Source organism: Burkholderia sp. KCJ3K979, from assembly GCF_016759955.1.
GTDB lineage: Bacteria > Pseudomonadota > Gammaproteobacteria > Burkholderiales > Burkholderiaceae > Burkholderia > Burkholderia orbicola.
In genome coordinates this window covers 1-40,527 of record NZ_JACFYV010000042.1, presented here as the reverse complement: position 1 = coordinate 40,527, position 40,527 = coordinate 1, and the positions used below count along the sequence as shown (strand labels likewise).

The following is a 40,527-nucleotide window of genomic DNA, read 5'->3' as shown; positions in this document are numbered from 1 at the left end:
CGCGCGCAGCCGACAAGCCGGCCGGTCACGCAGCCGATCCGGCATCGTCGTCGGCCGACAAGCCTGCCGCTAGTGCCGACGCCGCCGCGCGTACGCCTGCGCGCGCACGCGATGCCGCGGCGCCCGACGCCGACACGCCGCCCGGCGGCGCGAGTCTTGCTGCCGCGCAGGCGCGCGTGGCCGATGCCGACCACTGAATTGCCCAGCGATCGTGCCGCGCGCCGCGCGGCCGTTTCCGAACCTGTCTCCCAAACGATATGAACACTCCCGCTCCTACCGGTTTCCGTTGCGGCATGATCGCGATCGTGGGCCGCCCGAACGTCGGCAAGTCGACGTTGATGAACGCACTCGTCGGCCAGAAGATCAGCATCACGTCGCGCAAGGCGCAGACGACCCGCCACCGCATCACCGGCATCAACACGTTCGACGACGCGCAATTCGTGTTCGTCGACACGCCGGGCTTCCAGACCCGTCACAGCACCGCGCTGAACCGTTCGCTGAACCGCGCGGTCACGTCGACGCTGACGTCGGTCGACGTGATCCTGTTCGTGATCGAGGCCGGCCGCTTCGGGCCCGACGACCAGAAGGTGCTCGACCTGATCCCGCCCGGCATGCCGACGCTGCTGATCGCGAACAAGATCGACCGCGTGAACGACAAGGCCACGCTGTTCCCGTTCATGCAGAAGGTGAGCGAGCTGCGCGAATTCACCGAGCTCGTGCCGCTGTCGGCGCAGAAGCCGGAAGACATCAAGCGCCTGCTGGACACGATCAAGCCGTACCTGCCGGAAGGCGAGCCGATCTACGGCGAGGACGAGCTGACCGACCGCAGCTCGCGTTTTCTCGCGGCCGAAATCCTGCGCGAGAAGGTGTTTCGCTGGACCGGCGACGAACTGCCGTACACGAGCACCGTGCTGATCGACAAGTTCGAGGAAGAGGGCCGCCTGAAGCGCATCTTCGCGACGATCCTCGTCGAGCGCGATTCGCACAAGGCGATGGTGATCGGCAAGAAGGGCGAGAAGCTCAAGCAGATCAGCACCGAGGCGCGGATGGACATGGAAAAGCTGTTCGACGGCCCCGTGTACCTCGAGACCTTCGTGAAGGTGAAGAGCGGCTGGGCCGACAACGAGGCGGGGCTGCGTGCCTATGGGTACGAATGACGCGCTGACGTCGACCGAAGACGCGGTGACGGCCGGCGCGAACGACGCGCCGCTGCCGGCACCGCCCGAACCGCCGCGCAAGGCGCGGCGCGCGACGTCTCGCACGTCCGATTTCCGCGTCGCCGAGCAGCCGGCGTTCGTGCTGCACAGCTATCCGTATCGGGAAACGAGTCTGATCGTCGACGTGCTGACGCGCGACCACGGCCGGCTCGCGCTCGTCGCGAAGGGCGCGAAGCGCCCGCACTCCGCGTTGCGCGGCGTCTTGCAGACGTTCCAGCCGCTGCTGCTGTCCTGGTCCGGCAAATCCGAGGTGCGCACGCTGACGGGCGCCGAGTGGGTCGGCGGGATGCTGCCGCTCGGCGGCGACGGGCTGTTGTGCGGTTTCTACGCGAACGAGCTGCTCGTGAAGTTCTGCGCGCGCGAGGATCCGCAGCCGCCGCTGTTCAATCATTACGTGCTGACCCTCACGCGCCTCGCGCACGGCGAGCCCGCGGTGCAGGTGCTGCGCTCGTTCGAGCGCGTGCTGCTGCGCGAGACCGGCTATGCGATGGCGCTGAACCGCACGGTTGCCCGCCGCGCGGTCGAACCCGAGCGCCGCTACGTGTTCGATCCGGAACGCGGCGTGCGCAATGCGGACGACGACGTGCCGTCGCACTGGCCGGTCATCACCGGGCAGACGTTGCTCGACATGGAACAGGACGATTACCATCGAGCCCAGACGGTTGCGCAAAGCAAGACGCTGATGCGCTTCCTGCTGAACACCTATCTCGGCGGCACGCCGCTCGCCACGCGTCAGATCCTGATCGACCTGCAAAACCTATGAGCTTCTTCCTGACAACGCCCACCGCCATCGACCTCGGCGTGAACATCGACCACGTCGCGACGCTGCGCAATGCGCGCGGCACGCGCTATCCCGATCCGATCCGCGCGGCGCTCGCCGCCGAAGAAGCGGGCGCGGACGCGATCACGCTGCACCTGCGCGAGGATCGTCGTCACATCGTCGACGCCGACGTGCGCGAACTGCGCCCGCTGCTGAAGACGCGCATGAACCTCGAATGCGCGGTCACGGCCGAGATGCTCGACATCGCCTGCGAAGTGCGTCCGCACGATGCGTGCCTCGTGCCGGAGAAGCGCGAGGAACTGACGACCGAAGGCGGTCTCGATGTCGCCGGCCACTTCGAGGCCGTGCGCGCGGCGTGCAAGCAGCTCGCCGACGTGGGCGTGCGCGTGTCGCTGTTCATCGACCCGGACGACACGCAGATCCGCGCCGCGCACGAAGCGGGCGCACCGGTGATCGAGCTGCATACGGGCCGCTACGCCGAAGCGCACGACGAAGCCGAGCAGCAGCGCGAATACGAGCGTATCGTCGCGGGCGTGCAGGCCGGCGCGCGGCTTGGCCTGAAGGTCAACGCGGGTCACGGGCTGCACTACACGAACGTGCAGCAGATCGCCGCGATCGACGGCATCGTCGAACTGAACATCGGCCACGCGATCGTCGCGCACGCGATTTTCGCGGGCTGGGACAACGCGGTGCGCGAGATGAAGGCGATCATGGTCGCCGCACGCGTCGCCGCGCTGCACGGCGGCGCGCGCTGACGATGCGAGGCCGCCGCGCCCCGCACGCCGTTTGCGACGTGCTTGGCCCGGCCTCGCCGGGCCGCCCCGGCGGAGACTGACATGGCGATCTATGGCATCGGTACCGACATCGCACAGGTGAGCCGCGTCGCGGCCGTGCTCGAACGCACGGGTGGCCGGTTTGCCGAGAAGGTGCTCGGCCCCGACGAATTGCGCGTGTTCCATGCCCGGCGCGCCCGCTCCGAGGCACGCGGCATCGCATTTCTCGCGACGCGCTTCTCCGCGAAGGAAGCGTTCTCGAAGGCGATTGGGCTCGGCATGCACTGGCCGATGACGTGGCGCGCGCTGCAGACGCTCAATCATCCGAGCGGCGAGCCGTACGTGGTCGCTTCGGGCGAGCTGGCCGACTGGCTGGCCGCGCGCGGCATCACGGCGCGCGTGACGGTCAGCGACGAACGCGACTACGCGGTGTCGTTCGTTGTCGCCGAAACGGACGCCGCGCCTGCTCCTGTACCTGTTTCCCGAACCTCCTCCTGACGGAATTCCCGATCTGATGAAAACGACTCCCGGCCCGGTCATGCTCGACGTCGTCGGCACGACCCTGTCGCGCGACGATGCGCGGCGCCTCGCGCATTCGAATACCGGCGGCGTGATCCTGTTCGCGCGGCACTTCCAGAATCGTGCGCAACTGACCGCGCTGACCGATGCGATCCGCGCGGTGCGCGAAGACATCCTGATCGCCGTCGACCACGAAGGCGGGCGCGTGCAGCGGTTCCGTACCGACGGCTTCACGATGCTGCCCGCGATGCGCCGCCTCGGCGAACTGTGGGATCGCGACGTGCTGCTCGCGACGAAGGTCGCCACCGCCGTCGGCTACATCCTGGCCGCCGAATTGCGCGCGTGCGGGATCGACATGAGCTTCACACCCGTGCTCGATCTCGACTACGGGCACTCGAAGGTGATCGGCGATCGGGCGTTCCATCGCGACCCGCGCGTCGTCACGCTGCTCGCGAAGAGCCTGAATCACGGGCTGTCGCTCGCCGGCATGGCGAACTGCGGCAAGCATTTTCCCGGGCACGGCTTCGCGGAGGCCGATTCGCACGTCGCGCTGCCGACCGACGACCGCACGCTCGATGCGATCCTCGAGCAGGACGTCGCGCCGTACGACTGGCTCGGGCTGTCGCTTGCCGCGGTGATTCCGGCGCATGTGATCTACACGCAGGTCGACAAGCGGCCGGCCGGGTTCTCGCGCGTGTGGCTGCAGGACATCCTGCGCGGCAAGCTCGGCTTCACGGGCGCGATCTTCAGCGACGACCTGTCGATGGAGGCCGCCCGCGAAGGCGGCACGCTCACGCAGGCCGCCGACGCCGCGCTCGCCGCCGGTTGCGACATGGTGCTCGTCTGCAACCAGCCGGATGCGGCCGAAGTCGTGCTGAACGGACTGAAGGCGCGGGCCTCGGCCGAGTCGGTGCGGCGCCTCAAGCGGATGCGCGCGCGCGGCAAGGCGCTCAAGTGGGACAAGCTGATCGCGCAGCCCGAGTATCTGCAGGCGCAGGCGCTGCTGAGCAGCGCGCTGGCGTAAGCGGGTAGGGGATGGCGCGGGTCGCGCCGTTCCGGTTGCTCCAAACGAAAAAGCCGCGCAGTAGCGCGGCTTTTTTATTACCGAGCGCGATGGCCTGATTCGGGTCGTCGCTGGAACGGATTTACACGCAACTAACGGTCAGATCCGACCAGCGCCCGTATCCAGGGGCCGCCCCACTCAGTTCACCTTCATTCGCTGCAGCTTGTTGTACAGCGTCTTCGGGCTGATGCCGAGCAGCGTCGCCGCGCGGTGGCGCGTCCCGCCGACCGCGTCTAGCGTCGCACGGATCAGCAGATCCTCGACGTCGGACAGCGGGGTGCCCACCTTGATCTGCACGCTGCTGCCGTTCAGCGCGGCGCCGGCGGAGAAGCTGGCTTCGCCCGCGCGCAGCGTCTCGATGAAGTCGCCCGATGCGTCGTACGCGAAACGCACGCGCTCCTGCAGTTCGCGCACGTTGCCCGGCCATTCGTACGACAGGCATTCGCGCACGAAGCCCGGGGCCGCGCGCTTGTCGGTCGTGCTGCGGCCGGTTGCGCGCGCATCCCGGTTCAGTTCGTCGATCTGCGCGTCCGCGATCGCGAGCGCATCGCCGTCGCGCTCGCGCAGCGGCGGCATCGTGATCGACGCCGCGTCGAGGCGCAGCCACAGATCCTCGCGCAGCGTGCCGTTCGCCACCGCTTCGCGCGCCGGGCGGCGGGTGGCCGCGATCAGCCGGAAATCGCTGGTGATCGAGCTCGTGCCACCGATCCGCATGAAGTTCTGCGAATCGAGTGCATGCAGCAGCGCTTCCTGCAGCACGAGCGGTAGTGCGGTGATTTCGTCGAGGAACAGCGTGCCGCCGCCGGCTTGCTCGAACAGGCCCGTCTCGCGGCGCTCGGCGCCGTCGAACGCGCCGCGCTCATGGCCGAACAGCACGCTGTCGAGCGACGCGCCGTGCCGGCCGGCCTGCACGAGCATGCGGCAGTCGAACGAGACGAACGGCCCCTTGCGGCGCCGGCTCAGGTCGTGCAGCGTGCGTGCCGCCAGCTTCTTGCCGGTGCCGGCTTCGCCCGAGAACAGCACGGCCGTTTCGGTGCGGGCGTTGTGCTCGATCATGTCGTACACGTGCTGCATCGCGTCGCTGCGGCCGACCAGCGCGCCGAAGCGGCCGAGATGGCGCAGCGACGCACGTAGCGACTGCACTTCGTCGATCAGTTCGTACGGGCGGGGAATCCGCGCGAGCAGGCTGCGCAGGCGCGGGATGTTGATTGGCTTCAGCAGGTAGTCCCAGATGCCGTGACGCAGCCCCTCGATGGCGCTCTCGACCGTCGCGTTGCCCGTCAGCACGATCACGGGCAGCGAGCCGTTCGGCTGTTGCTGCGGCAGGTGCTGGAGCAGATCGAACCCGCTGCCGTCCGGCAGGTTCAGGTCGACGAGCACGACGTCGGGAATCGAGCGGCCGAGCGCCGTGCGCGCTTCAGCGAGCGACGTGGCCGTGTCGACCGAGAAGCCGTCTGCGGCGAGCAGCGCGGTGAGGCCTGACAGGCTGTTGGGATCGTCTTCGACAATCAGGGCGTGTGGCATGGTGGACGCGAGTCGAGTCAAGAGAGGCGGGCTGTCGGCCAGCGGGCCGCAGCCGCATGTCGGATTAAAGACTGATTTTATGCCCCGCCGAACGCGTCACGCGCATTATTTCTCCGGCGCTATAAAACAGTTACCGATGATACAAATTGAATATCTTTACCGGTGGCTTTTGTGCTTCGCATGGCTCCGGTTTGTGGCAGCTGTTGGCGCCAGACAAACAAAAAGCGCCCCGAAGGGCGCTTTGTTCGATGCGGAAATCGCTGACGATTACGCGCGGCTGCGGTATTCGTTCGTGCGCGTATCGATTTCGATCTTGTCGCCGGTGTTGCAGAACAGCGGCACTTGCAGCTCGAAGCCGGTCGCCAGCTTCGCGTTCTTCAGCACCTTGCCCGACGACGTGTCGCCCTTGACGGCCGGTTCCGTGTAGGTGATTTCGCGAACGAGGACCGTCGGCAGTTCGACCGAGATCGCCTTCTCGTTGTAGAACACGACTTCGCAAGCCATGCCGTCTTCGAGGTAGTTCAGCGCTTCGCCCATCATTTCGGCTTCGACTTCGTACTGGTTGTAGTCGGCGTCCATGAACACGTACATCGGGTCGGCGAAGTACGAGTACGTCACTTCCTTGCGGTCGAGCACGACGACCTCGAACTTGTCGTCAGCCTTGTAGACCGATTCCTGACCTGCGTTGGACAGCAGGTTCTTCATCTTCATCTTGACGACGGCCGAGTTACGGCCCGACTTGTTGTATTCCGCTTTTGCGATGACCCATGCTTCGCTGCCGATCTGCACGACGTTGCCTACGCGGAGTTCCTGTGCGGTTTTCATAAAAAACTGTCCTGATCAAATCAAATAAATAGGTGCCTGAGCGTTGCGCAACGGCTGACGGCGCAAGCGGCGGTGCGTTCCGGTGGGCGCCAGGAGCCCAAACGCGAGCGCTTGCGTGGTCAGCCGTCGGATAACCGCTTATTTTAACTGAGATTTTGCGTATTCCGCCAGCTTTCCGGCGAGATCGCCGACGGCCGCGAGCGCGTCGGCCCAGCGGAGCGCATTCGCGTCAAGCGCGGCGCGGTGTTGCCAGAAATCGGCCCAGTCGGGCGTGCCGGCGCTGTTCCATGCATGCCAGAACCGCTCGAGCGCGGCGCGCGGCGCATCGGCGAGGCCGGCCGACAGGTGCGCGAGCGCGGCATCGAGCTTGGGCAGGTGCACGTCGTCGGCCTGCGGATAGATGTGCCACACGAACGGCTTGCGCGCCCACTGCGCGCGGACGAACGAATCCTCGCCGCGCACGAAATTGAGATTGGCGACCCACAGCAGCGGATCGTAGTCGGCCTGCGGAACGAACGCGAGGCCATGGGCGGTCAGGTTGCCGCTGCGCGCCCGTACGCCCGCCGCGAACGATTCGACCCCGAAAAAGCGCGCGACGGCGGGCGACAGGCGCCCGGTCGGCACGAGCGCGACGACCGGCGACGGGCCGTCGCGCCACTGCGCGAGCAGCGCGTCGACGGCCGGGTTTTCGTAGGCGAACAGGCTGACGACCGTCGTGCCGGGCGCCGGCGCCGCGGCGCCGGTCGCGCGCTGCCACCACGCGGCGCGGGCTGCCGGATCGGCGTCGAAGGCCGCGCGGCGCGCGTCGAGGTCGCGCTCCTTCGGCACGCCGCCGGTGCCGGCCGACAGGCCCGGGAAGAAGAACGTCTTCAGTAGCGGATAGCGTGGATGCGGCGACGGCCGCAAATGGAAATCGGCGACCCAGTCCTCGGCGCTCAGGTATTCGAGGTTGATCCACACGGGGCGGCGCGCGCGCCGCGCCATCGCCGCGAGATACGGGCCGGGCAACTCGCACGCGAACGCCTCGATCACGACATCGGCGATGTCCAGCGCGTCGCCGACTTCCGCATGCCAGTGCTCGATCACGATCGCGTCGACCGTCTGCCGCCCCGCGTCGGGATCGACCTGCGGCAGCAGGCGCGCGAACGTGTGCAGGTCATCGACGAACAGGCGAACCTGCCAGCCGTGCTCGTGTGCGAGCTGGCGCGCGACGCGCCAGCACACGCCGATGTCGCCGAAATTGTCGATCACCGTGCAGAAGAGGTCGCAGGCGATCGGTTCGCCCGGCGCGAGCGGCACGGCGGAGAGGGGGGCAGCGGTGGTGCGTGGCATCGAAGCGGGCCGGTGAATGCTCTAAACTGGCGATTCTAATAGACCCGTTCCGCGTTACAAGGCGCCCGGATCACGCATGACATCCCCAGAAGCCTCCGCTACTCCGTTCGAACCGAAGAAGATCCTTGCGCAGTTGCCGCACATGCCGGGCGTCTATCGCTATTACGACACGACGGGCGCCGTCCTCTACGTCGGCAAGGCGCGCGACCTGAAAAAGCGCGTGTCGAGTTATTTCACGAAGACGCAACTGTCGCCGCGCATCGCGATGATGGTCACGCGCATCGCGCGCATCGAAACGACCGTCACGCGCTCGGAAGCCGAGGCGCTGCTGCTCGAGAACAACCTGATCAAGGCGCTCGCGCCGCGCTACAACATCCTGTTTCGCGACGACAAGTCGTATCCGTACCTGAAGCTCACCGCGCACCGCTTTCCGCGGATGGCCTACTACCGCGGCTCGGTCGACAAGCAGAACCAGTACTTCGGGCCGTTCCCGAGCGCGTGGGCCGTGCGCGAGAGCATCCAGATCCTGCAGCGCGTGTTCCAGTTGCGCACCTGCGAGGATTCGGTCTTCAACAACCGCACGCGGCCGTGCCTGCTGCATCAGATCGGGCGTTGCACGGCGCCGTGCGTGGGCGCGATCTCCGAAGAGGATTACGCGGTCGACGTGTCGAACGCCGCGCGCTTCCTGCTCGGCCGGCAGTCCGAAGTGATGAAGGAGCTCGAGCAGAAGATGCACGCGTTCGCGGCCGAGCTGAAATTCGAGCAGGCGGCGGCCGTGCGCAACCAGATGAGCTCGCTTGCGACGGTGCTGCACCAGCAGGCGATCGAGGTCGGCAGCGACAGCGACGTCGACATCCTGGCCGTCGTCGCGCAGGGCGGACGCGTGTGCGTGAACCTCGCGATGGTGCGCGGCGGCCGGCACCTCGGCGACAAGGCGTATTTCCCGACGCACGTCGAAAGTGCGCTGACGCTCGCCGAAGGCGGTCTCGGGGAAGAGGTCGAGCCGGCGGAGGCGGTCGATGCGACGGCCGACGCGCCGGTCGACACGGTGCCCGATCAGCCTGCGGAAGAGGCGGGCAGCGCGCGCGGCGCGGCGGCAGCGTCGGTCGAGGCCGAGGTGCTCGACGCATTCATCGCGCAGCACTATCTCGGCAACCGCGTGCCGCCGGTGCTCGTCGTCAGCCATGCGCCCGCGAGTCGCGACCTGCTGGAGCTGCTGTCCGAGCAGGCCGGTCACAAGGTGTCGCTGGTGCGGCAGCCGCAGGGACAGCGGCGCGCGTGGCTGTCGATGGCCGAGCAGAACGCACGGCTCGCGCTCGCGCGGCTGCTGTCCGAGCAGGGCTCGCAGCAGGCGCGCACGCGCGCGCTGGCGGACACGCTCAGCTACGACAGCGACGATCTCGCGACGCTGCGGATCGAGTGCTTCGACATCAGCCATACGATGGGCGAGGCGACGCAGGCATCGTGTGTCGTTTATCACCATCACAAGATGCAGTCGAGCGAATACCGCCGCTACAACATCACGGGCATCACGCCGGGCGACGATTACGCGGCGATGCGGCAGGTGCTCACGCGCCGCTACGAGAAGATGGTCGAGCAGGCCGCGCAGGCGGCGGCCGTCGACGAAGCGGCCGGCATCGACGGCGAGTCGACCCGCCAGGCCGAGGCGTCGAGCCTGCTGCCGAACATCGTGCTGATCGACGGCGGCAAGGGTCAGGTCGAGATCGCGCGGCAGGTGTTCACCGAGCTCGGCCTCGACACGTCGATGCTGGTCGGCGTCGCGAAAGGCGAGGGGCGCAAGGTCGGCCTCGAGACACTGGTGTTCGCGGACGGCCGCGCGCCGCTCGAACTCGGCAAGGAGAGCGCCGCGCTGATGCTCGTCGCGCAGATTCGCGACGAGGCGCACCGTTTCGCGATCACCGGCATGCGGGCGAAGCGGGCGAAGGCTCGCCAGACGTCGCGGCTCGAGGAGCTCGAAGGCGTCGGTGCGAAGCGTCGGCAGCGGCTGCTCGCGCGCTTCGGCGGGTTGCGCGGCGTGGTGGCTGCGAGTGTCGAGGAACTGGCGAGCGTCGAGGGCATTTCGCACGCGCTCGCCGAGCAGATCTACAAGCAGCTTCACTGACGCGGCCGTGCGGCCGGCTCGTTGCCAGCGTTCTTGTGGCAGGCCGGTCGACACGGCACAATTGCGAATCCTTTACTGTCCCGCATGCCATGCCGTTCAATTTCCCGATTTTCCTGACGTGGGTACGGATCGTGCTGATTCCGCTCGTCGTCGGCGTGTTCTATCTGCCGGACACGGTGATGGGCGGCGCGCACCGCAATCTCGCGGCGGCGGCGATCTTCATCCTCGCCGCGCTGACCGACTGGTTCGACGGCTTCCTCGCGCGCAAGTGGAATCAGACGTCGTCGTTCGGTGCCTTTCTCGACCCGGTGGCGGACAAGCTGATGGTGACGGCCGCGCTGCTGATCCTCGTGCAGATTTCGCGGGTCGACGCGGCGATCGCGCTGGTAATCGTCGGTCGCGAGATCGCGATTTCGGCGCTGCGCGAGTGGATGGCGCAGATCGGCGCGTCGAAGAGCGTCGCGGTGAACCAGCTCGGCAAGTTCAAGACCGCGTGCCAGATGGTCGCGATTCCGATGCTGCTGTTTTACGGGCCGCTGCCGCTCGGCGTCGTGACGATCGATACGCGCGTGTGGGGCGAGTGGCTGATGTATCTGGCCGCGGTGCTGACGATCTGGTCGATGCTGTACTACATGAAGCTCGCCTGGCCGCAGATTCGCGAGCGCGGCGGTGCGTGAGCCGCGCCGGTGCGGCGGCGGTTTTTGTAAAAAGGGCTGGAAAAGCCCTTGACACACGAATGTGCCTTCGACATAATCTCGCTTCTCCGCTGCACGACGAAGTAAGTGTGTGACGGGGAAGCGGAAGCGGTAGCGTAGCAATACGCGGGAGTAGCTCAGTTGGTAGAGCGCAACCTTGCCAAGGTTGAGGTCGCGAGTTCGAGACTCGTCTCCCGCTCCAGATTTTTTCTGGCAGCGCGTGGTACGGCAAAGCGCTGCAGATGCAGGACACATGCGGGAGTAGCTCAGTTGGTAGAGCGCAACCTTGCCAAGGTTGAGGTCGCGAGTTCGAGACTCGTCTCCCGCTCCAGATTTTTCTGGCAGCGTGTGGTACGGCAAAGCGCTGCAGATGCAGGACAATGCGGGAGTAGCTCAGTTGGTAGAGCGCAACCTTGCCAAGGTTGAGGTCGCGAGTTCGAGACTCGTCTCCCGCTCCAAGTAATGGGGAAGCCACGCTTCCCTTTTTATTTGATGGACTTCCGGTCCTCGAATAAAAATCTGTCGCTTGCCTCACGGCATCCGGACAGTCCGCTTTTGGCGCGATAGCAAAGCGGTTATGCAGCGGCCTGCAAAGCCGTTTAGGCCGGTTCGACTCCGGCTCGCGCCTCCAGAAAAAGCCCCGCTTCGGCGGGGCTTTTCTTTTTCTGCATCGCTTTCACCCGTGTAAGAAAGTTGCCCAGAGTGGTACAAAGTCGTCTTCAACGCCTCAAGAAGCAGGTGCGCCGACTATTCGCCACAAGTTCGGCGCCCATCGACGAAGAGGCCGCGCCGTGGCGCCGTCCGGGAGGCTCGTGGGTGCGTTCCGCCCAGCTACTACACGGAGCGGATGGCGGGTCTGGCCGTCGAGTCCCGGAGATCGCGACCGGCTTTCCCGACGCGCGGGCCGGCTGATGGGCGGACTCGATCATCTGGTACCAAATCGCAGATATTTGAAATTGGCGGGGATCTTGATGGGCGATGCAGATCTGGCGCGTCCCACATATTCTTTCGGAAGCGCAATTTCCTCACGTCATTTAATAATCCGGGAGGAGGGGCGAGCGCAGCGGGTTGTCGGCGCTTCACGTTCGATAGACCCGGGCCGTTTCCGGTTTCGGTCAGTTTGGTACTGCACATGTAAATGGGCCGGGCCGGTTTCGTATGCGAAGTCACGTCCGGCTTGGCTGTGCACGATGAGTGGTGAGGAGAGCGGCGCATATCGAATCCGGATGGTTCGTTTGCCGGTGTCGCACTGATTGCCATCAACCTCGAATATTTCCACAGGCTGTTCGCAGGGTTGGAACAACACGGCTCGATATCGCTGATCGGCAAGGACGGCATCATCGTCATGCGGCAACCGTACGACGTCCGGACCATCGGTCGCGATATCGGCAAAGCCGCAACCTTTCAGCGCTTCCAGGTGGAGGCGCTTCAAAGTTGCTTTGGGTTCCGGTGTGTCGGTGCGTCTATTTAGACTCACGATTCCATGACGAATCGTTGCGCGCGAAATTTGGCAGGAAGCCATTTCGAACGGGAACACACGATGCTGCTTGCCGGCATCTTTGAATCGCCTTTCGGAGATCGATATGACTTCAGATGCGGATGAGCAGGCCACACGCGGATCGCAACGAAACTTCCTGACATGTCGCACCAGCGAACTCGAAGTGGCCTATGAAGTATCGGGCCCGCTTGACGGACCGCCGCTGGTTCTTGTCCATGGATGGCCCGATGATGTTCAGTGCTGGGACAAGACTATCGTGCACCTCGGGCTGAGTGGCCAACAGTTCCGAGTCTACGCACCCTATCTGCGTGGATCAGGGCCGACGCGCTTCTTGAATAGCGATACGATGCGCAGCGGCGCAATCGCGGCGCTGACGCTTGATTTGTCGCAGTTCGTGGAAACGCTGGATTTGACGGATGTCATTCTCGCCGGGTACGACTGGGGCGCGCGCGCGGCGTACGGCGTTGCGGCGCTGTTTCCCGAGAGAGTAAGCGGTATGGTTACCGCCGCGGCGGGCTACGCTACCGCGATGCCGGCCAACGAAATGCCCTATGAACTGGCCAACGCGTACTGGTATGAGTGGTACGTCGCCACGACGTATGGAATGAAGGCTTATCAAGAGGATCGCGAACGGTTGTGCAAATACTTATGGCACAGCTGGTCCCCCGCCTGGTCCGACAGGGAGAGCGACTTTCAAGCCATGGTCGGCTCTCTCCACAATCCCGACTGGGCCGACATCAGCCTCCATGCTTATCGACAGCGCTGGCACGATGCCCCGGGCGCAGAGCAGCACGAGCAGATAGAACGACAATTGGCGGCTTCGCCGACGATCCCTATCGACACCATCATGCTCCAGGGTGCGGAAGATCGTGACAATTTGCCAATCACTTCTGAAAACAAGGAGCGGTACTTTTCCGGGCACTATGAACACCGCCTGCTGCATGGAATAGGGCACTTCGTCCCGCGTGAGGCGCCAGACGTCTTTGCGGAGGCCATACGCGCGATTGCCGGGCGGTGAGCTTGTGATGCTGCGGCCTCGAGGCCGGGAAGAGCGGTTTTCTGCATCGCCTGGAAGCCGTCGCGCACGGTGCACACGGCGGCTACCAGCCGATCACCCATCCACCGGCTGCACCGGCGTCTCGAGCTTCAACTGATAGAACGCCGCATCGAGCCAGCGGCCGAACTTGAATCCCGCCTCCGCGATCGTGCCCGAGTGCACGAATCCCAGCTTCGTATGCAGTGCGATGCTCCCGGCATTGGTCGCGTCGATGCAGCCGACCAGCACGTGCACCTGCGCTTCGCGCGCGCGCCGAACTACTTCGCGCAGCAGCAGTTCGCCGAGCCCGCGACCGCGTTGGTCGTTGCGCACGTAGACGCTGTGTTCGACGGTGTACTTGAACGCCGGGAACGCGCGGAACGTACCCCAGCTCGCGAAGCCGAGCAGCGTGCCTGCTGCGTCGACGGCGCCGAAGACCGGAAAACCGCCCGCGCGCTTCGTCGCGAACCACGTGACCATCGCTTCCGGCGGACGCGGCCGGTAGTCGTACAGCGCGGTCGAGTTCGCGATCGCATCGTTCAGGATCTCGAGAATGGCCGCCGCGTGTTCGGCCTCGCTGCAGTCGATCAGGCGCACGTCGTCGCGCTGGGTCGGGGAATTCATACGGGTTTCTTCCTGTTTGATAAACCGGTTGCGCGCGCGCCGACGCGCGCGTCACGCGCTGCGCACGCCGGCGGCGGACGCAGCGCAGATCGCGACGACATAGCGCGCGGCATGCGACGACGGGTTGCTGAAGATCAGCGGCTGGTCGAGCCGCATGGCCAGGCAGTCTCCTTCGCGAAGCTCATGAAGCGTATCGCCCAACGTAACGTTGACGCGGCCGCTGATGATCCACACCTGCTGGTGCGGCGCGCTTTCGCGCCCGCCGCTGTCGTACGCGACGCGCGCGCCGGGCGGGAAGTCGACCTCGACGAGCTGGATCGGCGACGGCCAGCCGGCCGGCGACAGGTTGCGCCGCACATAGCCGGACGCCGGATCGCGCCATTCGGCCTGCTGCGCGCGCCGTGCGAGCGGCTGCGCGGGCGCGTCGTCCCGATCGCCGCCGAACAGCCCGGCCAGCGACACGCCGAGGCCCGCCGCGAGCTTGTCGAGCACGACGGCCGTTGGGCTGGCCGACGCGCGTTCGATGAGCGAGATCATCGAACGGCTGACGCCGGAACGCGCGGCCAGCGCGTCGAGCGTGTAGCCTCGCACGGTGCGCAGGTCACGCACGCGCCGGGCAATGCGCTCGTTGATGCCGGTGTCGTCGGCCGCGGTGATCGCTGATTCTTTCATGATGGATTTATTTTCCAGCAAACTGGAATTCGATGTCAACGACATTTTCCGTGGCGATTCAACGGGACGCGGGACGCGAATGGCTTGCCCGGTCATCGTACGCGGCGTAATATACGAAACAGCTACGTTTCGTTTAATTGGGGATATATGGGTATCATCAAGATTTCCGAGCATATGCATGAACGGCTGCGCTCGACGAGTACGGCGCTGAGCCGTTCGATCAACGCGCAGGCCGAACACTGGCTGCGCGTCGGGATGCTTGCGGAACTCAACCCGGCGCTGTCCTACGGCGACATCTGCAAGATGTTGATCGAGGCAGAGGCGCGGGGCGGCGACGTGGGGCCGGCCGAGACGGCCGCGCATAGCATCGAGCAGGTGGCGTGATGGCGAAACGCGAAATCCCGATCCGCGGTGCCGCGGAAATCGCCAAGTCACGCGAAGCCGCGAAGCTCGCGTCGCAGGTGCTGACGATGATCACCGGGCACGTGAAGCCGGGCGTCACCACCGACGAGCTGGACGCGCGCTGCCGCGAATACATCGTCAACGAACTCGGCGCGATCCCCGCGAACATCGGCTACCACGGCTATCCGAAGACGCTGTGCACGTCGGTCAATCACGTGGTCTGTCACGGCATTCCGACGTCGCGGCCGCTGCGCGATGGCGACATCGTGAACCTCGACATCGCGGTGATCAAGGACGGCTGGTTCGGCGATACGAGCCGCATGTATTTCGTCGGCGAACCGAGCGAACTCGCGCGGCGGCTCGTCGCGGCGACCTACGAGGCGATGCACGCCGGCATCCGCGCGGTGCGTCCCGGCGCGACGCTCGGCGACGTCGGCTATGCAATCCAGCAGGTCGCGCATCGCGAAGGGTTCAGTGTGGTGCGCGAGTATTGCGGGCACGGCATCGGCGACGTCTATCACGACGAACCGCAGGTGCTGCATTACGGTCGCCCGGGCACCGGCCTGCCGCTGCGGCCGGGGATGATCTTCACGATCGAGCCGATGCTGAACGCGGGCAAGCGCGACACGCGCGTGCTGGCCGACGGCTGGACGGTCGTCACGGCGGACCATTCGCTGTCCGCGCAATGGGAGCACATGGTCGTGGTGACGGAAACCGGCTTCGAGGTGCTGACCGAGGACGCGAAGCCGCAGGCGTTCGCGGCGCTGTCGGGCACGCACGCGGCCTGACGCCGGCCGGCGCCGCGAACGGCACGGCGCAGCGGCGCTTAACCGCGCGCCTTCTGCCATGCGTGTTCGACGAACACGCGGCACAGCGCCTCCATTCCTTTGCGGTCCTCGTCGTCGAAGCGCGCGGCGACCGGGCTGTCGACGTCCCACACGCCGATCAGCGTACCGTCGCCGGCCACCAGCGGCACGACGATTTCCGATTCCGACGCCGCATCGCACGCGATATGGCCGGGGAAGTCGTGCACGTCGCGCACGACCTGCGTCTCGCGGGTCTGCGCGGCCGTGCCGCACACGCCCTTGCCGAGCGCGATCCGCACGCACGCGGGCTTGCCCTGGAACGGCCCGACCACGAGCTCGGTGCCGTCGAAGAAGTAGAAGCCGGCCCAGTTCAGGCGATCGAGCGAGTGATAGACGAGCGCGGAGAAATTCGCCGCGTTCGCAGTCAGGTCGCGTTCGGATTCGATGAGCGCACGTGCCTGCTCGACGAGCGTCGCGTATTGATCGGCCTTGGAGGCGGTAGGGTCGTTGGACAGCGTGAACATGGCGGGAAAGCGATAGGGGTTGTCAAAAAGGCGCACTGAAGGCGCACTGCGCGTACCGCAGTCTACGGCACCCGTGCGTGGTCTGCAGCGCGTGGTCGTGTGTGAGGCGGCCCCGCTCAGTCGGGTTCGAGTTCGGCGAACCGCTCGGCCAGAAAGTCGAGTAGCGCCCGCACCGCCGGCAACAGCCCGCGACGCGACGCGAATACCGCATGCACGATTTCGCGACGCGGCGCCCAGTCGGGCAGCACCGTGACCAGTTCGCCGCGCGAAACCTCGTCGCGCACCATCATCGTCGGCAACTGCACGACGCCGACGCCTGCAACGGCCGCCGCGCGCAGCGCGAGCATGCCGCCCGTCACGAAGCGCGGCTCGTGATGGATTTCCGCGTGCGCGCCGTCGGGCCCGCGCAGCCGCCACACGTGCGTGGACTGCGGCACGCCGTGATCGAGGCTCGGCAGGCGCGTCAGGTCCGCGGGAACGGCCGGTACACCTTGCTCGCGCAGCAGCGTGGGGCTCGCGACGAGGCACTGGCCGCGTTCGGCGAGCACTCGCAGCGCGAGATCGCTGTCCTCGAGCGGCGGCGGGCGTACGCGGATCGCGACGTCGATCCCTTCGCCCACCACGTCGACGCGCCGGTTGGTCGCTTCCAGGTGGATCTCGACGCGCGGGCACGCGGCCATGAATGCGGCGATCATCGTGCCGACCAGCGAATCGAGCAGCACGATCGGGCAACTGACGCGCACGATGCCGCGCGGCTCCTCGTGCAGCAGCGCGATCGCCTCGTCGGCGGCATCGGCCTCGACGAGCATCGCGCGGCAATGCGCGTAATAGGTCTGGCCGACGTCGGTGACCGTGAAGCGGCGCGTCGAACGCTGGATCAGCCGCATCCCGAGCCGCGCCTCGAGCAGCGCGATGCGGCGGCTCAGCTTCGATTTCGGCATGTCCAGCGCGCGCCCGGCCGGCGCGAAGCCGCCGTGTTCGACGACCTGCACGAAGTAGTAGAGATCGTTCAGATCCCGCGCTTTATCGTTCATGAAATGGAACGCTGAGTGCGATTTCGGCAGTCTACCGGATCGATCGTTCCATCACTATATTGTCACTCATGGATGCGAAACACGGGTTTCGCCGCAATATGGAGAAGGGCAATGAAGAAGATCCAGGGTGTGTACAGTGCGCCGCGCGGCCATTGGGTCGGCGACGGTTTTCCGGTGCGTTCGATGTTCAGCTACCAGTCTCATGGCACGCACCTGAGCCCGTTCCTGCTGCTCGATTACGCCGGCCCCGCGACGTTCGAACCGGCGACCGCGCCGCGCGGGGTCGGCCAGCATCCGCACCGCGGGTTCGAAACGGTGACGATCGTCTATGACGGCGAAGTCGCGCACCGCGACTCGACCGGCGCGGGCGGCACCATCGGCCCGGGCGACGTGCAGTGGATGACGGCCGCGAGCGGGATCCTGCACGAGGAATTCCACTCGGAGGCGTTCACGAAGCGGGGCGGCCCGCTCGAGATGGTGCAGCTGTGGGTGAACTTGCCGGCCGCAGACAAGATGGGCGCACCCGGCTACCAGACGCTGCTGAACGCCGATATCCCGGTGGTCGAGCTGCCGGACGGTGCAGGGCGGACGCGGATCATCGCCGGTGAACTCGACGGGCGGCGCGGCCCGGCCCGCACGCACACGCCAATCGACGTGTGGGACGTGCGGCTCGTGGCGGGCGGCCATGCGCGGTTCCCGGTCGCCGAAGGGCGCACGCTCGCGGTGGTCGTGCTGAGCGGCACCGTGCTGGTGAACGGCGAGGCGGTGGCGCGCGAAGCGCAGTTCGTGCAACTCGGCCGTGATGGCAGCGACGTCGAGATCGAAGCGAACGGCGACGCGAAGCTGCTGATCCTGAGCGGCGAGCCGATCGACGAGCCCGTCGTTGGTTACGGCCCGTTCGTGATGAACTCGCAAGAGGAAATCCGGACCGCGATCGAGGACTTCAACAGCGGCCGCTTCGGCCAGATGCCGGCATGACGGTGTGACGAGCAGGCCCCGCGCGATGCGGGGCCTTTTTTTCGCGCGTGGCGGGCGGTCGCGCGGGTCGGGCGCTTCGAGGCATAATCGACGGTTGCCGCGCGCCGGCCGGCGCGCCCGAATCAGGACCGCACATGAACGCCTCCGCACCGACCGCATCCCCGAGCACCGTCGATCTCGACTGGCGCTGGAAACCCTTCGACGCGCTGACGGCGCGCGAAATCTATTCGATCCTCGAAGCGCGCAGCGCCGTGTTCGTCGTCGAACAGAACTGCGTGTATCGCGACATCGACGATGCGGACCCGGCCGCGTGGCACCTCGCGGCCTTCGATCCGGCCGGCCGCCTGGCCGGTTATCTGCGCGTGCTGCTGCCCGACGCGCAGCATACCGACGTGCGCATCGGCCGCGTGCTGACGACCGCCGCGTTTCGCGGCGCGGGCCTCGGCAACGGGCTGCTGTCGCGCGCGCTCGAGCATATCCGCGCGCAATGGCCGGATACGCCGGTGAGCCTGCATGCGCAGGCTCACTTGCAGCGTTTCTACGGGGCATTCGGCTTCACGCCGAGTTCGGACGTGCACGACGAGGATGGCATCCCGCACGTATGGATGAGCAGCGCGCGCGCGTGATGCGCGCCGCGCTGCGGGCAATCAGTGCGCGGCGCGTGCGACGGGCGGCTCGTCCGTGCGCTGCGTGGCCCGCTCACCGATCAGGCGCCCGCGGGCGGACAACCGCAGCCAGTGCCGCAGCGCGATCAGCGCGCCGATCACGCTCATCATCGAGCCGGGAATCCACAGCAGCAGGCCGCCGATCTGCTGGTCGCGCAGCGGGCTCAGCCACGTGAACGCGCGCCCGCAGATCGAGTAGATCGGATACAACTCGTGCGGCGTGAAGAAGATCAGCGCGCCGAGCGCGATCTGCGGCGGGATCGCCGCGACGACGATCAGAATCCGGCGGCCCGGCGACAGCCGCGCGGGTGGTGCGGGACGCGGATCGACGACGAGCCACCAGAACAGCAGCCCGTCGATCACCATGCTCCAGTTCATCACGCGATAGAGACGCCAGTCGAGCATCGCGATGAAGTGGATCGGCGACAGCAGCCAGAAATAGATCAGCCCGACGAACAGCACGACCGCGACGACCGGATGAAACACCACGTCGAGGGTCGCGCGTACCGGCGCCCACGCGAGCGCGGGGCGCACGAAGCGCTGCCGCCAGCTGAACGGAATGCCCGCGCGGATCGCCGCGCCCGGATAGGACAGTGCGATGAAGAACGGCCCGAGGTGATGCAGCACGAGGTGCTGCGCGCGGTGCATGAAGAATTCGTGCTCGAAGAAATAGTCGAGCCGCGTATGCAGCGCGATATAGAGCGCCGTCAGCCCGAACCAGAACGAGAACTGCCGCAGCGGCGACACCTTCGCCTTCTTCACGCCGCGTGCGAACAGCACGGCGGCCGTCAGCACCGCGACGACCACGGTCGGCGACGGTTCCCACGGATCGAGCCAGTACAGGACGTTCATCGCGCGCGCATCACTTCGCCTGGGCCGGCGATTTCACGGCGAACGGCGCATCGACCGTCTCGCCGTCGGAGAATTTCAGGCGCAGGTGCACGGTGTCGCCCGGCTTGATCGCGTGCTTCGGTTCCTCGAGCATGAAGTGATAGCCGCCCGGCGCGATGTCGACCTTGCCGCGCGCGGGGATCGTCAGCTTGTCGACCATCTCCATCTTCTGCGTCGAGCCGTTCGAGATCGTCTGGTGCAGCATGGCCATCCCGTAGTCGGGGCTGTCGACGTCGACGAGATCGATCGGCTTGTCGCCGGTGTTCACGAGCGTCACGTAGCCGCCCGCGGGCAGCTTGTTCGGCAGCCAGCGCACCCACGCGTTCTGCGCGCTGATCGCGCCGGCGGCATACGCGTGGGCGCCGGCGCACAGCGCGGCGGCGAGGGCGAACGTCTTGAGGGTCGTTTTCTTGTTCATCGCGGAATTCAGGTCGTGGAGGCAGTGTCGATGATCCGGCGCACATCGGCGGCGATGGCGTCGGGCGAATCGCGATCGGTCGCGAGCAGCCGCGCGCGGCCGGTCGCGTCGAAGATGTAGACGGCCGAGCTGTGCGTCACTTCGTAGCCGCCGGACGGATCGCGTTTTTCCATCTGGTACGCGACGCGATAGCGCTTGGCCAGCGATTCGATCTGGCCGTCGGTCCCGGTCAGGCCGCGCGCATGCGCGGCGTCGAACGCGGCGACATAGGATTGCATCGCCTGCGGCGTATCGCGCGCGGGATCGACCGAGACGAACAGGATGCGCACGTCGTCGGCCCGCGGGCCGAGCTTCGCCAGCACTTCCATCAGCCGCGCCAGCGTTTCGGGGCAGACGTCGGGGCAGTGCGTGTAGCCGAAGTAGACGAGCGCGACGCGGCCGCGGAACGCATCGGCGTCGACGGGATGGCCGTCGCCGCCCGTCAGCTTGAACGACAGGTCGGGCAGGTGGCCGGTGACATTGGTCAGGTTCCAGCGCGGCTCGTCGTGCGTGCACGCGGTGAGCGCCACGGCGGCGGCGAAGGCCGCGGCCGTGCGGATGAGGCGGGAGAGGCGCCGGTGCGGCGCGGGGCGGGCAGACGACATCCTGGGGCTCGATCGGACTGGATGGATAGCCGGGGCGCGATGCCATGCGCCGCGCGGCAGGCGGTTGCGACTGTAGCGCAATTCGCGCGCCCGCGTCCTTTCGAAACCGATACGGCGCGGGCGAGCGGGGCAATATGTCGCAGTTGACGCGGCGGCCGATGCGATGTCCGCGCAGCCGCGGTTTCGCCCATCTGGGGGCGCAGGCGCGGTAAGATGCGCACAACTCCATTCGCGCAGTGGCGGCCTGCGTTTGCCGGCCGGCCCTCAGACTATCGAATCGATGCAATCCGTTCCGGCTTCCCTGTCCCTGACCGATACAGCGTTCTTCTTCGACTTCGACGGCACGCTCGTCGAACTGGCGCCGACCCCCGACGCCATTCACGTTCCGCCGTCGCTGCTGACGCTGCTCGACGAATTGTCGCGCCGCTCGCACGGCGCGGTCGCGATCGTGTCCGGGCGCGGGATCGACAACCTCGACACGTTCCTGAAAATGCCCGGGCTGCCGATCGCCGGCCTGCACGGCGCGGAGCGCCGCGATGCGAACGGCGACACGCAGCGTATCGGCTTCAACGACGAACGCCTGCTGCGCATCGAGCGCGAGCTTGCCGGCGTGGTCGACCGCCATCCGGGCATGCTGCTCGAAATCAAGGGCGCGGCCGTCGCGCTGCACTTTCGCAATGCGCCCGAGCGCGAGGCGGTGGCGCGCGAAGCGGCCGAGCGCCTCGTCTCCGACTATGCGGATGCGTATGTGCTGCAACCCGGCAAGATGGTGTTCGAGATCAAGCCGAAGGGCGTCGACAAGGGCCGCGCGCTCGCCGCGTTCCTCGACGAGCCGCCGTTTGCGGGCCGCGTGCCGCTGTTCGCGGGCGACGACCTGACCGACGAGAAGGGCTTCGCGGTGGTCAACGCGCGCGGCGGCCTGTCGATCAAGGTCGGCGCGGGCGAGACGTCCGCGCGCATGCGGCTCGATTCGGTCGACGCGCTGCATGAGCAGATCGCAGGCTGGCTCGGTGCGGGGCAACCGCACGCATGAGCCGGCTCATCATCGTTTCAAACCGCGTCGCGCCGATTTCGGAAGGCGAACCGGCGGCGGGCGGCCTCGCGATCGGCGTCTATGATGCGCTGAAGGAAACCGGCGGCATGTGGTTCGGCTGGAGCGGCGAAGTGGTCGCGTCCGGCGCGCCGCAGCCGCAGATCCGCATCGAGGAGCGCGGGCCGGTGACGTTCGCGACCGTCGGGCTGACGCGCCGCGATTACGACCAGTATTACCGCGGGTTCTCGAACGCGACGCTGTGGCCCGCGTTCCATTACCGCGCGGACCTGATCCAGTACGATCGCCACGAATTCGACGGCTACCGCCGCGTCAACGTCTGGCTCGCGCAGCAGCTCGTGCCGCTGCTGCAGGACGACGACGTGATCTGGGTGCACGACTATCACCTGATTCCGTTCGCGCGCGCGCTGCGCGACGCCGGCGTGAAGAACCGCATCGGCTTCTTCCTGCACATCCCGTTTCCGGCCGCGCAGGTGCTCGTCAACGTGCCGCCGCACCGAGAGCTCGTCGAGTCGCTGTGCGCGTTCGATCTGCTCGGCTTCCAGACCGAGCCCGACCTGCGCGCGTTTTGCGACTACGTCGAGTTCGAAGCGGACGGCGAGGTCGAGCACGACGGGCACACGGTGCGCGTACGGGCATTCGGCCAGACGTTGCGCGCGGCCGCCTATCCGATCGGCGTGTATCCGGACGAGATCGCGTCGCTCGCGCAGGCGGGCGAGCACGGCAAGGCGGTGCGCACGCTCGCGACGTCGCTGCGCGGGCGGCAACTGATCATGAGCGTCGACCGGCTCGATTATTCGAAGGGGCTTGTCGAGCGCTTCCGCGCGTTCGAGAAGCTGCTCGAGCACCAGGCGTCGATCCGCAACCGCGTGTCGTTCCTGCAGATCGCACCGTCGACGCGCGCGGACCTGCGCGCGTACCAGGACATCCGCCTGCAGCTCGAAGCGGAGTCGGGGCGCATCAACGGGCGCTACGCGGAGCTCGACTGGGCGCCGATCCTCTACATCCACCGCCAGTACGACCGTCAGGTGCTGGCCGCGCTGTACCGGCTCGCGCGCGTGGGGTTCGTCACGCCGCTGCGCGACGGGATGAACCTCGTCGCGAAGGAGTACGTGTCCGCGCAGAATCCGGACGATCCGGGCGTGCTGGTGCTGTCGCGCTTCGCGGGCGCCGCGCGTGAGCTCACGGGCGCGCTGATCGTCAATCCGATCGATATCGACGGGATGGCCGATGCGCTGTCGCAGGCGCTGACGATGTCGCTCACCGAGCGGCGTGCACGCTACGCAGACATGATCGCGCAGCTTCGCGAGAACAACGTGTCGGTGTGGCGGGACAATTTCCTGCGCGATCTGCAGCAGGTCTGATCCGATTTATTGCTTGCGCTGCAATTGAAAAAGCCGCCGTGCGCAAACACGGCGGCTTTTTTGTCGGCGGATACCGGTGCGTCAGGCCACGCGTTCGCCGGTCGGCGTGTTGCCGTCGGGCGCCGCATGATGGCGGCCGTGCTGTTTCGCGAGCAGGTCGCGGTACAGGCCGGGGCGGTTGCGCAGCACGTCGGGCGGGCCGTCGTCGATCACCTTGCCGTTGTTCATCACGATAATGCGGTCGAAGTTGCGCAGCGTCGACAGGCGGTGCGCGATCGCGATCACCGTACGGCCGACCATCAGGCGGTCGAGCGCGCTTTGGATCGCTTCCTCGGACGCGCTGTCGAGCGCCGACGTCGCTTCGTCGAGCAGCAGGATCGGCGCATCCTTCAGGATCGCGCGCGCGATCGCGATGCGCTGGCGCTGGCCGCCCGACAGCTTGACGCCGCGGTCGCCGACGATCGTGTCATAGCCTTCCGGCATCGCCTCGATGAACTCCGCGCAGCGCGCGTCGCGCGCGGCGGCGAGCACTTCGTCGCGGGTCGCGTCGGGGCGGCCGTACGCGATGTTGTCGTAGATCGTCCGGTGCAGCAGCGAGATGTCCTGCGGCACCAGCGCGATCGCGTAGCGCAGGCTGTCCTGCGTGAGGCCCTTCACGTCCTGGCCGTCGACCTTCACGACGCCGTCCTGCGTATCGTAGAAGCGCTGCAGCAGCGCGAGCACGGTCGACTTGCCGGCGCCCGACTTGCCGATCAGGCCGACGCGCTGGCCCGGCTCGATATGAAGGTCGAAGTGGTCGAGGATGGCGCGGCGGTGCGGGTACGCGAACGTCACGCGCTCGAAGTCGACGCGGCCGCCCTTGGCCGACAGCGGCTGCGCGTCCGAGCGGTCGGGCATCCCGTGCGGTTCGAGCAGCGTCTTCACCGCCTCGGACAGGCGCGCGACGTGCTGCGTGACGTCGACGAGCGCGACCGCGAGATCGCGCGTGCCGTGCAGGATCGTGAAGCCGAGCGAGCTGACGAGCACGATGTCGCCCGACGTCGCGCGGCCCTGGTCCCACAGCCACAGCGCCCAGCCGAGCAGGCCGGCGGACAGCATCGCGGTGATCACCGCATGCAGCAGCCGCAGTTTCTCGAGATAGAGCAGGCTCTGCTGGCGCGCGTCCATCTCGGCCTTCACCGTCGCGCTGAAGCGCTTCTGTTCGCGCAGCGTCATCCCGAACGCGCGTACGAGGCCCATGTTGCCGATCACGTCGACGAGCTCGCCGTCGACCGCCGCGGCCTTCGCCGCGAATGCGTGGTGACGCGCCGAGCCTCGGCCGGCGAGCTTGAACAGGATGACGGACAGCACCGCCGAACAGCCGAGCAGGCCGGCCGCCATCAGCGGATTGACGACGATGATCATCAGGATCGCGCCCATCACCGCGATGCACGGCGGCAGCACGTTCCACGCCATCGTGTTCTCCGACGTGTAGACCGCGTTCGACGTGGCCGTGATGCGGCTGGCGAGCGTGCCCGGCTGCTTCTCCGAGTAATACGTCGGCGAATGGCCGATCAGATACTGGAACAGGTCGCGCCGCAGGTCGCCGGTGACCGCGACGAACGTGTGCGCGGCGACCCACCCGCCGACGCGCCACAGCAGGTTGTCGGCCGCGATCAGCCCGACGAGCAGCGCGAACGCGCTCCACAGCGGGCCGGGGTGATGGCGTCCGGTCGCCAGCACGTCGATCAGGTGCTTGATCGCATATTGCGAGCCGAGCGCGCAGCCGACGGCGGCCAGCACGCTGCAGAGCACGACCAGGTGCGCGACCGGGTGGAGGCGGATGTAGCGGAACAGGAACGCGATCGGCCGGTGCGCGTAGCTCGACAGCTTCGCGTTGTGGGCGTTGCGCTGGGCAGGGGTGAGAGATTCCAAAATATGCGTGCGGTGATTCGGTGATTGAGCGTGGCGGCTGGATCGCAGGCCGACGTTCGCTCGGACTGAATAATCCGGCATTGTAAACAAGGCCGCGCGTCGCGCTGCGCGAATCTTGCCTTGGCCAGAGGCTCGCGATCGATTTTGAGATAAAATCCGGCATCCCGTCGTGCCTCGTGTGCCGGAATCACGCTGCCGGCAGCTACGGGTTAACAAGGATCGCCAAAACGGCCTTCCACTCTAGAACGGACACCCGAGTCCGCGGGTTGCAAAGTGTTGCTCCTTTGTAACAAAGTAAAGTGTTTGAAATGTCGTGCGCCGTATCGGGATTAACCCTAGATAATCGGCTCCGGGTTCGATTCCAGGTTTTTTACGAACCCCTGTCAACGGGTCTTCGTTTCAAACGTTCTATGCCTGTCGCGTCGCCGACGCTCCTTGTGCAGCGCGGGTTCGACGCCCCCGGCAGGCTGATTCGTCCGAGGTTCGGACGACATGTATCCAGCCCGGACCACCGGCAGGTTGCCGACCCATACCTGGTTTTTTGCCGATTTTTTAGGAGTTACGCATGCGAATCGCCCAAATCGCTCCGTTGCATGAAGCGGTGCCCCCGAAACTGTACGGTGGTACCGAGCGAGTGGTGTCCTACCTCACCGAAGCACTCGTCGAGATGGGGCATGACGTCACGCTCTTCGCGAGCGGCGATTCGCAGACCTCCGCGAAGCTCGAAGCGTGCTGGCCGCAGGCGCTGCGCCTCGACCCGACGATCCGCGACGTGATGGCCCCGCACATGCTGCTGCTTGAGCAGGTGCGCCGCCGCGCGGAAGAGTTCGACGTCCTGCACTGCCACATCGACTACTACCCGTTCTCGCTGTTCTCGCGTCAGCCGGTCCCGCATCTGACGACGATGCACGGCCGTCTCGACCTGCCGGAACTGCAGCCGATCTTCAATGCGTTCAGCGACGTGCCGGTCGTGTCGATCTCCGACAACCAGCGCATCCCGCTGCCGCAGGCGAACTGGCTGTCGACCGTCTATCACGGCCTGCCGGAAAACCTGTTGACGCCGATCCCGAACGTGAAGCCGAGCTACCTCGCGTTCCTCGGCCGCATCTCGCCGGAAAAGCGCGTCGACACGGCGATCCGCATTGCCGAGCAGGCCGGCCTGCCGATCAAGATCGCCGCGAAGCTCGACAAGGCCGACCGCGCGTACTACGAAGAGAAGATCAAGCCGCTGTTCGCGCTGCCGCACGTCGAGTACATCGGTGAAATCAGCGAGTCGGAGAAGACCGAATTCCTCGGCAACGCGCATGCGCTGCTGTTCCCGATCGACTGGCCGGAGCCCTTCGGCCTGGTGATGATCGAGGCGATGGCCTGCGGCACGCCGGTGATCGCGTTCAAGCGCGGCTCGGTGCCGGAAGTGATCGACAACGGCGTGTCGGGCTTCGTCGTCGAAGACGAACTGTCGGCCGTCGCCGCGCTCAAGCGCCTCGATACGCTGCCGCGCGAGAAGGTTCGCGCTGCGTTCGAAGCCCGTTTCTCGTCGAAGGTGATGGCGCAGAACTACGTGAAGGGCTACGAGGAACTGCTGCGCCAGAAGCGTCGCACGGTGCTCCGCGAAGTCAACGCAAACTGATTGCGGGCCGCCGCCGCATGGCGGCGCGCGGCCGTCACGACGCCCCGTCCGGGTTCTCCGGCGGGGCGTTGTCACATCTGCGGCGCGGATGTGTTGTATTCTCGCCGCGCCCGGTGCCGCGAACGGCCCTCGAAGCGGCCCGGCACGCCATCCGGCCATCTGTCCAGACGGTAATGTCCCTATAATGGCCGTGCCGTGAAATCCGGCCCAGTATGAATATCCAGAGGAGAGCAGTCTTGGCGAGAACGAAAACCACGCGCGCAGCGCCGGCCCCCGGCGCCGGTGTGATCTTCGCGTTGCGCGCGATCGGTCTCGTGCTGCTCGCGCGCTGGCTGTTCTCGATGTCCCAGATGGGCTATCGCTCGTCGCTGTCGGCGATGGTGTCGTCGCCGTGGGCATTCCTCTACCTCATCCTGATCTTCCTGCTGCTCGCGCTGCCGGGCGCCGCCGCCCGGGCCGAGCGGCCGTTCCATCCGCTGCCGCAGTGGCTGCGCCAGGCGCTGCGCGCGTTCGCGCTGATCGGCTTCCTGTTCGCCGTGTGGTCGATCGGCGCGTTCACGTGGGCGGCCGGCTGGCGCCGCGCCCTGCACGCGGTGACGGCGACCAACGGCTGGCTCGTCGCCGCGCCGGCGCTCTATGCGGCGATCGTCTGGATTTGCCGTCCACGGCCGCTGTGGCGGACCAACGTGGCCGCGCGCCGCTTCGCGGTGGGCCGGTATGCGATTTCGCTCGACGTGCTGACGCGCACCGCGATCGTGTGGATGGAAAGCCGCAAGGTCGGCCAGTACGATGCGCGCGAACTGTCGGTGCGCTGGCCCGGCCGGGTCGCACCCGCCGCGCCCGCCGCGGGCGAGCAGGGGGTGCAGCCGGCGGTCGTGCCGCCGCGCCGCGGCAGCCTGTTCAATCGACCGAAGGTGGAGCTGCTGTGGGATTCGCCGGCGGCGGTCGGCCACAACCGGCAGATCGTGATGCGCGCGCCGCTCACGACCGAAGGCGACCGCGTCGCGGTGCTCGCGCTCGACGCGGCGCTCAAGCAGATCGTCTGACACGGCTCGCGCACCGGGCGCGGCCGACAAGGAGGCGCGATGATCGTCCGCTGGTTGCTGGCTGCCATTCACCTGAGTGCGTTCGGCGTCGCATTCGCCGCGATCGCGGCGCGTAACCGTGCGTTGCGCCGGCTCATCGCGTCGGCGCATCCAGCCGATTTGCCCGGCGTGTTCAAGGCGGATGCGGTCTGGGGGCTGTCGGCGCTCGTGCTGATCGCGACGGGCCTTGCGCGGGCGTTCGGCGGTTTCGAGAAAGGGGCCGCGTACTACCTGCACGAACCGCTTTTTCACCTGAAGATGACCGCGCTCGTGCTGCTCCTGCTGCTCGAAGTCGTGCCGATGCTGGGGCTGATCCGCTGGCGTATCGCCGCGCGGCGGCAGCAACTGCCCGAGCTCGGCCGGGCGCGCACCTATGTGCGGATCGGCCACTGGCAGGCGGTGCTGGTGATCGTCATCGTGTTCGCCGCGTCGGGGATGGCGCGGGGGATCGGGCTGGCCGGGTAGGTGCGGTCGGTTAGGGAGGCCCGGTTAGGGAGGCCCGGTTAGGGGGCGCCCGGTCAGGATCGTCGCGGGGCGACCGGCCGGCCGCGCATTCGCGAATCCCGCTTTTGCTTCGCCGGTCTTTCCCGGCCGGCGATCGCCGATACACGGGCGAATCGCCTCATTCCATTCCGACCGGGCGACCTTGCCGCCCGGTCCGTCCCACGCTCAGCGTACGAGGCACGGGCGCTTGTTGTTGAACGTCCAGCCCGGGATCAGGTACTGCATCGCCGCCGCGTCGTCGCGGGCGCCGAGGCCGTGCTGCTTGTACAACTCGTGCGCGAGCGCGACCGCATCCATGTCGATGTCGATGCCGAGCCCCGGCCGCTTCGGCACTTCCACCAGCCCGTTCTCGATCTTCAGCGGCTCCCGCGTCAGCCGTTCGCCGTCCTGCCAGATCCAGTGCGTATCGATCGCGGTGACCTGGCCCGGCGCCGCGGCCGCGACGTGCGTGAACATCGCGAGCGACACGTCGAAGTGGTTGTTCGAATGCGAACCCCACGTGAGGCCCCAGTCGCGGCACATCTGCGCGACCCGCACCGACCCCTGCATGGTCCAGAAGTGCGGATCGGCGAGCGGGATGTCGACGGCGTGCAACTGCACCGCATGGCCCATCTGCCGCCAGTCGGTCGCGATCATGTTGGTCGCCGTCGGCAGCCCCGTCGCGCGGCGGAATTCGGCCATCACCTCGCGGCCCGAGTAACCGTTCTCCGCACCGCACGGATCTTCCGCATACGCGAGCACGTGATGCTGATCGCGGCACAGCCGCACGGCTTCGTCGAGCGACCATGCGCCGTTCGGATCGAGCGTCACGCGCGCGTCGGGGAAACGCTCGGCGAGCGCCGTCACGGCTTCGATCTCGCTGGCCCCTTCGAATACGCCGCCCTTCAGCTTGAAGTCGTTGAAGCCGTAGCGCGCATGCGCGGCTTCGGCGAGCCGCACGACGGCTTCGGGCGTCAGTGCGGCTTCGTCGCGTACGCGCGTCCAGTCGTCGGTCGCGCCGCGGCCGTCGCGATAGGGGAGCGCGGTCTTCGTGCGGTCGCCGATGTAGAACAGGTAGCCGAGCATCTCGACCCGTTCGCGCTGCTGGCCTTCGCCGAGCAGCGCGGCGACCGGCACGCCGAGATGCTGGCCGAGCAGGTCGAGCAGCGCGGCTTCGAGCGCGGTGACCGCGTGGATCGTCGTGCGCAGGTCGAAGGTCTGCAGCCCGCGGCCGCTCGCGTCGCGGTCGGCGAAGGTGCGCCGCACGTCATTGAGCACCGCATGGTAGTTGCCGACCGGCTGGCCGACGACGAGCGCGCGCGCGTCGTCGAGCGTGCGGCGGATGCTTTCGCCGCCCGGTACTTCGCCGACGCCCGTGCGGCCCGCGCTGTCCTTCAGGATCACGAGGTTGCGGGTGAAGAACGGGCCGTGCGCGCCGCTCAGGTTGAGCAGCATGCTGTCGTGGCCGGCGACCGGAATCGCTTGCAGGTCGACGATGCGCGGCGTGTCGTGGGAGGGCGAGGCAGTGACGGCGTTCATGGGCGGCGATGGCGAAAGAGTGGGCGATGCCGTGCGGCAAAAGCTTTGCCGCGCGCGGCGGGAGGTGCGATCATTCGACAACCGACGTGCGCGGCGCGCAAGCCCCGCATGTCGACTCAACCCGAATGGGGTGGAAGCGACAACCGGGCCGGCGGAGCGCAGAACGCGAACGCGGGTCGATCGTCACGCACGGGACCGGGCGGTGCTGAACAGCCGACCTGAGTCGACAGGAGATCCGTGCGCCGATCATCAGTCGTCGGATGACTTGTGACGCAGTATAATGAATCATCGGCTTTCGCTCAAACCCCGCGTAAACCCTCGGCTCACATTACGATCATTCAAAAAGGAACCGGCCACATGTCCGTGCCTACGCTTCCCGCAGCGCCGCGCCGTCGCGCACGCAGCCTCGCACAAGATGTCGTCGACGCGCTGACCGCGCAGATCGAAAACGGCACGCTGCGGCCCGGCGACAAGCTGCCGACCGAAACCGAAGTCATGGCGGCGCAGGGCGTGAGCCGCACGGTCGTGCGCGAGGCGATCTCGCGGATGCAGGCGAGCGGCCTCGTCGAGACGCGCCACGGCATCGGCAGCTTCGTGCTGGAGCCGTCGCGCCGTCAGACGCTCGGCATCGATCCCGCGACGATCACGACGCTGCGCGACGTGCTCGCGGTGCTGGAGCTGCGTATCAGCCTCGAAAGCGAGTGCGCGAGCCTGGCCGCGCAGCGCGCGAACGATGCCGACCTCGCCGCGCTGCGGCGCGCGCTCGACGCGATCGCGACGGGCGCGGGCGGCGGGCGTGACACCGCGCAGCTCGACTTCCAGTTCCACCTGCAGATCGCGCAGTCCACCGGCAACCGCTATTTCGTCGACATCATGACGCAGCTGGGCACGTCGATCATTCCGCGTACGCGGGTGAATTCGGCGCGCTTTGCCGGCGACGACCTCGAGCGTTACGTCGGCCGGCTGAACCACGAGCACGAGGACATCTACGAGGCGATCGCGCGCCACGATCCGGAAGCGGCGCGCGCCGCGATGCGCACGCACCTCACCAACAGCCGCGAGCGCCTGCGCCGCGCGCACGAGGCAGCCGAGGCCGAGGCGGGCTGACGTTGCGTGACAGAGCTCGCGACACGGCGGGCCTACCTGGATCGCCTTAACATCAGTCGTCGTACGAGGCCGGTATGGCCGCCGCGATCTCCAGGCCAGGCGGCGCTCCCGCCGCCGGCCGTCCGCGTGCCTCGCCGATCAGCCTCCCTTCGTCACGATCGTCTTCCACGCGCCGTTCTTCACCTGGTACAGCGTCGACATCCCGCTCTTCAGCGAGCCGTCGCTCGCGAACGAGATGCGGCCGGTCACGCCTGGGAAGTCGATTTTCTTCAGCGCCGGACGATAGGCCTTCGGGTCGGTCGAACCGGCCGCCTGCATCGCCTTGATCGCCGCCCACGCCGCGTCATAGCCGAACTGCGCATACGACAGCACGTCGACGCCGAAGCGCTTCTTGAAGCGCGCCTCGAAATCCTTCCCCTGCGGCAGCTCGTCGAGCGGCTGACCGTATTCCCACGCCATCGCGCCTTCGGCAGCCGGCCCCGCGATCTTGATGAACTCGTTGTCCTTCACGCCGCCGCCGCCGACGAATTGCGCGTTCAGCCCGAGCTGACGCATTTGCTTGATGAAGTTGGCGGCGAGCGAATCGAGGCCGCCAAAGAAGATCAGGTCGGGATTCTTGGCCTTCAGGCTCGTGATCTGCGCACGGAAATCGACCGCCTGGTTGCTGGTGAACTCGCGACCGATGAGGTTGCCGCCGGCGGCCTTCACGGCCTTCTCGAATTCGTCGGCCTCGCCCTGGCCGAACGCGGTGCGGTCGTCGATGATCGCGATGCGCTTCGCCTTCGTCACCTCGACCGCGTACTTGCCCGCGTTGCCGGCATTCTGGCCATCGGTCGCGATCACCATGAACATGTTCGCGAGCCCGCGCGACGTGAGCGTCGGGTTGGTCGCGGCCGGGTCGATCACCGGAATGCCGGCCTTGTCGTAGACCACCGACGCCGGAATCGTCGTCCCCGAGTTGAAGTGGCCGACCACGACCGACACGTTCTGGTCGACCAGCGCCTGCGCGGCCTGCACGCCGATGCGCGGGTCGGCCTGGTCGTCCTGCACGACGAGATTGAAGCGGGCGGGCTTGCCGGCGATCTGCACCTTCTGCGCGGCCGCATCGTCGAGCGCGAGCTGCACGCCGTTTTGCAGATCCTTGCCGTAGCCGGCGTTCACGCCCGTGAGCGGCGCGGCGAAGCCGACCTTCACGTCGGTTGTATCGGCGGCCTGGGCAGCCTGTTGCGAGAGAAGGGCAAGCGCGGATGCAATCGACACCGACAGCAGGGAATGACGGAATTTCATGTTGTTCCTCTTGTTCGACACCGGCGAGTGGGTACCGCGCGCGCCTGGGCGGGCCGGGCGCGTGCGACGGGCGGGCGGTTCGACCGCTTCTCGGAATCGGGCGGGGAGGTCGGCATCGTGATCCTCGGAAACATCTCCCGTCAGGCTCCGCGAAGAGCCCCGATTGCTTCGATATATAGGTCGCCGATATGCGCGGGTCTTGGAAATTTGTCGCGCATTCGATGCGGATTTGCGCATAGCTTCCGCGCGTGCGCGGGCAGCCGGTATCGGGAGTTTCCCGTCGCGAACGCAACGGGTGCAGAGAAGGGGACGGTGCGGGCAAAAACGCGGCGCGGCCCGTCAGAAGGGCCGCGCCGCGCGTGGGTCGACGTCAGTCGGACAGGGCGTCCGCCGCGGCTTCGGCGTCGTCGTGCGACGCGGTCGTGCGGATCAGCGGGTCGCTGGTGCTGGGGCGGCCCGTTTCGACGTGGCCCGCGAAGCGGCGCAGGAAGCCGAGCAGGCGGCCGTCGCTGACGGTGAGGTCATACCAGCCGTGGCTGCCGCGCAGGTCCCAGTAATCGTCGACGTGCGCGCCCGGCGCGAGGTCGAACGTACGCGCGTGACCGTGGCCGTACGCGTTCGTGACCTTGAGCCGCACGGCCTTGTGGCCGCGGTTCATCAGGCGCAGCGTGATGTTGCCGTTCGCGACGTCGTAGCCGTAGATCACCTCGGGGTTCACGTTCGCGCTGCCGACGCCGGTCGCAAACGGGCCGCGGAAATGGCAGTAGAAGCCGTTCGGGCCGTAGACGTCGAGGTCGTACAGGCCGAGCGACGCGGCGGCGCTCCACGTATCGGCGATACGTTTGCCGGCTTCGACCGTGTACGTCCACGGGCCGTCGACGCGGTTGCGCGACTGGACCTGGAATGCGGCGCCCGCCCGGCCCGTGTTCGCGAAGGTCAGCCGGAACTGGCCGTTGGCGGCTTCGACGCGGCCGTGCACGAACAGCTCGTACGGCAGCGCGCGCGCCGGACGCAGCCCGGCTTCCTGTTTCGGCAGCTTCTGCAGCAGCGGCGGCACCGGGATGTAGTCGGGATGGCGCACGCGGTCGGGCGGCGCGTAGCCGCTGGTGTCGGGCAGCGTCGGCCATGCGGCGTCCGCGGTCGCGAACTCGAACGCCGACGTCAGGTCGCCGCACACCGCGCGGCGCCACGGCGACACGTTGGCGGCCGTGACCGGATACTGCGCGCCGAAGCGCGCCTCGATGAATTGCAGCAGCGACGTGTGATCGAAGGTCTGCGAGCAGACCCAGCCGCCCTTGGTCCACGGCGACACGACCAGCATCGGCACGCGCGGCCCGAGCCCGTACGGGCCGGCCATGTGCGACGCGTCGCCGGCGAACACCTCGTTGGTCGTCGCGACCGTCGACAGCCCGTTCTCGCGCGACTGCGGCGCGAACGGCGGCGGCACGTGGTCGAAGAAGCCGTCGTTTTCGTCGTACGTGATGAACAGTGCGGTCTTGCTCCACACGTCGGGGTTCGACACGAGCGCCTTCAGCACCTGCTCGATGTACCACGCGCCGTAGTTCGCCGGCCAGTTCGGGTGCTCGGAATACGCTTCGGGCGCGCAGATCCACGACACCTGCGGCAGCGTGCCGTTCTTCACGTCCTGCTGCAGCACGTCGAACAGCGTGCCGCCGGCGCTGATGTTGGTGCCGGTGCGCGCCTTGTCGTACAGCGGCGTGCCGGGCAGCGCGGTGCGGTACTGGTTGAAGTAGAGCAGCGAGTTGTCGCCGTAGTTGCCGATGTACGGGTTTTGCGTCCAGCCCCACGAGCCGTTCGCGTCGAGCCCCGTGCCGACGTCCTGGTAGATCTTCCACGACACGCCGGCCTGCTCGAGCACTTCCGGATAGGTCGTCCAGCCGTAACCCTTTTCCTCGTTGCCGAGCACCGGGCCGCCGCCCGTGCCGTCGTTGCCGACGTAGCCCGTCCACATGTAGTAGCGGTTCGGGTCGGTCGAGCTCGGGATCGCGCAGTGGTACGCGTCGCAGATCGTGAACGCGTCGGCGAGCTGGTAGTGGAACGGGATGTCGTCGCGCTTCAGGTACGCCATCGTCGTGGTGCCCTTGTTCGGCACCCACTGGTCGTAGCGGCCCTTGTTCCAGGCGGCGTGCATGTCCTGCCAGCCGTGCGGGAGGTCCTGCAGGAACTGCAGGCCGAGCTTGTCGGCGCCCGGGTGGAACGGCAGCAGTTCGGCCGGGCCGACCGGCTGGTGAAACACCGACTTGCCGTTCGCGAGGCGCAGCGGGCGCGGGTCACCGAAGCCGCGGACACCGCGCATCGTGCCGAAGTAGTGGTCGAACGAGCGGTTCTCCTGCATCAGGATCACGATGTGTTCGATGTCGCGGATCGTGCCGGTGCGGCGGTTCGCGGGAATCGCGAGCGCATCCCGGATCACGGGCGGAAACAGGTTCAGCGCGGCGGCGCCGGCAGTGCCGGCGGCGATGCGCAGGAAGTCACGACGGTTCGATCGGGTCATGGTCGTTATCGTGGGGTAAAGAGGGAGCCGATTGGCGGGACCTGCGGGAAGGGCGCGCACCGAGTCGCAGGATGCGGCTGCGCCGGTGCGTGCCGCCGCGAGCATAGCGAGGAATCGGTGTCATTCATGTGAAGTCCGGAAACGTTTGCACGGGCAGCGGACCGGCATCGGGATGCGGCGTCAGCAGGTCGGCTGCAACGGGAAAGCGGGACAGCGGGACAGCGGGACAGCGGGACAGCGGGACAGCGGGACAGCGGGACAGCGGGACAGCGGGACAGCGGGAAAGCGGGACAGCGGGACAGCGGGACAGCGGGACAGCGGGACAGCGGGACAGCGGGACAGCGGGACAGCGGGACAGCGGGACAGCGGGACAGCGGGACAGCGGGACGGCAGGACGGCAGGACGGCAGGACGGCAGGACGGCAGGACGGCAGGACGGCGGCGCGCCGCAGCAGCGCAGGACAGTGCCGGCGCGTCAGGCGTCGGTCACCCACGCGCCGAACCATTCGCTCGGGCGGGCGATCTCGTCCTGCGCGGCGACGAGTTCGAGCTCGTAGCGTCGCGCGTCGTAGGTGGCCTTCACGACCGCGTGCACGGCCGCGAGCGTGTGCTCGAACGCGGCGCGCACCGAGTCGCCGCGCAGCCGGCAGGCGACGAAGATCGCGCTGGTCAGGTCGCCGACACCGACCGGGTGGCGCGGAAACGCATACAGCGGCCGCTGGCCGATCCACGCTTCGGTCTCGGTGACGGCGAGCATGTTGAAACGGTCGGCCGGACTGTTGCGGTCATGCAGGTGCTTGACGAGGATGATCTGCGGGCCGCGGCGGATCAACGCGCGGCATGCGTCAACGGCTTCGGCGACGGTCTCGATGCGCCGCCCGGCGAGCTTCTGCAGTTCGGTGTGGTTCGGCGACATGCCGTCCGCGAGCGCGGGCACCTCCTCCACGATGAATTCCTCGACGCCGGGCTCGGGCCGGATGCCGCCCGTCTGGCCCATCGCCGGATCGCAGAAGTACCACGCGTTCGGATTCATCGCCTTTACCGTGCGCACGATCTCGACCGCCGCGCGTGCCTGCGGCGGCGAGCCGAGGAAGCCGGACAGCACCGCGTCGCACCGTTTGAGCACGCCGATGGCGGCGATGCCGTCGACGAGCTGTTCCATCTTCGCGGCGTCGATCGCGCTGCCGGCCCAGTGGCCGTACTGCATGTGATTCGACAACTGGACGGTGTTGAGCGGCCAGACGTTGATGCCGAGACGCTGCATCGGGAACACGGCCGCGCTGTTGCCGGCATGGCCGTAGATGACGTGCGACTGAATGCTGAGGACGTTTTTCATGGGAATTCGCCTGCACGCGTTTCAGGGTCACGTCACACGATACCCGAGTTCGTCAACCGCGCGGAAGTCGCGCGGCCCCGGAGTGTTGCGCGCCGTCGTCACGCGACCGCGTAGAATCGCGGGGCGCGAGACAGCCCCGCTGCGGCCCGGCCGCCCGCGCGCGTCCCCAATCACCGTGATCGCCATGCTTTCGATTTGCAAGATGTTGTCCGTCGCACGTGCCGCCGTGCTCGGCGCGAGTGCCGCCGCCGCGTGCGCGATGCCGGTTGCGGCCGTTGCCGCCACGCCCGCCGCCAACGACGGGCCCGCTTACGGCCCGCGCCTGGAAGGATTCGCGTATCCGGCGCCCGTGCATGAGTACGCGTTCGTGTCGCAACGCGAAACCCTCGAGATGGCGTACCTCGACGTGCAGCCCGCGCACCCGAACGGCCGCACCGTCGTGCTGCTGCACGGCAAGAACTTCTGCGCGGCGACCTGGGAGGACACGATCGGTGTGCTGAGCCGCGCCGGCTATCGCGTGATCGCGCCGGACCAGATCGGCTTCTGCAAGTCGTCGAAGCCCGAGCGCTACCAGTACAGCTTCCAGCAACTCGCACGCAACACGCACGCGCTGCTCGAATCGGTCGGCGTGAAGTCGGCGACGATCATCGGCCACTCGACGGGCGGGATGCTCGCGATCCGCTATGCGCTGATGTATCCGAAGGCGACCGACCAGCTCGTGCTCGTGAACCCGATCGGCCTCGAGGACTGGAAGGCGCTCGGCGTGCCGCCGCTGTCGGTCGACTACTGGTATGCGCGCGAACTGAAGACCAACGCCGACGGCATCCGCCGCTACGAGCAGTCGACCTACTACGCGGGCAAGTGGGCGCCGTCGTACGAGCGGTGGGTGCAGATGCTCGCCGGGATGTATCGCGGCGCCGGCCGCGACGCGGTCGCGTGGAATTCCGCGCTGATCTACGACATGATCCTCACGCAGCCGGTGGTCTACGAATTCGGCGCGATTCGCGTGCCGACGCTGCTGATGATCGGCGACAAGGATACGACCGCGATCGGCAAGGACGTCGCGCCGCCCGACGTGCACGCGAAGCTCGGCCGCTATCCTGAGCTCGCGAAGCGCACGCAGGCCGCGATTCCCGGCGCGCAGCTCGTCGAATTTCCGGCGCTCGGACACGCGCCGCAGATCCAGGACCCGGACGCGTTCCACAAGGCGCTGCTCGACGGGCTGGAGGCCGTGCACCCGCAGTGACGGGGGGCAGGCGGCAGGCCGCGCGCGGTCGCGCCGTCAGCGTGCCTCGCTCGCGAGCTCGTCGCGGATCTGCGCGGCCAGTTCGAACGAGCGCAGCCGCGCGGCGTGATCGTAGATCTGCGCGGTGATGATCAGCTCGTCGGCGCCCGTCTGCGCGATGCGGTCGCGCAGCTTGTCGCGCACCGTGTCGCGCGAGCCGACCGCCGCGAACGACAGCGAATGGGCGACGGTCGCGAGCTCGAGTTCGTTCGCCTCGAGCACGTCGACGGGCGGCGGCAGCTTGCCCGGCGTGCCGCGCCGCAGGTTGATGAACTGTTGCTGCAGCGACGTGAACAGGCGCCGCGCCTCGTCGTCGGTCTCGGCCGCGAACACGTTGACGCCCACCATCGCATGCGGTTTCGGCCACGCGGCCGACGGCCGGTATTGCGCGCGATAGATCTCGAGCGCCCGCATCAGATAGTCCGGCGCGAAATGCGACGCGAACGCGAACGGCAGCCCGAGCATCGCCGCGAGCTGCGCGCTGAACAGGCTCGAACCGAGCAGCCACACCGGGACGTCGAGCCCCGCGCCGGGCACCGCCCGCACGCGCTGGCCCGGTACCGGCTCCGCGAAGTAGCGCTGCAGCTCCGCGACGTCGTCCGGAAACGAATCGGCACTGCCGATCAGGTCGCGGCGCAGCGCGCGCGACGTGGTCTGGTCGGTGCCGGGCGCGCGGCCGAGGCCGAGATCGATGCGCCCCGGATACAGCGACGCGAGCGTGCCGAACTGTTCGGCGATCACGAGCGGCGCATGGTTCGGCAGCATGATGCCGCCCGAGCCGACCCGGATCGTCCGGGTGGCACCCGCGACGTGGCCGATCACGACGGCGGTGGCCGCACTCGCGATCCCCGGCATGTTGTGATGCTCGGCCAGCCAGTAGCGCTGGTAGCCCCAGCGTTCCGCATGCTGCGCGAGATCGACGGTGTTACGGAACGCCTGCGAGGCGTCGGCGCCGGCCGGAATGGGGGCGAGATCGAGTACGGAAAACGGTGTCATCGGAAGACCTTCGAAACGGGTGGCGTGGTGATGCGCTGACGCAACAAATGCCAAGGATTTTGCCAAAGGGTTCCGGAACGTGCTGGCGGCGCGCGGATACCCATGCGCCTTACAGGGGTGCAGGGTTGCTTGCGACGATCGTTGCAAAAATCAAGCTAATCGCTGATTAATTACCAAACTTTACGGCGATTGGAAGTGAAACCGCATCGACATACAAATTTGCACGAAACGTTTGATTTTAAAGACTGCAATACGCCTGCAAAGTACTTACGCTAACGTGAACGTGGCCGGGCCGATCAGGTCCGTCGACCGCTCAGCTTTGCCGGAATTGCACTAGTCCGTTTCTCGAAGCGCCGCACGCGGGGGGCTGCGGACTGCTAAAATCCGGCGCCTGCCCATGTTGTGCCGATGGAGCCATTCGAGTCTTCCCGCATGCCGTCCGGGCGCTGCGCGGGGATACGCCACGCGAAGCCGGGCATGGCCGCACCCGAACGACGGGTCGTGCCTCCCCCATTACAGACGCTGCTGGAACAAGGAGTCGGGTCGTGCCCGCGTTCGTCGTCGTCGGAATACCGCATCACGCTCAATCACGCTCAAGCGTTTGCCATGGCGCCCCGTTCGCCGGGAGGCCTCGCGCATGACGCCCGCCGCAACGCTGCTCGACTGGCTGCTGATCGTCTTCACGCTGGCCGCGGCCGGCTACGCGCTCGTCGCGGCCTTCGCGCCGCGGCCGCGCACGCCGCGCACCGCGGTGCGCGACGGCTTCGAGCCGGTCAGTGTGCTGAAGCCGCTGTGCGGCGCGGAGCCGCACCTGTATGAAAACCTCGCGACCTTCTGCGCGCAGCGCCATCCTCGCTACGAGGTGCTGCTCGGCGTCGCATCGTCGGCCGATCCGGCCATCGCCGTCGTCGAGCGGCTGCGCGCCGATCATCCGGAGTGCGACATCACGCTCGTGATCGACGCGCGCGTGCATGGCAAGAACCTGAAGGTCAGCAACCTGATCAATCTCGCCGAGCGCGCGAAATACGGCCGCATCGTGATCGCGGACAGCGACATCGCGGTGCAGCCCGACTATCTGGAGCGTGTCACGGCGCCGCTGGCGGACCCGTCGGTGGGGGTCGTCACGTGCCTGTATCATGCGCGCAGCGTCGGCGGCTTCTGGACGCGGATCGGCGCGCAGTTCGTCGACGCGTGGTTCGCGCCGTCGGTGCGCATCACGCACCTCGGCCGCTCGAGCCGCTTCGGCTTCGGCGCGACGCTCGCGCTCACGCGCGACACGCTCGACCGGATCGGCGGGCTCGTCGCGCTGAAGGACGAACTGGCCGACGATTTCTGGCTGGCCGAGCTGCCGCGTCGCCTCGGGCGGCGCACCGTGCTGTCGGAGGTCGAGGTCGCGACCGACGTGATCGAACCGTCGTTCGGGCCGCTGTGGCACCGCGAGACGCGCTGGCTGCGCACGATCCGTTCGCTGAACCCGGCCGGCTTCGCGTTCCTGTTCATTACGTTTACCGTGCCGTGGCTCGCGATCGGCGCGGCGCTCGCACTGCGCCTCGACGGCACCTTCGCCGGCACGCTGGCGGGCGGGGCGGCCGCGGTCGGCGCATTCGGCCGGCTCGTGCTGCATGCGCGCGGCGAGGACGGCTGGCGCGCGTTCTGGCGCGACCTGCCGCTCGTCGCGGTGCGCGACACGCTGCTCGCGCTCGAGTGGCTCGCGGCCGTGTTCGGCACGCACGTCGTGTGGCGCGGCGCCAGGATGACGGTCGTCGGCGGCGAACGCGCGACGGCGGCCGTGGAAGCAGTGGACGGCCGCTAGGGCCGTCGATCGAACCCGGCCCGCGGGCCGAGACGCGTCGCACGGCGAAACCGCGCGGCGCGACATGACAGAGAGGCGGG

The 40,527-nt window shown here is 67.3% G+C and carries 36 protein-coding genes, 4 tRNA genes and 2 pseudogenes; 26 read left to right on the top strand and 16 right to left on the bottom strand.

All coding sequences use genetic code 11. The annotated features are described in order from the left end of the window. The 6 genes and pseudogenes from H3O04_RS12550 to nagZ all read left to right on the top strand — a co-directional run. Positions 1–197, top strand: a pseudogene (locus H3O04_RS12550) (ribonuclease III); the annotation flags it as partial. A 60-nt stretch (positions 198–257) separates the two neighbouring features. Further along, a complete protein-coding gene (gene era / locus H3O04_RS12545) occupies positions 258–1,157 on the top strand; it encodes a GTPase Era (RefSeq protein WP_006476493.1) in 900 nt (299 codons plus the stop codon). After that, on the top strand, positions 1,144–1,980 hold the full coding sequence (gene recO, locus H3O04_RS12540; protein ID WP_006476492.1) for a DNA repair protein RecO: 837 nt from the start codon (positions 1,144–1,146) through the stop codon (positions 1,978–1,980). Before era ends, recO begins: the two co-directional genes overlap by 14 nt. After that, positions 1,977–2,753: a pyridoxine 5'-phosphate synthase gene (gene pdxJ / locus H3O04_RS12535; RefSeq protein ID WP_011544945.1), complete on the top strand. Its 777-nt coding sequence runs from the start codon at positions 1,977–1,979 to the stop codon at positions 2,751–2,753. The genes recO and pdxJ overlap by 4 nt, the downstream gene beginning before the upstream one ends. Positions 2,754–2,834: 81 nt before the next feature. After that, positions 2,835–3,269, top strand: a complete 435-nt coding sequence (gene acpS / locus H3O04_RS12530; protein WP_023475505.1) for a holo-ACP synthase — start codon at positions 2,835–2,837, stop codon at positions 3,267–3,269. A gap of 16 nt (positions 3,270–3,285) precedes the next feature. Further along, a complete protein-coding gene (gene nagZ / locus H3O04_RS12525; RefSeq protein ID WP_202587805.1) occupies positions 3,286–4,314 on the top strand; it encodes a beta-N-acetylhexosaminidase in 1,029 nt (342 codons plus the stop codon). 177 nt (positions 4,315–4,491) lie between these two features. Here nagZ and H3O04_RS12520 read toward each other — a convergent pair whose 3' ends face one another. The 3 genes from H3O04_RS12520 to earP form a co-directional block, all read right to left on the bottom strand. Next, entirely contained in the window at positions 4,492–5,877 is a 1,386-nt protein-coding gene (locus H3O04_RS12520) for a sigma-54-dependent transcriptional regulator (protein WP_011694227.1), read from the bottom strand. A 267-nt stretch (positions 5,878–6,144) separates the two neighbouring features. Beyond that, positions 6,145–6,702, bottom strand: coding sequence for an elongation factor P (gene efp, locus H3O04_RS12515; protein ID WP_006476487.1), 558 nt, complete (start codon positions 6,700–6,702; stop codon positions 6,145–6,147). Between the two features lie 138 nt (positions 6,703–6,840). Next, complete coding sequence (earP, locus tag H3O04_RS12510) at positions 6,841–8,034, bottom strand: elongation factor P maturation arginine rhamnosyltransferase EarP (protein WP_011694228.1); 1,194 nt, start codon at positions 8,032–8,034, stop codon at positions 6,841–6,843. 76 nt (positions 8,035–8,110) lie between these two features. On the opposite strand from earP, the gene uvrC reads away from it, so the two are divergent. From uvrC to H3O04_RS12470, 8 genes and pseudogenes are all read left to right on the top strand, one after another. Then, complete coding sequence (gene uvrC / locus H3O04_RS12505) at positions 8,111–10,156, top strand: excinuclease ABC subunit UvrC (protein WP_011544950.1); 2,046 nt, start codon at positions 8,111–8,113, stop codon at positions 10,154–10,156. 89 nt (positions 10,157–10,245) lie between these two features. After that, positions 10,246–10,833 carry a CDP-diacylglycerol--glycerol-3-phosphate 3-phosphatidyltransferase gene (gene pgsA / locus H3O04_RS12500; protein WP_011544951.1) on the top strand — a complete coding sequence of 196 codons (588 nt, stop codon included), beginning with the start codon at positions 10,246–10,248 and terminating at the stop codon, positions 10,831–10,833. Between the two features lie 144 nt (positions 10,834–10,977). Beyond that, positions 10,978–11,053 (top strand) — tRNA-Gly (locus H3O04_RS12495). 53 nt (positions 11,054–11,106) lie between these two features. Continuing rightward, positions 11,107–11,182 (top strand) — tRNA-Gly (locus H3O04_RS12490). A 51-nt stretch (positions 11,183–11,233) separates the two neighbouring features. Then, positions 11,234–11,309: transfer RNA gene (locus H3O04_RS12485), tRNA-Gly, on the top strand. Positions 11,310–11,408: 99 nt separating this feature from the next. Continuing rightward, positions 11,409–11,482, top strand: a tRNA-Cys gene (locus H3O04_RS12480). A 576-nt stretch (positions 11,483–12,058) separates the two neighbouring features. After that, positions 12,059–12,268: pseudogene (locus H3O04_RS36090) on the top strand (diguanylate cyclase); the annotation flags it as partial. Between the two features lie 166 nt (positions 12,269–12,434). Next, on the top strand, positions 12,435–13,367 hold the full coding sequence (locus H3O04_RS12470; protein WP_202587803.1) for an alpha/beta fold hydrolase: 933 nt from the start codon (positions 12,435–12,437) through the stop codon (positions 13,365–13,367). Positions 13,368–13,460: 93 nt separating this feature from the next. Here the strand turns inward: H3O04_RS12470 and H3O04_RS12465 are convergent, their stop codons facing one another. After that, positions 13,461–14,009, bottom strand: coding sequence for a GNAT family N-acetyltransferase (locus tag H3O04_RS12465; protein ID WP_202587802.1), 549 nt, complete (start codon positions 14,007–14,009; stop codon positions 13,461–13,463). A 51-nt stretch (positions 14,010–14,060) separates the two neighbouring features. Further along, a complete protein-coding gene (locus H3O04_RS12460) occupies positions 14,061–14,681 on the bottom strand; it encodes a helix-turn-helix domain-containing protein (protein ID WP_202587801.1) in 621 nt (206 codons plus the stop codon). A 147-nt stretch (positions 14,682–14,828) separates the two neighbouring features. On the opposite strand from H3O04_RS12460, the gene H3O04_RS12455 reads away from it, so the two are divergent. Together H3O04_RS12455 and map are read left to right on the top strand one after the other, a co-directional pair. Continuing rightward, positions 14,829–15,065, top strand: a complete 237-nt coding sequence (locus H3O04_RS12455) for a ParD-like family protein (protein ID WP_011694229.1) — start codon at positions 14,829–14,831, stop codon at positions 15,063–15,065. Beyond that, positions 15,065–15,871, top strand: coding sequence for a type I methionyl aminopeptidase (map, locus tag H3O04_RS12450; protein WP_175831308.1), 807 nt, complete (start codon positions 15,065–15,067; stop codon positions 15,869–15,871). Before H3O04_RS12455 ends, map begins: the two co-directional genes overlap by 1 nt. Positions 15,872–15,909: 38 nt before the next feature. On the opposite strand, the gene H3O04_RS12445 is transcribed toward map, so the two are convergent. Then, positions 15,910–16,413 (bottom strand): GAF domain-containing protein, encoded by a 504-nt coding sequence (locus H3O04_RS12445; RefSeq protein WP_202587800.1) that lies wholly within the window; start codon positions 16,411–16,413, stop codon positions 15,910–15,912. 116 nt (positions 16,414–16,529) lie between these two features. Then, the gene (locus tag H3O04_RS12440; protein WP_202587799.1) at positions 16,530–17,447 is read right to left on the bottom strand and encodes a LysR family transcriptional regulator; all 918 of its coding nucleotides are present in this window, start codon (positions 17,445–17,447) and stop codon (positions 16,530–16,532) included. Between the two features lie 111 nt (positions 17,448–17,558). Here H3O04_RS12440 and H3O04_RS12435 point away from each other — a divergent pair, with 111 nt between their 5' ends. Both H3O04_RS12435 and H3O04_RS12430 read left to right on the top strand, forming a co-directional pair. Then, positions 17,559–18,425, top strand: coding sequence for a pirin family protein (locus H3O04_RS12435; RefSeq protein ID WP_023475446.1), 867 nt, complete (start codon positions 17,559–17,561; stop codon positions 18,423–18,425). 134 nt (positions 18,426–18,559) lie between these two features. Continuing rightward, entirely contained in the window at positions 18,560–19,051 is a 492-nt protein-coding gene (locus tag H3O04_RS12430) for a GNAT family N-acetyltransferase (RefSeq protein ID WP_202587798.1), read from the top strand. Positions 19,052–19,072: 21 nt separating this feature from the next. On the opposite strand, the gene H3O04_RS12425 is transcribed toward H3O04_RS12430, so the two are convergent. The 3 genes from H3O04_RS12425 to H3O04_RS12415 are packed head-to-tail and all read right to left on the bottom strand — an operon-like array spanning position 19,073 to position 21,043. Continuing rightward, positions 19,073–19,942: a cytochrome c oxidase assembly protein gene (locus H3O04_RS12425; protein WP_175682851.1), complete on the bottom strand. Its 870-nt coding sequence runs from the start codon at positions 19,940–19,942 to the stop codon at positions 19,073–19,075. 10 nt (positions 19,943–19,952) lie between these two features. Next, the gene (locus tag H3O04_RS12420; RefSeq protein ID WP_023475443.1) at positions 19,953–20,399 is read right to left on the bottom strand and encodes a copper chaperone PCu(A)C; all 447 of its coding nucleotides are present in this window, start codon (positions 20,397–20,399) and stop codon (positions 19,953–19,955) included. An 8-nt stretch (positions 20,400–20,407) separates the two neighbouring features. After that, positions 20,408–21,043, bottom strand: a complete 636-nt coding sequence (locus H3O04_RS12415) for an SCO family protein (RefSeq protein ID WP_023475442.1) — start codon at positions 21,041–21,043, stop codon at positions 20,408–20,410. 280 nt (positions 21,044–21,323) lie between these two features. On the opposite strand from H3O04_RS12415, the gene otsB reads away from it, so the two are divergent. Next, positions 21,324–22,076, top strand: a complete 753-nt coding sequence (gene otsB, locus H3O04_RS12410) for a trehalose-phosphatase (RefSeq protein WP_011544965.1) — start codon at positions 21,324–21,326, stop codon at positions 22,074–22,076. Continuing rightward, the gene (otsA, locus tag H3O04_RS12405; RefSeq protein ID WP_006476461.1) at positions 22,073–23,458 is read left to right on the top strand and encodes an alpha,alpha-trehalose-phosphate synthase (UDP-forming); all 1,386 of its coding nucleotides are present in this window, start codon (positions 22,073–22,075) and stop codon (positions 23,456–23,458) included. The genes otsB and otsA overlap by 4 nt, the downstream gene beginning before the upstream one ends. A gap of 81 nt (positions 23,459–23,539) precedes the next feature. Here otsA and H3O04_RS12400 read toward each other — a convergent pair whose 3' ends face one another. Beyond that, complete coding sequence (locus H3O04_RS12400; protein WP_202587797.1) at positions 23,540–25,372, bottom strand: ABC transporter ATP-binding protein; 1,833 nt, start codon at positions 25,370–25,372, stop codon at positions 23,540–23,542. Positions 25,373–25,937: 565 nt separating this feature from the next. On the opposite strand from H3O04_RS12400, the gene H3O04_RS12395 reads away from it, so the two are divergent. The 3 genes from H3O04_RS12395 (at position 25,938) to H3O04_RS12385 (ending at position 28,552) form a co-directional block, all read left to right on the top strand. After that, positions 25,938–27,002, top strand: a complete 1,065-nt coding sequence (locus tag H3O04_RS12395) for a glycosyltransferase family 4 protein (RefSeq protein ID WP_006751849.1) — start codon at positions 25,938–25,940, stop codon at positions 27,000–27,002. A 236-nt stretch (positions 27,003–27,238) separates the two neighbouring features. After that, a complete protein-coding gene (locus H3O04_RS12390) occupies positions 27,239–28,048 on the top strand; it encodes a hypothetical protein (protein ID WP_202587796.1) in 810 nt (269 codons plus the stop codon). Positions 28,049–28,087: 39 nt separating this feature from the next. Continuing rightward, complete coding sequence (locus H3O04_RS12385; protein ID WP_202587795.1) at positions 28,088–28,552, top strand: DUF2214 family protein; 465 nt, start codon at positions 28,088–28,090, stop codon at positions 28,550–28,552. A gap of 204 nt (positions 28,553–28,756) precedes the next feature. Here H3O04_RS12385 and gudD read toward each other — a convergent pair whose 3' ends face one another. Beyond that, complete coding sequence (gene gudD, locus H3O04_RS12380) at positions 28,757–30,109, bottom strand: glucarate dehydratase (protein ID WP_011544970.1); 1,353 nt, start codon at positions 30,107–30,109, stop codon at positions 28,757–28,759. A gap of 357 nt (positions 30,110–30,466) precedes the next feature. Here gudD and H3O04_RS12375 point away from each other — a divergent pair, with 357 nt between their 5' ends. Continuing rightward, positions 30,467–31,216, top strand: a complete 750-nt coding sequence (locus H3O04_RS12375) for a FadR/GntR family transcriptional regulator (RefSeq protein WP_011544971.1) — start codon at positions 30,467–30,469, stop codon at positions 31,214–31,216. A gap of 138 nt (positions 31,217–31,354) precedes the next feature. Here H3O04_RS12375 and H3O04_RS12370 read toward each other — a convergent pair whose 3' ends face one another. The 3 genes from H3O04_RS12370 to pdxY all read right to left on the bottom strand — a co-directional run bounded on the left by H3O04_RS12370 (position 31,355) and on the right by pdxY (position 36,353). Continuing rightward, the gene (locus H3O04_RS12370; protein ID WP_202587794.1) at positions 31,355–32,503 is read right to left on the bottom strand and encodes a branched-chain amino acid ABC transporter substrate-binding protein; all 1,149 of its coding nucleotides are present in this window, start codon (positions 32,501–32,503) and stop codon (positions 31,355–31,357) included. Positions 32,504–32,873: 370 nt separating this feature from the next. Continuing rightward, positions 32,874–35,018, bottom strand: a complete 2,145-nt coding sequence (locus H3O04_RS12365) for a phosphocholine-specific phospholipase C (protein WP_202587793.1) — start codon at positions 35,016–35,018, stop codon at positions 32,874–32,876. Between the two features lie 474 nt (positions 35,019–35,492). Continuing rightward, positions 35,493–36,353, bottom strand: coding sequence for a pyridoxal kinase PdxY (pdxY, locus tag H3O04_RS12360; RefSeq protein WP_011544974.1), 861 nt, complete (start codon positions 36,351–36,353; stop codon positions 35,493–35,495). 184 nt (positions 36,354–36,537) lie between these two features. On the opposite strand from pdxY, the gene H3O04_RS12355 reads away from it, so the two are divergent. Then, positions 36,538–37,599: an alpha/beta fold hydrolase gene (locus tag H3O04_RS12355; RefSeq protein ID WP_027813499.1), complete on the top strand. Its 1,062-nt coding sequence runs from the start codon at positions 36,538–36,540 to the stop codon at positions 37,597–37,599. Between the two features lie 36 nt (positions 37,600–37,635). Here the strand turns inward: H3O04_RS12355 and H3O04_RS12350 are convergent, their stop codons facing one another. After that, on the bottom strand, positions 37,636–38,634 hold the full coding sequence (locus H3O04_RS12350) for an LLM class flavin-dependent oxidoreductase (protein WP_043886994.1): 999 nt from the start codon (positions 38,632–38,634) through the stop codon (positions 37,636–37,638). A 637-nt stretch (positions 38,635–39,271) separates the two neighbouring features. Between H3O04_RS12350 and hpnI the strand changes: the two genes are divergently transcribed. After that, positions 39,272–40,447: a bacteriohopanetetrol glucosamine biosynthesis glycosyltransferase HpnI gene (gene hpnI / locus H3O04_RS12345; RefSeq protein ID WP_023475433.1), complete on the top strand. Its 1,176-nt coding sequence runs from the start codon at positions 39,272–39,274 to the stop codon at positions 40,445–40,447. Positions 40,448–40,527: the final 80 nt, after the last annotated feature.

Excerpts from the sequence above, each read along its gene's own strand:
- H3O04_RS12455 (WP_011694229.1), top strand. The coding sequence starts at position 14,829 with ATGGGTATCATCAAGATTTCCGAGCATATGCATGAACGGCTGCGCTCG.
- H3O04_RS12420 (WP_023475443.1), bottom strand. The coding sequence starts at position 20,399 with ATGAACAAGAAAACGACCCTCAAGACGTTCGCCCTCGCCGCCGCGCTG.
- pdxJ (WP_011544945.1), top strand. The coding sequence starts at position 1,977 with ATGAGCTTCTTCCTGACAACGCCCACCGCCATCGACCTCGGCGTGAAC.
- map (WP_175831308.1), top strand. The coding sequence starts at position 15,065 with ATGGCGAAACGCGAAATCCCGATCCGCGGTGCCGCGGAAATCGCCAAG.
- H3O04_RS12460 (WP_202587801.1), bottom strand. The coding sequence starts at position 14,681 with ATGAAAGAATCAGCGATCACCGCGGCCGACGACACCGGCATCAACGAG.
- H3O04_RS12430 (WP_202587798.1), top strand. The coding sequence starts at position 18,560 with ATGAACGCCTCCGCACCGACCGCATCCCCGAGCACCGTCGATCTCGAC.
- earP (WP_011694228.1), bottom strand. The coding sequence starts at position 8,034 with ATGCCACGCACCACCGCTGCCCCCCTCTCCGCCGTGCCGCTCGCGCCG.
- hpnI (WP_023475433.1), top strand. The coding sequence starts at position 39,272 with ATGACGCCCGCCGCAACGCTGCTCGACTGGCTGCTGATCGTCTTCACG.
- uvrC (WP_011544950.1), top strand. The coding sequence starts at position 8,111 with ATGACATCCCCAGAAGCCTCCGCTACTCCGTTCGAACCGAAGAAGATC.
- pgsA (WP_011544951.1), top strand. The coding sequence starts at position 10,246 with ATGCCGTTCAATTTCCCGATTTTCCTGACGTGGGTACGGATCGTGCTG.
- efp (WP_006476487.1), bottom strand. The coding sequence starts at position 6,702 with ATGAAAACCGCACAGGAACTCCGCGTAGGCAACGTCGTGCAGATCGGC.
- H3O04_RS12365 (WP_202587793.1), bottom strand. The coding sequence starts at position 35,018 with ATGACCCGATCGAACCGTCGTGACTTCCTGCGCATCGCCGCCGGCACT.
- H3O04_RS12385 (WP_202587795.1), top strand. The coding sequence starts at position 28,088 with ATGATCGTCCGCTGGTTGCTGGCTGCCATTCACCTGAGTGCGTTCGGC.
- H3O04_RS12520 (WP_011694227.1), bottom strand. The coding sequence starts at position 5,877 with ATGCCACACGCCCTGATTGTCGAAGACGATCCCAACAGCCTGTCAGGC.
- H3O04_RS12445 (WP_202587800.1), bottom strand. The coding sequence starts at position 16,413 with ATGTTCACGCTGTCCAACGACCCTACCGCCTCCAAGGCCGATCAATAC.
- H3O04_RS12415 (WP_023475442.1), bottom strand. The coding sequence starts at position 21,043 with ATGTCGTCTGCCCGCCCCGCGCCGCACCGGCGCCTCTCCCGCCTCATC.
- H3O04_RS12465 (WP_202587802.1), bottom strand. The coding sequence starts at position 14,009 with ATGAATTCCCCGACCCAGCGCGACGACGTGCGCCTGATCGACTGCAGC.
- otsA (WP_006476461.1), top strand. The coding sequence starts at position 22,073 with ATGAGCCGGCTCATCATCGTTTCAAACCGCGTCGCGCCGATTTCGGAA.
- acpS (WP_023475505.1), top strand. The coding sequence starts at position 2,835 with ATGGCGATCTATGGCATCGGTACCGACATCGCACAGGTGAGCCGCGTC.
- recO (WP_006476492.1), top strand. The coding sequence starts at position 1,144 with ATGGGTACGAATGACGCGCTGACGTCGACCGAAGACGCGGTGACGGCC.
- H3O04_RS12435 (WP_023475446.1), top strand. The coding sequence starts at position 17,559 with ATGAAGAAGATCCAGGGTGTGTACAGTGCGCCGCGCGGCCATTGGGTC.
- H3O04_RS12375 (WP_011544971.1), top strand. The coding sequence starts at position 30,467 with ATGTCCGTGCCTACGCTTCCCGCAGCGCCGCGCCGTCGCGCACGCAGC.
- era (WP_006476493.1), top strand. The coding sequence starts at position 258 with ATGAACACTCCCGCTCCTACCGGTTTCCGTTGCGGCATGATCGCGATC.
- otsB (WP_011544965.1), top strand. The coding sequence starts at position 21,324 with ATGCAATCCGTTCCGGCTTCCCTGTCCCTGACCGATACAGCGTTCTTC.
- pdxY (WP_011544974.1), bottom strand. The coding sequence starts at position 36,353 with ATGAAAAACGTCCTCAGCATTCAGTCGCACGTCATCTACGGCCATGCC.
- H3O04_RS12355 (WP_027813499.1), top strand. The coding sequence starts at position 36,538 with ATGCTTTCGATTTGCAAGATGTTGTCCGTCGCACGTGCCGCCGTGCTC.
- H3O04_RS12370 (WP_202587794.1), bottom strand. The coding sequence starts at position 32,503 with ATGAAATTCCGTCATTCCCTGCTGTCGGTGTCGATTGCATCCGCGCTT.
- H3O04_RS12440 (WP_202587799.1), bottom strand. The coding sequence starts at position 17,447 with ATGAACGATAAAGCGCGGGATCTGAACGATCTCTACTACTTCGTGCAG.
- H3O04_RS12350 (WP_043886994.1), bottom strand. The coding sequence starts at position 38,634 with ATGACACCGTTTTCCGTACTCGATCTCGCCCCCATTCCGGCCGGCGCC.
- H3O04_RS12470 (WP_202587803.1), top strand. The coding sequence starts at position 12,435 with ATGACTTCAGATGCGGATGAGCAGGCCACACGCGGATCGCAACGAAAC.
- gudD (WP_011544970.1), bottom strand. The coding sequence starts at position 30,109 with ATGAACGCCGTCACTGCCTCGCCCTCCCACGACACGCCGCGCATCGTC.
- H3O04_RS12395 (WP_006751849.1), top strand. The coding sequence starts at position 25,938 with ATGCGAATCGCCCAAATCGCTCCGTTGCATGAAGCGGTGCCCCCGAAA.
- nagZ (WP_202587805.1), top strand. The coding sequence starts at position 3,286 with ATGAAAACGACTCCCGGCCCGGTCATGCTCGACGTCGTCGGCACGACC.
- H3O04_RS12425 (WP_175682851.1), bottom strand. The coding sequence starts at position 19,942 with ATGAACGTCCTGTACTGGCTCGATCCGTGGGAACCGTCGCCGACCGTG.